This window comes from Novosphingobium sp. PhB57 (genome assembly GCF_004342985.1).
Lineage (GTDB): Bacteria > Pseudomonadota > Alphaproteobacteria > Sphingomonadales > Sphingomonadaceae > Novosphingobium.
The window spans coordinates 1-57,671 of sequence record NZ_SMBO01000013.1; the positions used below are offsets into that span (position 1 = coordinate 1).

Annotated in this window: 42 protein-coding genes and 8 pseudogenes (1 of these 50 running past the window's edge); 30 read left to right on the forward strand and 20 right to left on the reverse strand. The window is 61.9% G+C overall.

Going from position 1 to position 57,671, the window contains the following annotated elements; translation table 11 throughout:
* Positions 1–132 precede the first annotated feature (132 nt).
* A pseudogene (locus EDF58_RS22990) lies at positions 133–902 on the forward strand (IS3 family transposase); the annotation flags it as partial.
* Positions 903–1,121: 219 nt separating this feature from the next.
* On the opposite strand, the pseudogene EDF58_RS22995 reads toward EDF58_RS22990, so the two are convergent.
* Positions 1,122–1,559: pseudogene (locus tag EDF58_RS22995) on the reverse strand (transposase); the annotation flags it as partial.
* Between the two features lie 563 nt (positions 1,560–2,122).
* On the opposite strand from EDF58_RS22995, the gene EDF58_RS23005 reads away from it, so the two are divergent.
* The 5 genes from EDF58_RS23005 (at position 2,123) to EDF58_RS23025 (ending at position 7,844) form a co-directional block, all read left to right on the forward strand.
* Entirely contained in the window at positions 2,123–2,767 is a 645-nt protein-coding gene (locus tag EDF58_RS23005) for a hypothetical protein (protein WP_165921546.1), read from the forward strand.
* A gap of 155 nt (positions 2,768–2,922) precedes the next feature.
* A complete protein-coding gene (locus tag EDF58_RS23010; protein WP_132269814.1) occupies positions 2,923–3,537 on the forward strand; it encodes a hypothetical protein in 615 nt (204 codons plus the stop codon).
* Positions 3,538–3,617: 80 nt separating this feature from the next.
* Positions 3,618–4,388 (forward strand): molecular chaperone, encoded by a 771-nt coding sequence (locus tag EDF58_RS23015; protein ID WP_132269816.1) that lies wholly within the window; start codon positions 3,618–3,620, stop codon positions 4,386–4,388.
* A gap of 4 nt (positions 4,389–4,392) precedes the next feature.
* Positions 4,393–6,888, forward strand: coding sequence for a fimbria/pilus outer membrane usher protein (locus EDF58_RS23020; protein WP_132269818.1), 2,496 nt, complete (start codon positions 4,393–4,395; stop codon positions 6,886–6,888).
* Positions 6,885–7,844, forward strand: a complete 960-nt coding sequence (locus EDF58_RS23025; RefSeq protein WP_132269820.1) for a hypothetical protein — start codon at positions 6,885–6,887, stop codon at positions 7,842–7,844. The genes EDF58_RS23020 and EDF58_RS23025 overlap by 4 nt, the downstream gene beginning before the upstream one ends.
* Positions 7,845–7,857: 13 nt before the next feature.
* Here the strand turns inward: EDF58_RS23025 and EDF58_RS23030 are convergent, their stop codons facing one another.
* From EDF58_RS23030 to EDF58_RS26530, 3 genes and pseudogenes are all read right to left on the reverse strand, one after another.
* Complete coding sequence (locus EDF58_RS23030; protein WP_132269822.1) at positions 7,858–8,292, reverse strand: hypothetical protein; 435 nt, start codon at positions 8,290–8,292, stop codon at positions 7,858–7,860.
* 418 nt (positions 8,293–8,710) lie between these two features.
* Positions 8,711–9,039 (reverse strand): annotated as a pseudogene (locus EDF58_RS26525) (tyrosine-type recombinase/integrase); the annotation flags it as partial.
* A gap of 39 nt (positions 9,040–9,078) precedes the next feature.
* A pseudogene (locus EDF58_RS26530) lies at positions 9,079–9,132 on the reverse strand (hypothetical protein); the annotation flags it as partial.
* Between the two features lie 39 nt (positions 9,133–9,171).
* Between EDF58_RS26530 and EDF58_RS26535 the strand changes: the two are divergent.
* A pseudogene (locus tag EDF58_RS26535) lies at positions 9,172–9,653 on the forward strand (integrase); the annotation flags it as partial.
* 93 nt (positions 9,654–9,746) lie between these two features.
* On the opposite strand, the gene EDF58_RS23045 reads toward EDF58_RS26535, so the two are convergent.
* Both EDF58_RS23045 and EDF58_RS23050 read right to left on the reverse strand, forming a co-directional pair.
* On the reverse strand, positions 9,747–9,926 hold the full coding sequence (locus tag EDF58_RS23045; protein WP_132269823.1) for a hypothetical protein: 180 nt from the start codon (positions 9,924–9,926) through the stop codon (positions 9,747–9,749).
* Between the two features lie 3 nt (positions 9,927–9,929).
* Entirely contained in the window at positions 9,930–11,039 is a 1,110-nt protein-coding gene (locus tag EDF58_RS23050) for an ATP-binding protein (protein ID WP_132269825.1), read from the reverse strand.
* Between the two features lie 767 nt (positions 11,040–11,806).
* Between EDF58_RS23050 and EDF58_RS23055 the strand changes: the two genes are divergently transcribed.
* The 7 genes and pseudogenes from EDF58_RS23055 (at position 11,807) to EDF58_RS23085 (ending at position 20,865) form a co-directional block, all read left to right on the forward strand.
* Entirely contained in the window at positions 11,807–12,172 is a 366-nt protein-coding gene (locus EDF58_RS23055) for a metalloregulator ArsR/SmtB family transcription factor (RefSeq protein ID WP_132269827.1), read from the forward strand.
* A pseudogene (arsC, locus tag EDF58_RS23060) lies at positions 12,147–12,561 on the forward strand (arsenate reductase (glutaredoxin)). Before EDF58_RS23055 ends, arsC begins: the two are co-directional and overlap by 26 nt.
* Complete coding sequence (locus EDF58_RS23065; RefSeq protein WP_132269829.1) at positions 12,558–13,094, forward strand: GNAT family N-acetyltransferase; 537 nt, start codon at positions 12,558–12,560, stop codon at positions 13,092–13,094. Before arsC ends, EDF58_RS23065 begins: the two are co-directional and overlap by 4 nt.
* Positions 13,095–13,124: 30 nt before the next feature.
* A pseudogene (locus tag EDF58_RS26540) lies at positions 13,125–13,627 on the forward strand (NAD(P)H-dependent oxidoreductase); the annotation flags it as partial.
* A gap of 1,009 nt (positions 13,628–14,636) precedes the next feature.
* Positions 14,637–17,396, forward strand: a complete 2,760-nt coding sequence (locus tag EDF58_RS23075; protein WP_279388343.1) for a TonB-dependent receptor — start codon at positions 14,637–14,639, stop codon at positions 17,394–17,396.
* A gap of 23 nt (positions 17,397–17,419) precedes the next feature.
* Positions 17,420–18,106 (forward strand): DUF6250 domain-containing protein, encoded by a 687-nt coding sequence (locus EDF58_RS23080; RefSeq protein WP_132269832.1) that lies wholly within the window; start codon positions 17,420–17,422, stop codon positions 18,104–18,106.
* A 14-nt stretch (positions 18,107–18,120) separates the two neighbouring features.
* On the forward strand, positions 18,121–20,865 hold the full coding sequence (locus tag EDF58_RS23085) for a Tat pathway signal sequence domain protein (RefSeq protein ID WP_132269833.1): 2,745 nt from the start codon (positions 18,121–18,123) through the stop codon (positions 20,863–20,865).
* A gap of 63 nt (positions 20,866–20,928) precedes the next feature.
* Here the strand turns inward: EDF58_RS23085 and EDF58_RS23090 are convergent, their stop codons facing one another.
* Positions 20,929–21,747 carry a hypothetical protein gene (locus EDF58_RS23090; RefSeq protein WP_243654459.1) on the reverse strand — a complete coding sequence of 273 codons (819 nt, stop codon included), beginning with the start codon at positions 21,745–21,747 and terminating at the stop codon, positions 20,929–20,931.
* Positions 21,741–22,571, reverse strand: coding sequence for a hypothetical protein (locus tag EDF58_RS23095; protein WP_207913130.1), 831 nt, complete (start codon positions 22,569–22,571; stop codon positions 21,741–21,743). The genes EDF58_RS23090 and EDF58_RS23095 overlap by 7 nt, the downstream gene beginning before the upstream one ends.
* Before the next feature lie 183 nt (positions 22,572–22,754).
* Here EDF58_RS23095 and EDF58_RS23100 point away from each other — a divergent pair, with 183 nt between their 5' ends.
* The 8 genes and pseudogenes from EDF58_RS23100 to EDF58_RS23135 all read left to right on the forward strand — a co-directional run bounded on the left by EDF58_RS23100 (position 22,755) and on the right by EDF58_RS23135 (position 32,547).
* A complete protein-coding gene (locus tag EDF58_RS23100; RefSeq protein ID WP_165921548.1) occupies positions 22,755–23,735 on the forward strand; it encodes a dipeptide epimerase in 981 nt (326 codons plus the stop codon).
* 91 nt (positions 23,736–23,826) lie between these two features.
* Complete coding sequence (locus EDF58_RS23105) at positions 23,827–24,504, forward strand: helix-turn-helix domain-containing protein (RefSeq protein WP_165921549.1); 678 nt, start codon at positions 23,827–23,829, stop codon at positions 24,502–24,504.
* Positions 24,505–24,842: 338 nt separating this feature from the next.
* Positions 24,843–27,050 carry a TonB-dependent receptor gene (locus EDF58_RS23110; protein WP_132269838.1) on the forward strand — a complete coding sequence of 736 codons (2,208 nt, stop codon included), beginning with the start codon at positions 24,843–24,845 and terminating at the stop codon, positions 27,048–27,050.
* A 92-nt stretch (positions 27,051–27,142) separates the two neighbouring features.
* Positions 27,143–28,447, forward strand: coding sequence for an MFS transporter (locus tag EDF58_RS23115; protein WP_132269839.1), 1,305 nt, complete (start codon positions 27,143–27,145; stop codon positions 28,445–28,447).
* 37 nt (positions 28,448–28,484) lie between these two features.
* Positions 28,485–30,065, forward strand: a complete 1,581-nt coding sequence (locus EDF58_RS23120) for a serine hydrolase domain-containing protein (RefSeq protein ID WP_132269841.1) — start codon at positions 28,485–28,487, stop codon at positions 30,063–30,065.
* A gap of 441 nt (positions 30,066–30,506) precedes the next feature.
* Positions 30,507–30,764, forward strand: a pseudogene (locus EDF58_RS23125) (transposase); the annotation flags it as partial.
* Positions 30,765–30,913: 149 nt separating this feature from the next.
* Positions 30,914–32,146: an NAD(P)/FAD-dependent oxidoreductase gene (locus tag EDF58_RS23130; protein WP_132269843.1), complete on the forward strand. Its 1,233-nt coding sequence runs from the start codon at positions 30,914–30,916 to the stop codon at positions 32,144–32,146.
* Positions 32,143–32,547, forward strand: a complete 405-nt coding sequence (locus EDF58_RS23135; protein ID WP_132269845.1) for a thiol-disulfide oxidoreductase DCC family protein — start codon at positions 32,143–32,145, stop codon at positions 32,545–32,547. Before EDF58_RS23130 ends, EDF58_RS23135 begins: the two co-directional genes overlap by 4 nt.
* A 351-nt stretch (positions 32,548–32,898) precedes the next feature.
* Here the strand turns inward: EDF58_RS23135 and EDF58_RS23140 are convergent, their stop codons facing one another.
* Positions 32,899–33,939, reverse strand: coding sequence for a cupin domain-containing protein (locus EDF58_RS23140; RefSeq protein WP_132269846.1), 1,041 nt, complete (start codon positions 33,937–33,939; stop codon positions 32,899–32,901).
* Positions 33,940–34,110: 171 nt separating this feature from the next.
* Here EDF58_RS23140 and EDF58_RS23145 point away from each other — a divergent pair, with 171 nt between their 5' ends.
* Complete coding sequence (locus EDF58_RS23145; protein WP_132269848.1) at positions 34,111–34,638, forward strand: DNA starvation/stationary phase protection protein; 528 nt, start codon at positions 34,111–34,113, stop codon at positions 34,636–34,638.
* A 107-nt stretch (positions 34,639–34,745) separates the two neighbouring features.
* Here the strand turns inward: EDF58_RS23145 and EDF58_RS23150 are convergent, their stop codons facing one another.
* The 4 genes from EDF58_RS23150 to EDF58_RS23165 form a co-directional block, all read right to left on the reverse strand.
* Positions 34,746–35,108: a response regulator gene (locus EDF58_RS23150; protein WP_207913131.1), complete on the reverse strand. Its 363-nt coding sequence runs from the start codon at positions 35,106–35,108 to the stop codon at positions 34,746–34,748.
* 61 nt (positions 35,109–35,169) lie between these two features.
* A complete protein-coding gene (locus EDF58_RS23155; RefSeq protein ID WP_132269852.1) occupies positions 35,170–35,796 on the reverse strand; it encodes a response regulator transcription factor in 627 nt (208 codons plus the stop codon).
* Positions 35,793–37,352, reverse strand: a complete 1,560-nt coding sequence (locus EDF58_RS23160; RefSeq protein ID WP_165921550.1) for an ATP-binding protein — start codon at positions 37,350–37,352, stop codon at positions 35,793–35,795. Before EDF58_RS23160 ends, EDF58_RS23155 begins: the two co-directional genes overlap by 4 nt.
* A gap of 77 nt (positions 37,353–37,429) precedes the next feature.
* Positions 37,430–38,089: a sensor histidine kinase gene (locus EDF58_RS23165; protein ID WP_132269856.1), complete on the reverse strand. Its 660-nt coding sequence runs from the start codon at positions 38,087–38,089 to the stop codon at positions 37,430–37,432.
* A gap of 185 nt (positions 38,090–38,274) precedes the next feature.
* Here EDF58_RS23165 and EDF58_RS23170 point away from each other — a divergent pair, with 185 nt between their 5' ends.
* The 3 genes from EDF58_RS23170 to EDF58_RS26545 all read left to right on the forward strand — a co-directional run bounded on the left by EDF58_RS23170 (position 38,275) and on the right by EDF58_RS26545 (position 41,073).
* Complete coding sequence (locus EDF58_RS23170) at positions 38,275–39,111, forward strand: alpha/beta hydrolase (protein WP_132269857.1); 837 nt, start codon at positions 38,275–38,277, stop codon at positions 39,109–39,111.
* A 96-nt stretch (positions 39,112–39,207) separates the two neighbouring features.
* Positions 39,208–40,845, forward strand: a complete 1,638-nt coding sequence (locus tag EDF58_RS23175) for a cyclic nucleotide-binding domain-containing thioredoxin-disulfide reductase (RefSeq protein WP_132269859.1) — start codon at positions 39,208–39,210, stop codon at positions 40,843–40,845.
* A gap of 96 nt (positions 40,846–40,941) precedes the next feature.
* Entirely contained in the window at positions 40,942–41,073 is a 132-nt protein-coding gene (locus EDF58_RS26545; protein WP_243654463.1) for a UBP-type zinc finger domain-containing protein, read from the forward strand.
* Between the two features lie 286 nt (positions 41,074–41,359).
* Here EDF58_RS26545 and EDF58_RS23185 read toward each other — a convergent pair whose 3' ends face one another.
* On the reverse strand, positions 41,360–41,590 hold the full coding sequence (locus EDF58_RS23185) for a hypothetical protein (RefSeq protein ID WP_132269860.1): 231 nt from the start codon (positions 41,588–41,590) through the stop codon (positions 41,360–41,362).
* A 307-nt stretch (positions 41,591–41,897) separates the two neighbouring features.
* On the opposite strand from EDF58_RS23185, the gene EDF58_RS23190 reads away from it, so the two are divergent.
* Positions 41,898–42,908: a cation diffusion facilitator family transporter gene (locus EDF58_RS23190; protein ID WP_207913132.1), complete on the forward strand. Its 1,011-nt coding sequence runs from the start codon at positions 41,898–41,900 to the stop codon at positions 42,906–42,908.
* Between the two features lie 89 nt (positions 42,909–42,997).
* Positions 42,998–43,147, forward strand: coding sequence for a hypothetical protein (locus tag EDF58_RS26000; protein ID WP_165921551.1), 150 nt, complete (start codon positions 42,998–43,000; stop codon positions 43,145–43,147).
* A 530-nt stretch (positions 43,148–43,677) separates the two neighbouring features.
* Here EDF58_RS26000 and EDF58_RS23200 read toward each other — a convergent pair.
* The 3 genes from EDF58_RS23200 to EDF58_RS23210 all read right to left on the reverse strand — a co-directional run bounded on the left by EDF58_RS23200 (position 43,678) and on the right by EDF58_RS23210 (position 49,444).
* On the reverse strand, positions 43,678–47,055 hold the full coding sequence (locus tag EDF58_RS23200) for a PAS domain S-box protein (RefSeq protein ID WP_132269865.1): 3,378 nt from the start codon (positions 47,053–47,055) through the stop codon (positions 43,678–43,680).
* A 1-nt stretch (position 47,056) separates the two neighbouring features.
* Entirely contained in the window at positions 47,057–48,568 is a 1,512-nt protein-coding gene (locus EDF58_RS23205) for an ATPase domain-containing protein (protein ID WP_132269867.1), read from the reverse strand.
* Between the two features lie 300 nt (positions 48,569–48,868).
* The gene (locus EDF58_RS23210) at positions 48,869–49,444 is read right to left on the reverse strand and encodes a DedA family protein (protein WP_243654460.1); all 576 of its coding nucleotides are present in this window, start codon (positions 49,442–49,444) and stop codon (positions 48,869–48,871) included.
* A gap of 720 nt (positions 49,445–50,164) precedes the next feature.
* Between EDF58_RS23210 and EDF58_RS23215 the strand changes: the two genes are divergently transcribed.
* Both EDF58_RS23215 and EDF58_RS23225 read left to right on the forward strand, forming a co-directional pair.
* Positions 50,165–50,440: an HU family DNA-binding protein gene (locus tag EDF58_RS23215; protein WP_132269870.1), complete on the forward strand. Its 276-nt coding sequence runs from the start codon at positions 50,165–50,167 to the stop codon at positions 50,438–50,440.
* Positions 50,441–51,000: 560 nt separating this feature from the next.
* Complete coding sequence (locus EDF58_RS23225) at positions 51,001–51,984, forward strand: sensor domain-containing diguanylate cyclase (protein WP_132269872.1); 984 nt, start codon at positions 51,001–51,003, stop codon at positions 51,982–51,984.
* An 811-nt stretch (positions 51,985–52,795) separates the two neighbouring features.
* Here the strand turns inward: EDF58_RS23225 and EDF58_RS23235 are convergent.
* The 3 genes from EDF58_RS23235 to EDF58_RS23245 all read right to left on the reverse strand — a co-directional run.
* A complete protein-coding gene (locus EDF58_RS23235; RefSeq protein WP_347812908.1) occupies positions 52,796–53,287 on the reverse strand; it encodes a twin-arginine translocation pathway signal protein in 492 nt (163 codons plus the stop codon).
* Between the two features lie 1,071 nt (positions 53,288–54,358).
* On the reverse strand, positions 54,359–55,999 hold the full coding sequence (locus EDF58_RS23240) for a DUF6065 family protein (protein WP_132269876.1): 1,641 nt from the start codon (positions 55,997–55,999) through the stop codon (positions 54,359–54,361).
* A gap of 12 nt (positions 56,000–56,011) precedes the next feature.
* Positions 56,012–57,671: the 3' end of a hypothetical protein gene (locus EDF58_RS23245; RefSeq protein ID WP_132269877.1), read on the reverse strand. It continues 6,533 nt past the right edge of the window; the window shows 1,660 of its 8,193 coding nt (coding positions 6,534–8,193); its start codon lies off the right edge, out of view; the stop codon is at positions 56,012–56,014.

Sequence of the window (57,671 nt, forward strand, 5' to 3'; positions counted from 1 at the left end):
TTCGCAGCTCACGTAAGAAAACAGCCCTTCGCTCCGGTGATCGCCGCCGCGCATCTTCAATCCTTCAACCTCGGTCGAGGCGACTTGAATCACCTCAACGGCCTCAAGGGAAGTTCCTTTTTCCGCAGGCTGTTAAAGCAGGCCGGTGTCATCGCGTTATGCTGTGGAGACGAAAAGGCGCAAGAGGTAGCGGATCGTCTGGGCGTTCGCCGACCGACATTGTACAACTGGAAAAGCCAGTTACTGAGTCATGAGGCTCTGTCAGCTATGAAGCACCGCAATACCTCTCCGCCAGCGTCGGAGCGCGAGGCGCTTGAACGCCAACTCGAAGCCTTGCAACGCGATATCCATCAACTGCAACTTGAGCATGACCTCCTGAATAAGGCCAACGAACTCTTAAAAAAGGCCTGGGCGTCGATCTGCACCTCTTGGGAAATCGGGAGAAGACACAGCTGGTTGACGCCCTCAAAGATATCTATCGGCTGCCGGAGTTGCTCACCCAGATAGGTTTGGCGCGAAGCTCTTACTTCTACCATCACGCCCGGGTGAACCTCGCTGACAAGTATGATGTCATTCGGCGCCGCATTACCGCAATCTTCGAAGCCAATCACCGCTGCTACGGCTATTGCAGAGTACAGGCGTTGCTGGCCAAACAAAGCGTGACAATCTCGGAGAAGGTTGTGCAGCGGTTGATGAAGGAGGAATGCTTGGTCGTCGCCAAGCCCAAACGGCGGCGCTTTGGCTCGTACTTGGGCGAGATCAGTCCTGCGCCCGAGAACCTGATCAATCGCGATTTCCACGCGAAGCCGCCTAACGAAAAATGGCTCACCGACATTACGGAGTTCCAGATCCCGGCCGGCAAGGTATATCTCTCCCCCATCATCGATTGCTTCGATGGCATGAACGCTCATCAGCCGGGCGCAAACTTCATCCGCCTTTGCCCGGTCAGTGAGAAGGCGATTGTATGCCCGCAACTGCTCCTCGATCGTCTCCATGGACGCAATGAGCGGAGCAAACAGGGCCTTCAAATCGGGACGCTGTGCATAGAACGCCATCAGGCGTTCGGTACGCCGGCCCGGCGTTCTGGCGGTGCCCATACGCAGGCCGAACAGCTTCAGGAGGCCACGCAGCTGATTGGCCATGGATGTCCGTGCGGTGATGAGCTGGGCGCGGATACGCAGGGCCGCCCTGTCTATATGCGTGGCCGACGCTTTCATGTGGACGCGTTTGTACCAGCCCGTGCGCGCCAGCTGGGCAAGCCCTTCCGCGTCATGGACATCGCTTTTGTTCACGCGGGCAGAAAGGACGCCCTTCGCGTGCCGGGCGCAGATACATTCTATCGCGACACCACGCTCGACCAGCCCATGATACAGGAACGTCGATAACGTTCCCGTCTCCAGCACCACGCGTGTCAGATCGCTGCAATGTTTGTTAAGCCATTTGGCCAGAACATCGGGATCGCTCTCGACAACATCTCGCCGCAACACTTTCCCGTCGACGTCGACCACGCAGATATGCGTCGTCTTGTCACTCACATCCAATCCTGCGTAGATCGACATCGGTCATCCTCCAGCATTGAAGCGCCAAGGCGACTTCGTACCATGCACGAGGGTGGCTAAATCAATTACGCGGTGTCCCAACCCAAGGCGTTGCGCGTTTGTCGAAACGACTCTTTGGCGCCATTCAGACGCGAAAATCCGAAGTCAATCTGCAGACGGTCCGGTATGCGGTGCGTGTCGGCTAAAGCCAGCTCATCTTATAACCTGCAGCGAATGTTGCCGTCTGGATAGGGTAATCGATTGGGTCAGGCAAATGCACAGAGGCCTTCCGGCTTCAACTCCGGGCCCCACGAGACTGGATGGTTTGGGCCAGCGTGAAAACGCGTAACGCAGGCGTGCATTTTAGCTAACATACCGCAGGGCGGCGCGGGATTCGATCTCACCAGCGATCAGCCAAGAGTGGCGAAGCCGATGGATTTCGGCGCATATTCGCGAAACTCCCTTCATAGTCATCCTACAAACTGTCCCAAAATGAGCAAAGCTGTCGTTAACTAACATTTAGCAATTGCTTACGGTGCTTAGGCTTTCTAAGCCCCCGACGGCGCCCGGTGCGGGGCGTACTGATGTGGACGACAGGGGCTACTCATGCCGTTCACACATTAAGCGGGGGCTTGATGATGATTGACTATTCATGGCGGCTGTCGCTTGCCGCCATCAAGGCCGGCAGCTTATTGCTTGCCGCGTTGCTTGTCATCGAGCCAGCAAAGGCTGCCACGGAGTCCGTGGCGATCGATGTCGTTGCCCGCATCAAGGAACGGTGCGGCTTCGCCGCCAACGGTCCAGCCAGCATCACCGCGCCGCGCGATCTCGAAGGCGCCGCCAACTTCTCTCTGGCAGTTGGGCTCGACTGCAACACACCTTATGCCCTGGGCGTAACGTCGCAGCGCGGCGCGCTGACGAATGTCGATGCGAACGACGACGGCTCGGGCTTTTCCTTCAGCAAGCGCTACCGGGTTTCGGTCATGCTCGAAACCGACAAGGGCGCCGTTCGCAGTGCGCCCTGTGCGTCCGACGAGATGGCGGATGGCGGACGGTGCGCTTTCGCAAGCCTCGTTCCCGGACGCGGCCTCAAGTCCGGCGCCGGCATCAGTGTCGGTCGCAATGCCGTGATCTCGATCGACTGGGCGGCGCAAGCTCTGAACCAGCCCCGCCTTGCGGCGGGCCGCTACAAAGACACCCTCATTCTGGTGGTTGGGCCACGCGCATAATTGCAGTCCACCCACACGGAGGGCGGAGCGTTGGGTCGACGCACCGCTCAACCATCGGCCGCCTGTCCCGGTAGCCGGTGCAAGTCGCAAGACCCGCGAAAGCGGTCTTCAATTCTCCGACGCGTTCCTGCGTCAAAATACTCAAGGAGTTGAATATGAAGCGTTCGATCCTCGCCGCCAGCGCGGCAGCCGTTTTCGCAGTCGCCGCCGGTTCGGCTAACGCCGCCGATACGCGCATCGACATCAATGCGCAGGTCGACAGCAAGTGCGGCATCTCTTCGCAGGCTTCGTCGATCACCCTGGGCGATCTGACCGATGCCAATGCCAAGGTCCGTTCGACCGTTACCGAAGAAATCGCACAGAAGCTGACCGACGCGCGCGTCGTTGCCTTCTGCAACAACGGCGGCAGCAACGTCCGCGTTGCCCGCGCCGTGCTCGCCCTTGACGGCGCTTCCGGCACCGGCCTCGCCCAGGGCGATTTCGCCCAGTTCATCCGTTACAACCTCGACACCTCAATCAACGGCCTGGCCCTCGACTCGACCTCGACCGACGAAGGCTCGACCGTGGCGCAGCGCTTCGGCGGCCACGACAGCCTCAGCTCGGCCGCTACCCGCGTCCAGTTCGTCAAGGCTGCCAGCCAGGGCGCCGCTGTCGCCTCGTCGAACGGCTCCAGCCGCACCGCCACCAACTGGTCGTCGCTGACCGATCGTCGGCTGGCTGCCGGCAACTACTCGGGTTACGTCTCGATCGAGCTGACCCCGGCTGCCTGATGTTGCTCGGAGGCGGACGCTTGCGTCCGCCTCCAGCTTCTCCTGCCCCTGCCCTTGGCCCTGCTTCCCGAGACCCGCTCATGACCACGCCTCTTCCCCGGCGCGCATTGCGCCCGCTGCTGTCGTTCCTCGCACTGATGGCGACCACCGCCCCCAGCCTGGCTTTGAACGTGCAGCCCGTCGTGGTCGACCTCCAGACGGCAGGTCGCCGGACTTCGGCCATCGTCACGTTGCAGAACACCTTCCCCGACACCGTGCCCGTCGAAGTGACGGTCCACCCGGTCAATGTCGTGAATGGGGAACTGCGCGAAGCTGAGGACGTCGAAAGCGACGATGTCCTCGTGTTCCCCAGCCAAGCGACCCTTGGCGGCAACCAGTCCCAGGCGTTCCGCGTCCAGTGGATCGGTCAGCCACTGGAAGGCGAAAGCCGTCATTTCTATGTGACCATCGCCCAGCTTCCGGTTGCCATGCCGGAAAGCCAGAACGCGATTCAGGTCCTCCACCGCTTCAAGGTGCTCGTCAGCGTCGGGACGAACGACGAAGTGCCTTCGCTCAAGATCGTCGAAGCCAAGGTCGGCACGGATGCGGCCGGGAAACCGCAGCCGGTCATCACGATCGCCAACGATGGTGCCAATTACGGCTACGTCGCCACTAACCGCATGACCCTGATCGAGCGGCGCGGGGACGGTTCCGAGGCTTATCGCAAGACTTTCGAACCCGAAGAGATCCGCGAGAGCATGGGCCTCGGACTGGTGCCTTCTAAAGCCAGTCGAATTTTCCCCATCAACGTCGAACTCCCGGATGCCGGCGGCACCCTTTCGGTCGAACTGAATTCAGCCGGAAGCAAATGACGCCGTGGCGAACCGCCGTTCCCTCTATCTCCTAGGCCTTGCGGGCCTGGCGCCGGGATTGACGCTGTTCGGTTCACTCGCTGCCTATGCGCAGACGAATGTGCCCTCGCGGGCCGAAAAGCCGACAACGCCGGGCGAACACCCCGCCGTTTCCCCGGAGCGCCTCAACCGAACCGGGCGCGACATCCCCATGGGAGGGCCGCTGTCCGACAACGGCTTCGTCCTGGGCGAGGTGTCCTACACGCTGACCGCAGACGACCGTATATTAGTCGACACCAAGGAGCTGCTTGCCCTGCTGCGCGGCGTCCTCTCCACCGAGGCGTGGACAAGGGTTGCCGCCGGCATCGAGAGCAAGGCTGCAATCTCTACCGGCGACATGCAGGCGCTAGGCATCGGTCTCGCTTACGATCAGGCCAGCCTCGGCCTGCTGATGACGCTGGATCCCACCCTTCGCGTGCGACAATCGATCCGCGTCATGGGCTACGACCCCGTGGCAGGACCGATCCAGCCTGCTGAAGATGTTTCTGCCTATCTCACCGCCTTCGTTAACAGCGACTACGTGCACAAGGGAAGCCGGACCGGGTTCCAGACCCCGAACATCGTCTTCGACAGCGCGATACGGGTCAGCGGTTTCGTGCTCGAGAACGAAGGCAGTATCCAGGACAGCTTCCGGCGTGAAGGCACCCGTATCGTCTATGACGATGCGCGAGGCACCGCCCGATATACCGCAGGCGATCTGGAACCGGTATCGCGCGGGTTTTCCGGATCCAGCCCGATGGCTGGTCTCTCGCTTTCGCGGGTCTATGCCGACCTCGATCCGCAGCGCAACATCCAGCCGCGCGGTCAAAGGTCGTTCACCCTCACCCGTGCCTCCACGGTGGAAACGATCGTCAACGGGCAATCGGTGCAGGTGACCCGGCTCAATCCTGGCACTTACGACATCGGCGACTTTCCTTTCGCGCAAGGGTCCAACGACGTGAGGCTGATCGTCCGTGACGACAGCGGCCGCGAGAACGTGATCTCGTTTTCCATCAATTTCGATCGGACCCTGCTTGCCGCCGGCCTCAGCGAGTTCGGGCTCTATGGCGGCGTGAAAGCGCCGTTCGGTACAGGCGGCCGCCGCTACAGCGACGATCCGATCGCTTCCGGCTTCTATCGCCATGGCCTGACCGAGGAATTGACGGTCGGAGGAAACTTCCAGCTTCAGCGCCGGGGCGGCGTAGGCGGCGCCGAGGTTGTCTGGGCCTCGCCCGTCGGCACCCTGGCCCTCAACCTCGCCGGCTCGCATAACAAAGACGTCGGCAGCGGCTATGCCGTCAATGTCGGCTACGAGCTTTCGCGCGTTGGCACGGGCGGCAACGCCCGCTCGCTGACAGCTTCCATCCAGGCGACCAGCAGGAACTTCGCGCTGCCGGACAGCCTCTCCGCCAGCAACCCCTACGCTCTGGATCTGGGCGCAACGTACTCCCAATCCCTCGGCGCCGACCACTATTTCAGCCTCGACGGGTTCTATTCGGTTGCTCGCGGCGATCGGAAGGATCAGTCCACCGCCCGCGCCACGTACGGGTGGCGGCCCAACCAGCGTCTGCTGCTGACGGCGGAAGCATCCTACCAGAGCAGCGAACGAAGGTCCGGCCCGGGCGCCCGGGTTTCGCTGATCTACCGCTTCGACCGGAGCTCGAGCGTCACCGCCGATCTCGATAGCCAGCGCGAGCGTGCCCGCCTCAGTTACCAGCGCTCCAGCGGCACCGGCGTCGGATCCTACAATGCCTCGGGAAACATCGACCGGGTCGAGGATTCGGTAGGCGTCAATGCCGCTGCGAACGTGCTCCTCAACCGCGCGGAACTCGGCGCGGCCCACAACACATCGTTTTCGAACAGCGGCGCGATCATCGACCAGCGCACATCGCTGCGCACGGCCTTCTCGGTGGCCTATGCCGGCGGCAGTGTTGCCCTGTCCCGCCCGATCTACGACAGTTTCGCAATCGTGAAGCCCCATGCCTCACTGGAAGGCAAATCCGTCTACATCGATCCCCGCAAGGACGAGTACGTCGCCAGGTCGGGCACGTTCGGCGGCGCGGTCATGTCGCAGTTGACGTCTTATTCTCCCCGGCTGCTGACTTATGACGTGCCCGATGCGCCAGCCGGCTACGATATCGGATCGGGTATCGTCCAGTTCAGGCCGCCCTATCGCTCAGGCCATCTGGTAGAGATCGGGTCGGACTACTTCGTCACTTATACCGGCCAATTGCTGATGCCGAGCGGCGCGCCGCTCGAGTTGGTGGGCGGGAACGCTTTCGAACTCGCGGCGCCTGATCGCAAGCCGGTACAGATGTTCACCAACCGCAGCGGCCAATTCGCTGTGCAAGGTCTGCGTCCAGGCAAATGGCGCATCGAGATGCCCATGAACGATGGCAAGCTCGTCTACATGATCGACGTGACGACAACCGAAGCCGCATTGCAGCGCGGCGGTGCATTGAAGCCCGAGGGAACCCCATGAAGATCGCCGCCACGCTCCTGACCTGCGCCGTCCTCACCCTGGTTCTGCCTGGGGCGGCCAGGGCCAACTGCGCCGATTTCCGCGCCTCCGCGAGCGAACTCACCCTCGACTACGATCCGTTCAATCCGGCCGAAATCGAGCGGAACTTCACCATTCACGTCCGGCGCCTGGATCCGCGCGTCACAGCCGTGCGCCTCGTGCTTGCCAATCCCGGCGCGATCAATCGCGGCGCGGCGCTGGGTCGGAGGGATTCGGTACGCTACGATATCCGCTGGGTGCGCGATGCTGGCCGCATGGTCCTGATCTCCGGCGCGGAACAGCCCAACCCGACCAACGGGGCGGTTGTTCAGTTCGGTGCCGGCGCCAGCGGAGACAACGTCAACGAAAGCTTCCGCATCCAGATACCGGCCGGTCAGGGGATCGTCGCCGGAAACTACTATCAGCCGCTCGAACTGCGGTTCGTATGCCTTGCCGGCCGCGACGAACTTGACCGCGGCATGCAGCTTGGCAGCCAGGTCGCGGTAGATCTGACAGTGCCGGAACGTATCGCAACGTTCGTCGGATCGATGGGTACGCAGCGCGGACGTATTGATTTCGGAGATGTGGACGGCTCCAGCGGCAACGTCATCCGCGGTCTCACGGTGACTGCCCAGTCAACAGTGCCTTACGAAATCCAGGTGGACAAGGAGCGCGGCACCATGAAGCGCTTTGCCGGGGATGACGCCGCTCTTCCCTACGCGCTGAAGGTGTCGGGTTTCCCGGTGGCCGACCGCTCGATGATCGCTTGCAGCCAGACGCCGGCTCCGGGTGGGCGAAGCCATGGCGTGCAGGTGGAACTTGCCGGAAACGATTTGCATCGCCTGCCGGCAGGTCAGTATGCGGACGTCGTCACGCTCACGTTCTCACCCCGCCTTGGGCTTTCGGGGGGCGAGGGATGCTCGTCGGTCCGCCCCTGATAGGCCTTGCAGCTTAAAACACTGCGCCCTTGGGTTCGGCTTCGAGACTGAAGTCCATATCCACGGCCGGCGCCTGGTTCAGGACAAGCCGGAGTTGGCGCTCCCGATAGGCGGGGGTGCGATTATCGACGATTACCGTGTGCGTCTGCGTCGGTGAGAGCGGTACACGAACGCCGCCGACATCCACCCAGGCATCCACCAGTCCGGCAGGATGGTTGAGCGTGATTTTGTAGCCGGCGAGGTTGTTGCACAGTTCGCGCATCGTTCCGAGATCGTTGGCACCGGTTTGGATGGCATGCGCGGGCGGTGCGGAGATGCTGACCTGGCAGACCGTGGGTACGCGGCCGGTAACGGCAATCGAAGAGCCGTCGTAAGCGGTGGCGGAAGCTGCGGGAAAAAGCAGCAAAACTCCCACCAACGCACAACGTTTCATTCCAGACGTGAGCATATTACCCTCCTGCTGAAATCGACAATCGCGTGCCGAACTGAAATCGACGTAAAGCGGCTTAGTTAACAAGTCCTTTTGGCTATCAAGTCCGCATCAGGGGCAACCTTGGCCATTCGGGCAGCACAAAGTCCTGCCAAAGCTGCGCTCCGAGCCAGGAGCATCCTAATGCTCGTATGAACACGTTGCCACGAAAGGCGCTTCTGAAAGCTTGAGAGCGGCATCTCAGCACTTGCTTCGCCTTCTTCCTCCATCGGTCATTGCAGCGGCCAGATGAGCTTACACTCGGACCCATTTCAAGCGTCGCTGACTGTGGTCGGCAACGGAAAAACGTCCGCTGAAGGTCGTTTACTGACGCAGATGCGCCTCCACCGGGTAGGGTCTGGCTCCTCGCTGTAGCGAGGAGCCAGATAGCTTCAGTTTCAGTGCCTTCTGCGAGCGTCAAAGCATCCTCCACGTCCACGCCCCGGTATCTGACCGTGCTTTCAATCTTCATGTGGCCAAGATCTGGACCGCCCGGAGATTTCCAGTCGCCTTGTAGATGATCGATGCCTTGGTTCGGCGCAAAGAGTGCGTGCCGTAATCTTCGCCGGACAAGCCGATACCGGTAACCCATTCGTCGACAAAGGAAGCATATCGGCGGGTGCTGATGTGGGCTGCGTGATCGGTGCGGCTAGGAAATGCAAAGTCCTCCAAGGATCCACCTCGGAATTCGAGCCATTTGAGTATGGTCAAGCAGGCTTCCAGGAGATGCGTCAGCAGCCTGGGCTTCCGTGTCGTCAGACACTCGAAGATCGTGTCGGCGTGATCAAATGTCGGGCTATTTGGTAGGCCTTCCAACATTTCGACCGTTGCCCGCTCCGCGCCGGCGATCCGTAGAAAATAATCCCACGGCTCACTATCAACGAATCCCTCATCACCGCGTTCCAGGCCGCACCCTCGCCGCACACGCTCTGCGCGCTTCGGTCCGACCTCGAGGCGGTTGACCTGTCGTGCCGGCGCACCCGCCGCATAACGCAGCCCGCCACGCCCGAGGTGATTGCGGACTATCTCGATGCGCGGGCAGAGGAGGGCAGCAAGCCGGCGTCGCTCTCGCGCTACAAGGCCTCGATCGCTCGGGTGCATAAGCTGCTTGGCATCGCCGACCGGACCCGGCGGCGCTGGTCAGGCTGGGGCTCGCAGCCATCAACAAAGCAAAGGGGGGGGCGCAGACCCAGGCGCGGCCGCTGCGAGTCAAGGGGCCGTTGCGGGACATTGCGAGTGATGCGCCGCGCGGGCTCAACATTATTGCACTGCTTGACAGCTGTCCCGACGATATTCCGGGGCTGCGCGACCGCGCGCTGCTGTTGGTGGCCTACGACACCGCTAGCGTTCCTATCCGCGTCTTCACCTGGACATAGAAGCGAACGTCGGCCGTCTGCAGCTCGGCGTCCTAATCGCTTTTCGCCACGACCGCTTCACGCCGGCCTCCCCGCGCGAAGGAGGCAATTGGCGACATAAAGGTGCTGATAGAGAAAGCCGCGATGGACGGATTCGATACGATTGAGTTGCCGCGGATCGAGCACGATCGGCCTTTCGCCTTGCGAGGGTGAAGCTTGCTCCATCGCTGGCTCGTCCTGGCTTTCGAGGTCAGGCATGGATTACCCCTGGCGGCGCATGAACTCGGCGAACAGCGGGACGCTGAAATCGAGATAGCCGTGATCGGTGCTGTAGATCATGCCCTTGGAGATGATGCTCGATCTGGCCGGTCCCAGGGATTTTTGAGTGCGGTCCATGGCTTGGGCAATGTCGGCCATCGCGTAGGGGCCATCGCCGAGTTGGGCCATCGCCTTTACGAAATGGACTTCCGCCTTGGTCAGGCGATCGATCCGCACTTTGAAGAAGCCTTCGTCTAACAGCGCCAGCGTTTCGGCGTAGGAGTGGTCGACATCGGCAAGAGTTATCTCTGGCCCATCCGCGTTGTTCCACACGACCGATGCCCATTCCTGGATGAAGAATGGATAGCCCTTGGTACGTTCAACGATGGCCTGCAGCGCTTCAGGGGCGATGCTGGCCTCTTCTTCGACGATCGGCTTTTCTATCGCCTGCCCGGCTGAGGGCGGATCGAGCGGCCCCACCACAGGATATTGAAACAGCCGCTCGGCATAGGATTTTGCTTCGCCCGCCAGGCGGGCGATCTGCGGCAGGCCGGCGCCGACAAGAAGAACGGGCAAGCCTTCCTGCGACATTCGGTGCAGCGCGACGATGAGTGCCGAGAGGTCAGGTTCGGAAAGATACTGAACTTCGTCGATCAACAGGACCCAGCCACGTTCTGCAGCCTGCGCCGCTTTCCCGATCAGCGTGAAGAGATCCGGCAGGTCGTACTGAAGGTCGCCGGTATCGGCGAGACCCGGCTCAGGATCGACGCCGACTTCGACGCCTGCTATCTCGATCTTGAAGATAGAGGCAAAGTTGCGCAGACCCTTGAGGCCGCGCGTTGCAAGCTGCTTGGCCGTTTCCACCCCGGAGAGCGAGCGCATGACCTTGCGCATCTCGGGATAAAGAAGGCGGGCAAGGCTTTCGCCTTCCGGCGATTCGACCCGCGAAATCAGGAGGCCTTCGCGTTCCGCGTTTCGGCCGATTTCATTGAGCAGCACGGTCTTTCCGGTGCCCCGCAAGCCCAGCAGCATGATCGACCGGGCACTTCGTCCCTTGATCGCTCGCCCAGAGGAAATCCGCGCTGCCTCCAGGATCGCGTCTCGGCCTGCCAGCTCGGGAGGACGGCTGCCCGCGCCGGGCGCAAACGGATTACGGTAGGGATCCGTGTTGTCTTTCGTCGGCTGTCAGAAGTGTCTAGCGCTTTATAGGGCCGACTATCAAAAATTGCTAGACTTTGATAGACATCGCTAGGAGGCCCGCCGTTGTGGCTCCACTCAAATATGGGAGACGGATCGCACGGTCGGTCGGTGGCCATGCCGCCTGACCGCAAATCAGGTGCTCAGAGACGTCGCCAGGCAGGCGACGCAGCCTCCGTCGTTCCATTTGCGGCAATTGATGATGAATCGACCCCAGTGTCGCCATCGCGCTCCGTTCGTGTCATTCCCGCTGGATCGACGACAAGACGGAACTGGCGCGGCATGCCCGCAGGTGAGGTCAGCGCAAGTTGAGCATGGTCACTGCTGAGGGCGCGCGCGGACGGATACGCGCGTATCCTGCCGGGGGTGGGCGGGTGTGCTGCACTGCCACTGGATGAGGCGCAGATGGCCAGCGCACGAGAAACTTTCCGCCGAATGGCGACGATTACGGCCAAATCGGCTAAGGCGGAAGGCGCGATGCTGCTTTCCGCTGGCGAGTTATCCCGACAGCATGACGCTTGCTCGGCGGAACCACGGAGCGCCGGTTGCCTGGGATTGGCTGACACCGGAAAGGCCGCTTCAGGTCGCTGACTCGATGCAAACTGCCACCGAGGCTAGCCACAAACGCATCGGGATATCCGACCGTTATTAAAAGAGAATGTCGCATCGGATAATTCCGATGCATGACGGCAGATGATGCACTTTCGATTTTTTCCGCTCTCGGGCACCCGACGCGGCTCGATGCGTTTCAGCGGCTTATCCGACACGAACCTGATGGCCTGTCAACCGGCGAATTGGCCGAAGCATCGGGGCTGACCCAGAGCGCTTTTTCGACGCATCTCGCCGTGATGGCAAAGACCGGACTGGTACTTTCCGACAAGCGTGGCCGCCAGCAGATCCAGCGCGCCAACCTTGACGCGTTGCGCGGACTGATGGTCTATCTGGCCAAGGATTGCTGCCAGGGGCGCGCCGAACTGTGCGAGCCGCTTCTGGCCGAACTTACCTGCTGCTTAAGAGGCAACGATGACCGATGTCGTGATCTACCATAACCCCCTTTTCCGGGACCTCTCGTAATGGCTCGGCCATGATCAGGAATGTGGGCATTGCGCCTCATGTCGTCAGGTACCTGCAGACGCCGTCAAACCGTTCGCTGCTGGTGGAACTCATTGAGCGGGCCGGCATTACGCCACCCGCTTTGCTGCGCGAGACGGGTACGCCCTGTGCCGAACCCGGCCTCGGCGACGAGACTTTGACGGACGAGGCCCTGATCGACGCGATGATGAAGCATTCGATTCTCATCAATCGGCCTCTGGTGGTGTCGCCGCTGGGCGTAGAGCTTTGCCGCCCTTCCGAAGAAGTGCTGGATATCCTGCCGACCGAGCAGCGCGGCACTTTCGTCAAGGAAGACTGCGAAGTTTTGGAAGCAAGCCGGCGATGAGCATCTTGGTTCGCCGGGCAACGGTCGACGATGCGCGCGCCATTGCCGCCATCTACGCGCATCATGTTCTGCACGGCACGGCGACGTACGAAGTCTTGCCGCCGACCGAGGGCGAGACCGTTGAGAAGATCTTGACGGTGTCCGGCCGGGGCTGGCCGTTCCTTGTCGCCTGCGATGGCGGTCAGGTGGTCGGCTATGCCTACGCCACGCAGTTCCGGGATCGACCGGCCTACGCCTATGCCTGCGAGAACAGCATCTACGTGGCGCACGACCGGCGCGGTGGCGGCATCGGCAAGCGGCTGCTCGAGGCCTTGCTGGAAGCCGCTGAGGCCCACGGGTTCCGGCGGATGGTTGCGGTCATCGGCGGGGCGGAGCCTGCCTCTGTAGCCCTCCATGGTTCCTGCGGTTTTGAGCACGCTGGACGCTTGACAGGCATGGGCTGGAAGGCGGGCCGCTGGCTCGACACGGTTTACATGCAGATCGCTTTGGGCAGCGGCATCGCGACCGGGCCCGGTGCTTCCGGCACGGACTGACGGCCATGTCGTTGTTCGAGCGTTATCCTCAGCGACCTGCCGCTGCCCGATCAAGTAGCGGGAGACGATCACTCTGCTGTGCATGAATTGCGCGAGCACGCGCTCTGGTCGGAAGGCATGGTCTGGTGCAGCCCAGAGCGCCACGGCTAAATCAGCGGCATCAAGAAGACGCAGAGTGATCATATGCCGCTCCAAATGTTCTGGATGCTGGCGACGCAGGGACGCTTGTTGTCATGCAGGTGTCCGGCGGCTCGCAATCGTTCAATGCGGTCAATTCGTGGCGCCTGCTAGGTCGCTGGATGCGAAAGTTTACGCCGCAACTAGTCCTCTATTGCGATGGCCTATAGGGAATTTGACGAAGCCAGACGGATGCGAGCGTCGAGTTATTACGAGCGCTGGAGGAATTGGTGCGCTTCACGGTGTCGATGCGGCCGCACTCGGGGCATCTCCTCGACCGCTGTTCCGAACGCAAGGAGGCTGGGCTTCCGGTCGATAGTGCAGCAGATCACTCCGCAATTGCAATCGCGCCTTAATCCTGATGGCCGGCCTGTGCCATCGAATGACCGGTCTGGATCTAAGCGCAATGGGGGTGAATATCTGAGATAAGGCCCAGAGCCGCCGCCATGCTGTAATTCCGAGGTTCTTGCAACGGCAAGGACCCAGCGCAGTTTCAGATTTCAGTCCCCTCTGCGAGCGTCAACACGTCCACCCCGAGATTTCTGACCGTCGCAACGGCAGAGATGGTGCCGTTGTCGCAAGTGAAGCTGCGGTGGAGCCCGCTTATTTCGTTGCAACTGTAGGTCGGGCATGCGGACTAGCGTTGCTTCGACGTCCGCAGGATGAATTCCGACATTAGCCGCACGAGATCGTTACCGCGCTCGTTCAACATGTTGTGGCCGCAGTTCGGCAAGCCGATCAGCCACGCACCCGGTCTCGACTTGGCGATGGCGAGCGCTTTCCTACACGGCGACCCTGAGCGCTGGACGCTCGACCGGAGATCGCGGTTTTCTGCCGTCCTCGGTTTGAAAAGCTATCTCGTTTCTCTAATCGGCCGCCTCCAAGTCTGCGACCGCCAGCAACTCAGTCCTAGATCGCGTTATCTCGGATTCAGAAGGACTTATTGGGGGACCGTCGTTCGGTACGATCGTGACAATCACACGGCGGCGACGGGTCCGAGCCAGTGTTCCGTCGTCCCTCAGGCTCAGGACAAAATGTGCCTCCCAAACCTTGTCGACCTTGGGCGCAGCTATCGGCAGTTCTGTCCCTTCGGGTCGTCTTCAGACCGCCGCTGGAACGGCTAGTGGGCAAAATCATACGCTTGGTACCCGCCGGAGAAACCGGACAAACCGGAGCGACAAGTTCGACAGGCGGTCGGCCACATTGTTGGGGCTTACGGCACTGGTCGGCGCGCCGAGCTCGTAAACTTTTCAGGGAAATAGCAAAACTTTATTGTCAACTAAATTGGTGGAGATTAGCCATGCTTTCCGCAGATTAGTCCGACAAAAAGGGGTGCGTGTTTTGAAACGTCTCACCGGAGCAGTTGTGCTCCTGCTCACCAGCACGTCCGCTTTGGCGCAGGAAGCGAATGTACAGAATTCCACAGAATCCCGCGAGGAAAGTCGCGAGAGCGCGGAGATTCTGGTCACTGGTATTCGTAAGAGCCTGGCAGATTCACTGGCGGTGAAGCGCGACTCTGCCCAAGTCGTTGACGCCATCTCGGCCGAGGATGTCGGTAAATTCCCCGACAAAAACATCGGCGAAGCGCTTCAGCGCGTGACCGGTGTGCAAATCACCCGAAGCGGCGGCGAAGGTTCGGCAATCACCATTCGCGGTGCAGATCCCTCGCTCAACCGCGTGGAGATCAACGGCCAGTCGGCGCTTTCCACCTCGATTGCGGCGGCAGCGGGGAACGGCAGCAACCGCGCGGTCGATTTCCGCGATCTGCCCGCCGAATTCGTCTCACGCCTCGAAGTGCTGAAGTCCGCAACGCCGGATATGACCGAAGGCGGACTTGGCGGGACCGTGCGCATCATCACCCGCCGCCCGTTCGACAGCAAGGATGGCTACCTCGCGGGCTCCGCTCAGGGGATCTACAACGAACTGGCGGACAAGGTCGACCCCAAGTTCGCACTGATCGGTTCCAAGCTCTTCGCCCATGACACCATCGGCGTGCTGCTTTCGGGCACGTACGAGAGCCGCACTATTCGCTACGATCAGGCTCGCACCACCGGTTGGCGACAGGTCGAGACCACGCAGCCTGCGACGCCTGCCGCGCAGAACTGCCTTTCGGGTCGGAATCAGGCCCGCTGTGTCGATCTTGATGGTAGCGGTTTCGGTGATTTCTACCCCGACATCCCGCGCTACATCACCTCAACCGAACCGACCAAGCGCTATGCTCTGAACGGCATTATAGAATGGCGCCCGAGCGACGATTTTCGCGCCTACGTGGAAGGCACCTATACCCGCAGCGACACGACATCTGACGACCAATACCTGCAGCTCAGCACCACCCAGTCGGTGGCGAACGGCGGCATTGACCCCACCGGCGTCGTCATCCGCGACGAAACCGCGCAGACGGTGACCTTCGTCAACGGTTCCAACGCCGGCTCCGGCCCGAGCGTCAATTATCGCAGCGTGATCGGCAGCCTTAACCGGCGCACCTTCAACGGCATTCTTGGCGCCGAGTGGACCACCGGCAAGTTCAAGCTCTCGGCGCGCGGCACTTACGCGGCCTCGCGTGTCCTGAACGACGAGGTGGACGTCACCGCCTCGGTCTCCGGCAAGACCGCGCTGCCGTGGATCACGATCGACTACAACAACCCGCAGAACGCACCCAACATCATCCTGCCGATCGACACTACGACCACGCAGGGTATCAACAGCCTCTCGGTCGAGGCCCGCCCGCGCCTCAACAAGCAGCGCGAGACCGGCGCCAAGTTCGATGCCGAATACAAGCCCGACGAAAGCGGCGTCCTGACCTCGCTGAAGAGCGGCGTCGAGCTGAACCAGCTGGTCTCCAGCAGCCGCTTCCAGAACGCGGTCTATACGCTGAACGGCATCACCGGCCAGACCACGCTGACCCGCTCGGGCGTGACCGGCACCCAGGTCCTGGGCACGACGGCCCCGGCCGCACAGCTCACTAATATCCAGGACCTGTTGAACACCTACGGCGGCATGGGCGACGGCAGCTTCTTCAAGACCGGCGATCTCGGATTTTCCGGCATCGACCGGTGGTGGAACCTGGGCGACAATCTCGCCAAAGCCGTGGGCATTCCCGATCCCTACACCAGCATCTCGCCGCTCGACACCTACCGGGTTCGCGAGAGCACGATCGCGGGGTATTTCCAGGGTGCCTTCAAGGCCAATCTCGGCTTCGAGCTGACCGGCGTTGTCGGCGCGCGGCTCGTTCACACGCGCACCGTCTCAAGTGGTAGCCAGAGCACTGATGGCGTCATCACGCCCGCGCGGTACACCGGCGAATATACCGTATTGCTGCCCTCGCTGAACCTGCGCGCCGAAGTAATTCCCCGTAAGCTGGTGGTGCGCGCCACCGCATCTGACGTGCTGGCCCGCCCGGCACCGTCGCAGATGGCGCCCAACGTCAAGCTGGACTCGGTCGGCCTTACAGGATCACGTGGCAATCCGGCACTCAAGCCTTACCGCGCGTGGCAGTACGATCTCGGGTTTGAGTACTATATCTCGCGCACGAATTACGTGTCGATCACCGGCTTCCGCAAGGATATCAAGTCGTTCATCGACACTGCCAGCCAAGAGGAAGAGATCGACGGGCAGGTCTATACGATCAAGATGCCGATCAACGGCACCCAGCACGTCACCATCCAGGGCTTCGAGGCAGGCGCGCAGCTTGGGCTGGACTTCCTGCCGGGCCTGCTGGGCAATCTCGGTGTGACCGCGAACTACACGTTCAACACCGACAGCGGCTACGAAGGGAAGGACTACTTCACTGACGCCTCGCTGCCGTTCCCCGGTGTCTCCCGCAACAGCTACAACGCCTCGGTATTCTATGACGACGGGCACTTCGCCATTCGCGGGTCGTACAACTGGCGCAGCCGCTATCTGATCAACGCGGTCGATCGCGGCAACAACCCCTCGTTCGGCGAGGCCTTCGGTCAGTTCGACGCTTCGGCCAGCTACATCATCAACCCGAATGTCTCGGTGTTCCTGGAAGGCGTCAACCTCACCGATTCCACCCGGATCGAGAACGCCAACAGCGTCTATCGTCGCAACGTGATCGAGACCTATGGTCGCCGGATCTACTTCGGCGTGCGGGCCAAGCTGTGACGCAGCCGGGACTTTCCCGGCGCATGATGGTCGCGGGTCTGGCGGGAGCCTATCTCCTGCCGGCTCCGACTTTCGCGCGAAACAAAGGTCGCCGCCTGTTCACGGACACGTTCCGCCATGGCCTGGGTCAGTGGCGGATCGAGGCTGAGGCCCCCGCGCACGTCTCGGCGGAACGGGATGTGCTCGATATCGAGGCGCCTGCCGGGCTCACGCTCTGGTTCCTGCCGCGCCTCGAAGGCCGGATCGCCATCGAATACGAGGCGCAGGCCGTCTCGGCAGGCGGTGCGAACGACCGGGTAAGCGATCTCAACTGCTTCTGGATGGCGCAGGATCGAGCGGCTCCGGAGGGAAATGCGATCGCACGCCCGCGCTCGGGGAAGTTTGAGGACTACGACGATCTCGAAACCTACTACGTCGGCCTCGGCGGCAATGGCAATTCGACCACCCGCTTGCGCCGCTATGTCGGAAAGCCCGGCGTGCGGCCTTTGCTGCCTGAAAACGACCGGCGCGGCGCGGCGGACATGCTGGTCGCCAACCGCTGGCAGCGCATTCGCCTGATCGCTGACGGCGCCCGGATCGGCTTCTTCCGCGACGACCGGCAACTCTTCGCTTTCGAAGACCCCGCGCCGCTGACGAGCGGCCATTTCGCCCTGCGAACCACTGCCAGCCATCTGCGCCTGCGCAATTTCGCCGTCTCCCGCCTCGCTTGAACTCAGGAATTTCCATGCCTCCCCCGATGCCCTGCTCACGTCGCGCCCTCCTGCGCGCCGGTCTTCTCGGCGGTGCCGCCATCTCTCTGCCGGGCCGCGTTCTCGCCGGGTCATCTCCGGCAGCGGGCAGCGACTTGCACTGGCTCGATGGCGCCGCACCTGCCTGGGATGGCGGGCAGAGCTTCGGCATGCCCTGGCCGCGCGGCGCCGTGCGCCATGTCGACCGCCTCGCCGCACATGCCGGAAACATAGCCCTGCCGATACAGAGCTGGCCGCTCGCCTACTGGCCCGACGGTTCGGTCAAGTGGAGCGGCCATGCCCTTGCCGCCGGAAAACATGCGCCGAACCAGGTGACGATCGCTGCAGGGCAACCTGCCACCCCGGCCGCCGCCCCAGCCGACTGCGTCACCGTCGACCAGCGCGCCGAAGCCATCGAGGTGAACGTCGGCCTCACGCGCTGGCGCGTTCCCCGGCAAGGTAGCGCCGTGATTGCCTCTGCCGAACGCGGCGGCCGCGTGCTGCTGCGCGATGTCTTACTAGTCGCCCGCGCGCAGGATGCCGCTTCAGCCGAGGAAGCGGACACGCTTTCCCAGCGCCGCTTCACCAGCAGGATCGAGAGCGTCACCGTCGAGCAATCCGGCCCGGTCCGCGCGGTGCTGAAAATCGACGGCACCCACGCAGGCGCTGCGCGCTCTTGGCTGCCGTTCAGCCTGCGCCTCTACTTCACCAGCGGCAGCGACGCGGTGCGGATCGTCCATAGCTTCATCTGGGACGGCCATTCCGCCCACGATTTCCTCTCCGGTCTGGGCGTCCAGGCCACCGTACCGATGCGCGGGGATCTGCATGACCGTCACGTCCGCCTCGCGACCGAGGCCAGCTTCTTCTCCGAAGCCGTGCGTCCGCTGACCGGCCTGCGCCGCGACCCCGGCGAAGCGTTCCGGCAGGCGCAGATCGATGGCCTCGCCGTGCCCGATATGGCCAACGTGCCCGAAAAGTTCGCGCCGCTGCTGGATAGCATCCCCGCCTGGGGCGACTTCCGTCTCTTCCAAGGCACGTCGGAAGGCTTCGTGGTGACCAAGCGCACCGCGAAAGGCCGCGCTTCGATCCAGTCGATTGAGGGCCACCGCGCACGCGGACTGGGCTATGTCGGCTCCCCTCAGGGCGGCGCGGCGATCGGCATGGCGGACTTCTGGAAGCGTCATCCCGTCCAGCTCGACATTGTCGGGGCGAGCGGCGACGAGGCCCAACTCACCGCATGGCTCTGGGCGCCCGATGCCCCGGCCATGGACATGCGCTCCTACCGCGACGTTCTGGGCATGACCGACTACCCCGCGCAGAACCGGGGCCTCGACGTGACTTACGAGGACTACGAGCCGGGCTGGGATTCCGCACAGGGCATCGCACGCACTAACGAACTCTGGCTCTGGGCGCTGCCCGCGACGCCCGACGCGACCGAACTGGAAAGCTACGCCGCCCATGTCGCCCGCCCGCCACGCCTTCAGGCGAGCCCCGCGCAGATTCGCGCAGCCGGAGTGTTCGGAGACTGGGCACTGCCCATCGCCAGAGGCCCGGCGGCCGAGGCCGTGGAGCGCCAGAACGACCTCCTGCTGGGCCATTACCAGGGCGAGATCGAGCGTCGCCACTGGTACGGTTTCTGGAATCACGGCGACGTCATGCACACTTACGATGCCGACCGGCACCAATGGCGCTACGACATCGGCGGCTATGCCTGGGACAACAGCGAACTCTCGACCGACCTCTGGCTCTGGTACAGCTATTTGCGCACGGGCCGCGCCGACCTGTTCCGCATGGCCGAGGCGATGACGCGCCACACAGGTGAGGTCGACGTCTATCACGCCGGGCCATGGGCCGGGCTCGGAACCCGCCACGGCGTCCAACACTGGAGCGACAGTTCAAAACAGCCCCGCGTCTCCAACGCCGCGTATCGCCGCATCTATTACTACCTCACCGGCGACGAGCGCGTCGGCGACCTGATGCGAGCGCTTGTCCATTCCGACCGTGCGCTCCAGAAAGTCGATATCGGCCGCAAGGTGGCTGATCGCGCGCTGGAATCGCTGCCACCCGGCGGCATCGCGGCCGTCACGAAGCCGCAGGGCCTGCCCGAAGGCGTGATCCAGCTCCAGTTCGGCACCAGCTGGGGCAGCCTTGTCGCCGCGTGGTTCACCGAGTGGGAGCGTACCGGAGACGGTCGCTGGCGCGACCGCATCGTAGCAGGCATGGACAGTATAGCCAGTTTGCCGCGGCAGTGGTGGGCGGGCGGCGCGAATTTCGACCTCGCAAGCGGCCGCTTCGTGTCAGGCGGTGATCAGATCAGCGTCAGCCACCTCAATGCCGTGTTCGGCGTGGTCGAGATCATGGCCGAAGTCCTGCCGTTGATCGACGCGCCCCGCTACCGCGCAGTGTGGGTCGACTACTGCGCTTGGTACAACGCTCCCGCCGCCGATTGGCAGCGCCGCTTTGGAGAGCCTCCGCGCGGACACAACTTGCGACAGGCCCATTCGCGCCTCACCGCCTATGCCGCGCATGCGCTTGGCGATGCAGCCTTGGCGGAACGGGCGTGGCGGGAATTCCACGAAGGAGAATTTCCCGACACAGTGAGGGAACGGCGGGTCGGGGAGGGGCAAGTCGAGATAGATGGCCTTTCTACCAATAGTGCCGCACAATGGGGGTTGGCGGCTATTCAAAACCTGGCCCTTTTATCGCCGAGTGTTGTCGAGGCGATGGATCACGGCGGGTAGCGGGGCTGCTGGTTTCCTAAAGCCCCCACACCGCGGAGTGCCTCCATCATTTCTGCGAAACCGTTACCGCTGAATGGTCCCACCGGCATAGGCATATCCTGGTAATGCATCGACCGGGTAGTCACCCCTCGGGGGTCGACGGTGGTTCAGTCGATCGATCACGATGTCTTTCGTCATCGCAATACCGAACTGCTTGGGCTCGAAATCGTCCTGCGCGGCCAATCCTTCGACAAAGGCCTGCATGTCGGCCCTGATCGTATCCGGGAGATCATATCGTGCCTCCGGGCTCAGAAGCTGCAACATGCGCGCGACACCGTTGCGGTGCTTCTTCACATCACGGCTATCAACCTTTTCTCCCTCCGCCTGACGGCGGCTGAGATCGATCCAGGCGCGCGCCTTGAAGGGAATGATGCCGGCTTCGTCCAAGACCGGAATGCCGTCCAGGGGCCGGGTCATCGTCTTGAGGAAAGCATAGTAATCCTCGTCCAGCAGGATCGCGGACAGGCTGGCCGCTTCCTCGGCAATGGGGATCGGCGTCAGGTGACTGCCGGGGGCCAGGTCGAAGCCATCCGGGACATTGGAGAATAGTTCCAGCATCGCGGGATAGCCTTCGGTTGCGGGTTTGGCGAAGCGATACAATATCCGCTCCCCTTCACTGCGCTGCTGGATTTTATAGGCGCCCGCCTCTACAAAAGCCATGAAGGCCTCGGAAAACGCGGGATCGAGCGCCTCGACGATCAGCGCGATATCCAAATCCCTGGTCGCGCGAAAATCGAGGCCGGCATCGTCCATGATCAATTCGCATGCCGCGCCGCCGATCAGGACATATTGATATTCATGTTCAGCAAAATGGGCGCGGAAGCGATCGACGCCAGTTACCATTCAAAGGGCTCCAGAAGTTGCTCGGCTGCCTGCGCGATCCGCTCGTCAGGGTCATGCCTCGTGCTCAGATACAGCGAGATCCGGTCAGCTGTTCCGTCCTCGCTCAGAAGCTGCGGATCATAGGCCCAGGTCTGAACCTCCTGTCTGCGCTCGTCATGATCCCAGCTGCTCTCAAGCTCGCAATCCTTGGCGATACGCTTCCAGGCGAATGCCGGCACGGCGCGGCATATGATCTTCGGCTCTGCCAGCATGGTATAGCGCGCAAGCGCGCTCTCGCCGGCCAGGACCGTGAGATCTTCTGGCAAGTCGCCTATGACGGAGCGGGATTTGCGCACCGGGGATTGCAGCCGATCTTCGACGGCGCGCCATAGCTGCGCACCATCCATGCGCAAGCGCAGGCGGCGCTGACGACCGACATGATGCCGTTGCGCCAGTTTTAACGCTTCCAGTTCATCGACGGCACGGCTGATGCTCATGATCGCGACACGATAGCGATCGGCAAGCTGGGTCATGTTGGCGTCGTTGATCTCATGACCCAGCAACGCGGCCAGCACCAGTACCTGCGCTGTCGGCGACAATTGCTCGGAAGGCGCGGCAGGTCGGCTGGAATAGACTTCGCGCAGGTCGAGAAGCGCCTCGGGTACATAGAATTGAGTACCCGGGGAGATGAAGGCCACGCGCTTTTCAACGAGGCGGCGGCGCAGCGCTGCGGGCACGCCTTCGAGGACCAGCACCAGCAGGCTGCTGTCGAGACGTCGCCGTATCTGGTCGCGATGTTTCAGATATTCCTCTACACCGCCGATCCATGCTGGGACTGCGACCATAGCCTACTGAAAATCCTACTCTACTCCGCGACTTCGCCCACCCGACCCTCCCGCGCCAGCGGATTCGTCCTACCCGGCGCGGGCATAACGTAAGAGCGATTGGAGATTTGCAAAAACAGATTTGCTTCAAATGCAAAATATGCTTCCATATTGCGCAGGATGCAAAATATGGAGCGATGCGGCATGAAAATTTCGGCCCGAAAGAGGTTCATTGGGCTCGATCAGCCTTTCCGGGTCGCATTCGGCACGATTTCCGGGCTCGATGTGGTCGAGGTCGAAGCTTCCGACTGCGGAGTGATCGGGCGCGGAGAGTGTTGCCCGATGAGCATCTATAACCAGGATGCGGACTCGACGTTGGCCGAGATCGATGCGATTGCCCCCCTGCTGGAAAACGGAGAATTGGATCGGCTGACCCTGCAGAGCGCTATGCCGGGGCGGTCGGCACGAAACGCGCTAGATTGCGCCCTGTGGGATCTGGAGGCGAAGAGATCGGGGCGCTCGGTTTGGGAAAACGCCGGGTTGCGTGCCCCGAGCAAGATTACTTCCGATGTCACCATCGGCATCATGGCGCCCGAGGCGACCGCCAAATTCGCGGCGACGCTTCGAGGCGCGTCGATGATCAAGCTGAAACTGGGCGGCGAAGCCGATCTGGAATGCGTGGCGGCTGTCCGTTCGGTGTTGCCTGATATTCCACTGTTCGTCGACGTCAACGCCGGATGGACGCTGGAGCGGCTGAACGCAATGGCTCCCCGCCTTGCCGATGCGGGGGTGTTCATGATCGAGCAGCCGCTGCCGCCGCAGGACGATCGTCTGCTCGACGAATACAATCGTGCCGTCAGGCTTTGCGCGGACGAATCCTGTCACGATCGCACTGACCTGGACCGGCTGGTTGATCGGTACGAATACGTCAACATAAAGCTGGACAAGACCGGCGGCCTTACCGAAGGCCTGGCGTTAGCCGATGCGGCACGGGCCAGAGGATTCCGCTTGATGGTGGGATGCATGCTGGGTTCCGGGCTGGCGATGGCGCCGGCCTATGTGGTCGCATCGCTTTGCGAAGTCGTCGATCTCGACGTGCCGCTCATCGTCAAGGACCGCGCCGATGCCGGCGTGCATCACGACGGCCGGTGCCTGCATCGCTTCACCCCCGAACTGTGGGGCTGATCGCCGCTGCTCCGATCTAGCCAAGCCCCGAGGCAGGGATTAACAGGCATACATGAACATCGTCAAAGACGGGCGCAGGCAGGAGGGCGAAATGCCGGACACGATCGGCGCATTGCTGCGTACCCTTCGAAAGCGCCGGAAAATGACGCTTGAGCGTCTGTCCGAACTGACCGGCATATCGGTATCGTCCCTTTCGCGGATCGAGAATACCCAGCTGGGGTTGACGATCGAGAAGGTGGAGTTGCTTGCCAAGGCGCTTGAAATCGCGCCCGAGGATCTGGTCGCCCGCAAGGCCGCCCCGGATCGCGATGGCGTTGATGGGGGCGGTCGCAAGAGCCCGCGCAGGATCAACGATCGGCGCCTTGCCGTCGATCGCGAGCGGACGCGCGGCAGCAAGGCAAGCAGCTACCGCGAACTTAATCTCAAGCACCTCTTCGAGCCCGACAGCAGCCGTGCGCTGGATTGCATGCAGGTCGCGATAGAATCGATCAGCATCTGGGAATCCGAGTTCGTGCGCCATCCCGGCGAAAAGATCATCTACGTGCTGCGCGGCGACGTTCTGATATATTGCGAAGGGCATGCGCCGCTCGTTCTGGAAACCGGTGATGCGCTCTTTATGGATGGATCCATGTGGCACAGTACCGTCGCTGCACATGGCCCTCCGGCGGAGCTTCTGGTTACCTATTATCACGGCCCCGATGCAGACCAAGGGCTCTTCGAAACGCAGGTTTTCACGCCCGAAAGCTGGGCTGCGCTTCAAACCAACTGATCCTTTTCCGGCCACAAGGCGGAGAAATAGCGCCAAGTTCTAGCTACCATCGCGCACCTTCATAATTTGCTTGAAATGCAAGTTTGAAACATATATTGCACTTAGTGCAAAATATGTGGACAGGGCAGGCGCATTATGGCGCAATGGGGTTTCACGGTCGGTAGGGCAGAAACGCGGGGCAGCAGAACGGTCCGACCGCCCGGATCTGCCGTATCGAACTTCCCCCGACTTTACAGCGTCGCAGCCGGGGGTGACGACCGCATTCCCGAACGTTCCCGCGCCCACGCCGATCGAAATGCGGCGCAATCCGCCGTGCTTGCCAAACAAGGGGTATTCGCATGAGGACATTTCCGAGAGGCAAACTGCGACTTCTGCTCGCCGCCGGTACGGCGCTATCCTACATTCCTTCCGCATCCGCGCAGGATGCCAATTCTGGTGCATCCAACAGCGCATATCCGGGCGAGATCGTCGTTACCGCGCAAAAGCGCGCCGAACGCCTGATCGATACGCCCCAGTCGATCACTGCGCTTTCCTCGGATGACATGTCGCGGATTGCCGCGCGGCAGTTTGTCGACTTCGCCAATACGGTTCCCGGGCTTCAATATACCTCGCAGGGCGCAGGTACGTCGCAGATCAGCATGCGCGGGGTTACCAGCGGTGCGGATGTGTCATCGACGGTCGGCATCTATGTCGACGAAGTGCCCTATGGTTCAAGTTCGGCATTCGCCAACGGCCCGCGCCGTGCGCTCGATGCCGGGCTTTTCGATATCGACCGTGTCGAAGTGCTGCGCGGACCGCAGGGCACTCTTTATGGCGCCAGTTCGATGGGCGGCGTTCTCAAGTATGTGATGGCCAAGCCGTCGCTGACCGAATTCGAGGCCGAGGCGCAGGCGGGTATCTCGACGACGGCGCATGGCGCAACCAGCTACGATGCGTCGGCCGTGGTCAATGCTCCGCTCGCCGCCGATAAAGCGGCAGTACGGGCGAGCGGCTACTATTCGCGTGACGGCGGCTACTTCGACAATGCCATGACCGGCGAAAAAAATGTCGATCGCGGCAAAGTCTATGGCGGAAGGATCGATGCGCTGTTCACGCCGGTGGAGGATCTGTCGATCCGGCTCACCGGCTTTGCCCAGAATATCCGGCGCGAGGGCGGCAGCTATGCCAATATCGGGCTGGATGGCGTGCCGGTTGCCGGATATCTCGACCAGGTGCATCCGCTGGATGAGCCTTTCCGGTCGAACTTCCGCCTTGGCAGCGCAACCATCGACTACGATTTTGGCGGCGCATCGCTGACGTCGGTGACCAGTTATCAGGAGAACAAGACGTACGCGTCGACCGACGGATCGGCCGTCTATGCGCCGTATCTCCAGATACTGGCCAATATCCCCGCCGAAGCGGTGGCGATCAACGAACTGGCAAGGACCCGCAAATTGGCGCAGGAAATCCGCCTGGCTTCGCCGACGGGCCGAACTTTCGAATGGCTTATCGGCGGATTCTACACGCGCGAAAAGAGCCTCTTGCAGCAGGTTGCCGATACATACGGCGCAGGCCTTGTTCCCATGCCGGAGGTGAACGCGGTAACGGCCGAGATTGACAGCACTTACGAGGAATATGCTGCCTTTGGAAACCTCACCTGGCACCTGACCGATGCTTTCGATGTCAGCGGCGGCATCCGTTATGCGCACAACCGGCAGAAATTCACGCAGAACGCCTCGGGCATCTTCGTCGTTTCGGCGCCGGGGTCGAGTTCCAGCGAAAGCGTCTTCACCTATCTGGCCAATGCCCGCTACCGCTTCAGCCGCAACGTGACGGCCTATGCCCGTTTCGCTACGGGCTATCGACCGGGCGGCCCGAACTTCCGCGTAATAGACCCGACCACCGGGGAGCCGTCGCCCGCCACTTTCGATTCGGATTCGCTGGATAGCTACGAACTGGGCATAAAGGCGGAGACTGCCGATCACAGCTTCGGCCTGGATCTGTCAGGCTATTACATCGACTGGAAGGATATCCAGCTTCTCAGCCCCGTGGCCGGCGTTAGCAATTTCACCAACGGGCCGGGCGCGCATATCAAGGGTGCCGAACTGGCGCTGACCGCACGGCCGGGGCCGGGCTTCGTCGCGGCGGCGAATTTTGCCTACAACGACGGTTATCTGACGCAGGACGTGCCGCTGCTCGGCGCCCGCAAGGGAGAACGCTTGCCGAATACGCCGCATTTCACGGCCGCGCTTAATGCCGACTATGTCCTGCCCGACAGCGATCTCGAGCCGGGGCTGGGCGCGACGTTGCGCTTTGCTTCCGACAGCACGGCAAGCTTCGACGCCAGCCCGGCGTTGCGGCAGTACGACGTGCCCGATTACGTAACCCTCGATCTGCGCGCGAGTATGGCCTTGGGACCCGTCGATGCGCAGATATATGTCCGCAATCTGTTCGATACGCGGGGCCAACTGGCCGCGCAGACGGTCCTGTCCCAACTGGGTGGTCCCGCGCAAGTGCTGATCCTGCGGCCCCGCACGGTCGGACTGCAACTTAGCGCGCACTTCTAGGACCTACTCGCGAGACTGCCGGCGGTGGGGCGGCACCGCCGCACCTGCGGTTGATAGCCATCCTTCCCCGCGAGCCTTTCGAGGAAACGTGCATGTCTGCAGAGTTCAGCCAGACGGCCTACCCCAACCTAGCGAAGGCGCGCCGTTCGCAGGTCATTATCGTCGCCATCGCCTTCTTCACGGCTATGGACATCTACGTGATTTCGCTCCTGGTCGAACCAATCAAACATGAGCTTGGATTGACCGACATCGAGGTAGGTCTTGCCAACACCACTGTCCTCTATGGGGCCTATGCACTGTTCTGCATTCCTATGGGGCTGCTGGCGGACCGTTCGGACAGGGTGCGGATGATGGCGGCGGCGATGCTGCTATGGTGTCTTGGCCTGGTGCTCACTGCGCTTTCCAAGGGGGTATGGCTGCTGGTCGCTAGCAAGGCGGTGCTCGGGATCGCTAACGCAATCACGTTGCCCACGGCCATGTCGTTGCTTGCCGACTACTTTGCACCGGAACGACGGGCAATGGCGACGACCTCCTATGGCATCGGCCAGGGTATCGGTCAGGCCGGGGCGATCTTCGTCGGCGGTTTCGGTCTGGGCGCGCTAACCCATTTGGCTGCCAGTGGATCTCAGCTACTCTTTGGGTTTACTCCCTGGCGACTGGTGTCGCTGGGCTTCGCCGCCGCCGGGCTGTTGCTCATTCCGGCGATCCTCTCACTCCGCGAACCGGATCGCATGGAAGTTCGGCAAGAAGGTGGCGGCAGCATCCGTGAACTGTGGGCGTACCGCCGCTTTCTCGTTCCGCTGCTTGCAGGAACGACGTTCCTATCAGGGATGTCTACCGGGGTGGTAAGTTGGATGGCGCCCGCGCTCACGCGCATTTACAGTCAACAACCCGGCGATTTTGCCGGGTGGTTCGGTACGGTTTCGCTCATCTCGGTGCTGGTAGGAATGGTCGTGGGAGGCAGGTTGAGCGAATATTTTCGCCACCGCGAAGGGCAGGGCAGTGTTATGCGACCGGCAGCCTTTGCAGCAGCCGCATGTGCGCCGGGCTCTTTTGTCGCGATGATGCCGAACCTCGTCTGGTTCGCCGTGGCGGCCATCTGCTTTACCGTTGCTTTCGCTGTTGCGATCACCATTCCGATGGTCGCCATAAGCTTCACGATTCCTAATGAGTTGCGCGGCGTCGTAATGGGCTTCTATGTCGTGACGGTTTCGCTGGGCGGTGCCTTTGCGGCGCCGCTTGTCGCCATGGCCAGCGCGGCGTTCGGCGGCGATGCGATGCTGGGCCATGGCATGGCGGCGGTGGGCGCTCCCTTCGCACTGATGGCTTCGGCCTGTTTCTGGTGGGCCTCTCGCGGAAGGAAACTTTCTGCGCAGCCAGTGCCTGCCGCAGCCTAGATGCCGCATCCGCAACCTCGTATCAGGGACAGAGCATATGACCCAAGGAACCGTTGCAACGCATTTCGAGGAAGCCCAGATTGATGCGATTTTCGCATCAATCGACCAATGCAGTCAGCCCGGCGCGGCGGTCGGTATCGCGATAAACGGCGTCCCCGTCTATCGCCGTGGCTTTGGCCTTGCCCATATGGAATTGCCGGTGGTTCTGGGGCCGGCCATGCGCATGCGGATCGGATCGACGACCAAGCATTTCACGGCGCTGGCGTATCTTCTCCTGTGCGAGGAGGGGAGCGCATCGCTCGACGATCCGATCGGTAAACACGTCGATGAAATCAACGCCGCCAGCCGCCTAGTCACAATGCGCCAGTTAATGGGGCATACTTCGGGCATTCGCGATGCGATGACGGTGTCGATGCTGACCAATGGCGCGCTCACGAAAGTGACCGACGCGGATATCCTGGCCTACTACCGAACGATCGAGGACGTGGATTTCACGCCGGGGACGAGTTGGAGCTACAACAACGGCGGCTACGTCCTCCTGACCGCCGCGGTCGAGCGGATTACTGGTGAGACGCTCGATACGGTGCTGCGAAAGCGGATATTTGAACCCGTTGGAATGTACGACACGATGCTTCGACGCTGGGACGACGGTTTCGTGCCCAACAGCGCCGCGCTGCATTTCCGCGCGACGGATGGTCGCTTCACGCGTGACTACATGGGTTCTGAAGTGAGCGGTGCCGGCGGCGTGGTCTCGACGATGGACGACATGTTGCGTTGGTTGAGGCATATGGACGCACCCCGTGTGGGATCCGCTGAAAGCTGGCGGCTGCTGAAAGAGCCTCACCGTCTGGCGAACGGCACGTCCACGGGTTACGGTCTGGGGCTGGTCATCGGGAACTACCGCGGTGTCGAGACGATCTGTCACGCAGGCGGCGTGATAGCTGGTAACTCGCAGATGATCAAAGTGCCCGCCGCCGGGCTCGATATCTCGATCGCGGTGAACCGCGCCGATGTGAACGCTGCCGACCTTGCCAACAGGATTATCGACGCCTGCACCGAGGGACTGGATCCGGTGGTCGACATACCTTTCGAAAAATTGGACGGTGTCTTCGTGTCCCCCGCTGATGGACGCGTGATCGAACTGCAGTCCCTTGGGGAAATGCAGTTGATGGGGATAGATGGCGCGCCCGGTCTTCCGGTGACTGCGGATGAGGGAGGTAACCTGCGGCTTCCTGAGATCATGTCCTTCATCCGCCAGTCAGCAAGGAGTGAGGGGAGGTATCTGGTTTTTACCGATTTCGGCAATGAGGATCGGCTCGTTCCGGTTACGCCGAAACCGGATGCTCACGTCGGCGACCGGGTGGGACACTTCGCGGCGCCTTCCGCGGCGGCAACCGCAGCGATTATCGAAGAGGGCGACGTCTATCGCTTGAAAATCGAGGGGCGCCATGGACGGGCAGAATATGGCCTGTCTCCGATCACCGACACGACATGGAAGGCGGCGTCTCTGGGACCATTCGCAATGCTGGGCGGAATTTTGACTTTCGCCGACGATCGGTGCGGATTCGAGTTCGCGGCCGGGCGGATGAAAGGGATGCGCTTTACCCGCCTGCAATGAGCAGGCGGGCGGAAGGAGGAGCGCGGTGTCCCTAGTTCCTCCTTCCAGTCGCGCAGTCTGTTTTTTTACGGCGAGCCTACAACAATTCACATCGCTCATCCGCGGATACCGTAGGGTTCAACGCCGAAAGAGACGGGCTTCGCAGACCACATCGTGACCGTATATAGGTTTCCAGAGGATGTTTGGTGAAAGACTGACCGCTTTTGCGCAGGCATTCTTTGACCGGTAACGGGGGGTGTGCCAGCGGAAATTCCCGGTGGGGCAGGCGTTATTGGCAGCTCGCCGCCCCATTGTCGACATTACTTACTGCGCGCCGGGATCGTGACTTACTGCGCGCCGGGACCGTGTCCCAGGACGTGGAGTAGCTGAAGGCTGAGGTGGTCACCGTGATTTTCGGGTAGGTTTGGTTTGCGAAGCTCAGACCTGACGGAAGGAATCACGATGACCGATCCGATGATGGACTTGCGTTCGCTCGTAGAAAAGGCCCGGGATGTAGATATTCTGCGCGAGATGATCTCGTTTGCCGCCGAGCGGCTGATGGAGACGGAGGTCGGCAACCTGACCGGAGGCGGCCACGGCGAGAAATCTGCGACGAGGCTGGTCCAGCGCAACGGCTACCGTGAGCGCGACTGGCAGACGCGCGCCGGGACAGACGAACTGCGCATCCCCAGGCTCAGGCAGGAAAGCTACTTCCCGGCTTCCTCGGTGGTCCCTTTCGGAGCGCTCAAATCCTCTCGCTCGGACATTTCATGGCCCCGGCCCGCTGGGCGCCGAACATCGCCGGCTTCTACGCGGCCATTTAAGCTCGCCCTATTGGACCGATCTCCATCATGGGCTAGGCAGCAGGGATGCGGGGGCTGAACATCGCGATTGCCGGCTGTGGGCCGTGCGGGCTGGCTGCAGCGCTGCTGCTTCACGAGGCGGGGCATAATGTCACCCTGTTCGAGCGGTTCGAGAAGCCCCAGCCTATCGGTTCCGGACTGATGATCCAGCCCACGGGGATGGCGGTTCTCGCCAAGCTCGGCCTGCTGGACGCGGTCCTGGTACGCGGCGCGCGTATCGATAAGTTGTTCGGCATGGCAGGCAAGCGGGTCGTGCTCGACGTGGAATATGCCTCGCTGGGCCGTCGGGACGCTTTCGGCATAGGGATACACCGCGCCAGTTTGTTTGCGGTTCTGCACGAGGCCGTGCTGCGGTCAGGCATTCCATTGCATTGCGGGCGCACACTGGTGGGAACTACGCTGCTGGGAACGAAACGTGCGTTGCGGTTTGCCGATGGACAGAAAAACGATCGCTATGATCTCGTTGTGGACGCGCTCGGCACGCGGACACCACTCGCTCCGCCGGCGGGCCGGGAACTGGCATATGGAGCGCTATGGGCCAGCCTCGACTGGCCTGGGGGTGCCGGCTTCGATCCCCACGCCCTTGCGCAGCGTTACGACCGGGCAAGCATCATGGCCGGCGTTCTGCCCATCGGGACACCGCCCGGGGCAACCGTGCCCAAGGCAGCTTTCTTCTGGTCGCTCCGGGCGGATCGGCTGGATGACTGGCGCGAGGCCGGACTGCCCGCCTGGAAGGCGCGGGTCGCCGCACTCTGGCCTGATTGCGCGGCGCTGCTCGACCAGATCACCGATCCAAGCCAGTTGACCTTCGCGCGTTATGCGCATCGCACCCTGGCTTCGCCGGCCGAACCGGCGCTCGTCCATATCGGCGATGCGTGGCATTCCGCCAGTCCGCAGCTGGGGCAAGGCGCCAACATGGCGCTACTCGATGCCTGGGCGCTGGCCCGCGGTCTGGACCATGCGCGCAGCGTCGACGAGGGTGTTCGGCAGGGCATCCGACTACGCCGTCGCCACGTTCTCACTTATCAATGGCTCACTGCACTGTTCACCCCCGTCTATCAGTCCGACAGCCGCCTGCTGCCGCTGATCCGCGACCGGATTGTCGGCCCTCTATCCAAGCTATGGCCGGCCACCGCCATACAGGCATCGATGGTGAGCGGACTGGTCGGAAATCCGCTGCGACCGTTGGGGCTGGAGGGCGAGCGTCAGATGGCTCGACCCGGCGTGGAAGCGGCATGACCGCCGCTTCCGGACCTATCATCGTTTTCGACGCGATGTGCGTGCTCTGCTCCGCCAATGCCGCCTTCGTGCTGCGGCATGACAGGGCCGGGCGTTTCCGGCTGGCGTCGATGCAGGGTGAGGCCGGATCCGCGCTCTATCGCCGGTTCGGGATCGACCCGGCGAATCCGGAAACACTGATCGTCGTCGAGGGCGACAATCTCTTGCGGGACAGCGATGCGGTGTTGGCCATATGGGCGGGCCTCGATCGTCCTTGGAACGCCTTGGCGGCGCTGCGGATCGTACCGCGCAAGTTGCGTGATCCCACCTATCGCTGGGTGGCGCGGCATCGCTACCGCTTGTTCGGAAAGAGGTCCTCGTGCTGGATACCGACGGCCGAGCACGCGGCTCGCATTCTGTGACCTACATCCTGCTCCTTGGCGGCGATGGCGGCCTCCTTGCGGTCGGCGCCATACTGGCGAGCGGCTAAGATCGTCTCTCATCGAGCGTTCGCCAATTGACAACTGACAATGACGTTTCAGTTATGGGCAATCGGCGCATAAGTTAGTTCGAGTTTTGAGGCCTGCCGCCCGATACCTGTTTCAATGATCGGCACAAAAGCTGTCTCAGACATCTGCAGAATGCTCCGGCAAGCCGTGCCCCAAACATAAGCGGGGCAGCCTGCGGCAGCGGTGGCATCCAGATTGGAACGATCGTCCTGGGCAGGATATCGGCCGCCGTTGCATTCTCGTTCGGCGCGAAAAGGGACTTACTCACGACGGCCGATCCAGAGGATTAACGCGTTCCACGATGAGCGGATCATCAACTGTCGAAGGCAGTGTTGGAAGGGAGCCGGTTGTTACTCCGAACGTCGCGGCGAGAACTTCGCGCGAGATCGAAGACGTCGATGTGCGGTAGCCGATGTCCGCGGGCATCGGCTGGTCGAAGAAGACCAGAAAATGAATTTCCTCATCGCCAATTACCTCGATCTGATGAGGATAGGAACGTGGGATGAAATAAGCATCGCCCGCCTGCAGTTCGTAAGTGTCCACGCTGCCGTCCGGGTCCAGGATAGACATCCGCGCGCGGCCCTTGTGGACGTAGCCCATCTCCGCCGTGTTGGGGTGCCAGTGCGGCTCGCGCATGCCGTTTTCGGGGATCAGGATCGAATACATCGCCAAGTTCTTCAGAGCCGGCCAGAATTGTGAGCGCGCAGCGTGCGCTGTGCCGTAGGGATGGTCGATCGGCGGAGTCTCGCTGGCGATGCCGAACTTGTGAGGATCCGGAAACGCCGCGCTTGCGGGGACCTTGGCAGGGCCGTTCCGGTGAACCAGCAGCGCGGACGAGGTATCGCGCTTGAGCGCTGCGAAGTCGGAAGAGGGCAGGGTGAACGTGTTGCCCAGGACTGCGTCGGTCATTGCCCCGAAGGCGCCATGCAGCGAGAACTCCTCGGGTCGTTCGTGGCTGAAGACGATAATAAGTTCGGCATCGACGTCGCCGACGTTCTCGATCGTGTGGAGCGAGCCGACGGTGATGTAAAACATCTCTCCCGCAGAGATCGTGAAAGCGCCGAAAACGTCGCCGGTATCGAGCACCGAGACCAGCAGGTCGCCCGATAGGCAGCACGCCAATTCATCGGCATTGGCGTGCCAGTGCGGCTCGCGGATCGCGCCGGGCGCCAGGACCAGGCGGCGCATCGACATGCCCTTCAGGATGGGAAAATCTTCGCCGTCCGCCCCTCGTACCGATCCGAGGCTGCCTTCGTAGCTTGGCGGTGTGGTGATCAGCGAACGGACATGGCGGGATGCGGTCATGGAACGGGTCCTTTCGGAAGAAGTCGAACACGTTCAAAAGCTATGGACTGGCATGCGCCGCGCCTATCCATACCAAGATATGCAAACCTTGGTGTGGATAGGCGGCGATGACGAGACGCGTAATTCTAGGGCATCGGACGGCGCTGTGCCGCCCCGACCTGGAGAAGCACGATGACCACTGACACCACCACCGTCTCGATCGCCGACCGGTTTCTCGGCACGCCGACCGATCTTGGGACCGACGCGACGCGTGACATTTCGGCCGGGCTGGCCGGGCTGCTCGCCGACGTGTTTGCACTCTACCTCAAGACCAAGAACTTTCACTGGCACATGAGCGGCCCGAACTTTCGGGACTATCATCTGCTGCTGGACGACCAGGGCGACCAGATTTTTGCCATGACGGATCCGATGGCCGAGCGCGCCCGCAAGATTGGCGGCACCACCATCCGCTCGATATCGGACATCGCCGCTCGCCAGCGCATCCTCGACAACAATGCGGCTTATGTGGAGCCCAAGGACATGCTCGCCGAACTGCACGGCGACAACAAGCAGCTGGTGGCCGAGATGCGCCGGGTTCATGAACTGTGCGACGAGTATTCCGACGTCGCCACCGCAAGCCTGCTCGAAGTGTGGATCGACGAAACCGAACGCCGCAGCTGGTTCCTGTACGAAAGCTGCCGTGGCCACGCTATCCGCTGAGGGATCGAGCGGCGCTCCATCCCCAGGGGCGCCGCCGTGCAAAGAAGTCCGTACCGGACTACAAGACGAGAAAGGCGCTACCTCGCGGTGGCGCCTTCCTTTTTTGTTCAGCGGATTGCCGCCTCGATGGCGTCGAGCAGTGAATCCGGATCGACCGGCTTGGTCAGGAATGCCCGCGCGCCGGCGCCCATCGCCTGTTTTCTGGCGGCATCGGTGGGAAAAGCAGTCATGACGATCAGCGGCACGGCCCAGCCGCGCCGCTGCATCTCGGCCTGCAGTTCGAGACCTGTCATTTCCGGCATGTGCAGGTCGGTCACGATGCACGCCAGAGCCTCATCTCCCGCTGCCAGCAATTCGCCGGCGCTGGCGAAGCTGCACGGGGTGATGCCGGTCGATCTTACAAGGCTGTCTATACTCCCTCGAACGCCGGGGTCGTCATCCACGATGGCGATGATGGGGGAAGCGGGCACGCACATTTCTCCTGGTTCACATCCCCCAGATGGGCCTGCACCGTGTGCCGCGCCATCATACTCAGATGTTAAAGCGGTGAATCGTGTCATCGCGAATGCCCAGTGTTTCGGCCATTCTCACCAGGTCCGCCAGCGACTGCGCTTCCATCTTGCGCATGACGTTGCCGCGATGGATCTTCACCGTGATCTCCGAAAGCTCCATCCGCGCCGCGACCTGCTTGTTCATCAGACCGGTCACGACGAGACTCATGACTTCGCGCTCCCTTAGCGTGAGCCGGTCGTAGCAAAGCTGGAGTGCGTCCGACCCGGCGGCCTGCTCGCGGCGCTCTTCGTCGCGCTCAAGCGCGCTGCCGACGGCGGCAAGCATCTGTTCCTCACGGAATGGCTTGGGCAGGAAGTCCACCGCACCGGCTTTCATCGCGCGCACGGTCATGGGGATATCGCCGTGCCCGGTAATGAGAACCACCGGAAGCGTTATTCCTTCCGCGACGAGGCGCTCCTGAAAGTCCAGACCGCTCTGCCCGCGAAGCCGCACGTCCAGGACGAGGCAGGACGCAGTGGTCGGTTTTTCTGCGGCCAGAAATTCCTCGGGGTTTTGGAACAGCGCCACATCCAGCCCGGTCGAGCGGAACAGGCTGCCCAGCGATCCCAGGATTTCGGGGTCGTCATCGATCACAAAGACGGTCATGCTGCCTCCCTCCCGGCCGCAATGACCGGAAGCGTGAACCGGAAAGTGGCGCCGAGTGCCGCATTGTTCGATGCGACGAGCGTGCCCCCGTGCCGCTCGACGATCGAGCGGCAGATCGACAGGCCCATTCCCAGGCCCGTACTCTTGGTCGTGAAAAATGGCGCGAACAGGCTTTCGGGATCGGCGGAAATGCCCGTCCCGCAGTCACGCACTTCCACGTTGACGGTTGCGCCGGCATGTACCGCCTTGACGCAGAGTTGTCTTTGATCTGCCGGGGTCTCGGCCATCGCCTGCTCGGCATTGAGCATCAGGTTCATGAGCACCTGCTGGATCTGCACCCAATCGCCTCGCACCAGCGGGAGGCTATCGCCGATGTCGAGCGTAATCGCGACGTCGTTCGTCTGGAGGTCCCGGCGGAGCAGCGCGACGGTCTCTTCGATCAGGGGGCCCAAGGCCAGCACGTCCTGGCGCGGCTCGACATTGCGGGCCAGGTCGCGGGTGCGGGCGATCACGTCTGCTGCACGGGTGCCGTTCGATGCGATGTGGTCCAGACAGTCGCCAACCTCTTTCGCATCGGGAGCTTCGCGCGCCAGCCAGCGGCGACCGGATTTCGCATAAGTGATGATCGCGGAGAGCGGCTGATTGACTTCGTGGGCGATCGATGCGGCCAGTTGCCCCAGCGTCGTTACGCGCGAGACATGGGTAAGTTCGGCCTGGGACTGGGCGAGCCGCGCCTGCGTTCGGTTTCGCTCGGTAACGTCGATGGCCATGATGAGTACCCGGCTCCAGCCATCGGCGCCGGGGGGAACGGTCACGCGCAGGACCACATCGATCGTCTCCCCCGAAGCGGCGAGAAACTGGGTTTCCTCCTCGATCGCCGGATCGCCGCGCACGAGTGCAGCAAGAATGCGGCCGAGCGTGGCCTCGGCGGCGGGCGTGTGGTGGGGAATGAGCGTGCCGCCGATCAACGCGCTGGCATCGGGCAGGCCGAACAGGCGTCCCGCAGCGTCATTGGCGGCGCGGATGGTCGCGGTACGGGCGATGTGATCGATCTGCTCTGGCGTTGCGGAGCCGCCATTCGCCAGCAGCGCATGCGCCGTCGACCAGTCGCCCTCCCAGATCGGCAGACCCGCCGCATTGAAGATCGTTCGGTAACGCTCCTCCGACTTGCGCTGCTGTTCGGCTACGGCGAGGTTGCGGATGCTGAGCAGTGTGGCGATCAGGATCGCGATCAGGCTGACAGCAAGCCGCATGGCCGGCGAACCCAGCGGCTCTCCCCCATGGCTGATGAAGTAACCCGCCACTGCCATCGCGAGCACGGCCGCACAGGTCGCCAGCATCACCCGGCGGTCATGACTGCGCGAGGACATGACAATGGCAACCGTGTACAAGACGGCAACGGCACCCTGAAGAGGGCTCAGAACATCGAGGGCAAAGACGGCGAGCGCCAGCGCCAGCGCCGCCGCGCCGTGGAGTCTTCCCGTCAACCTTCTACCGCCCGCATCGTCGCGCATGATCGCCTCGCGTAGCCCCACGGCCCAGGCGACCGGGAGCATGGCCAAGCTGGACGAGAACGGCCATGATCGCAACGGGTAAGCTGGCATGCGTCGCGGGTGGCGGGCGCCCGTCCGTATCAGGCACACAACGTGAAGCGCGTGCCGGGCCGCGCATCCGACCAGCCGTACCGGGCGCCCAGACGATGCGCCATCGAGGCAATGAACTGACTGCCCAGTCCGCTTCCTTCCGGCGCCGCGCGCGCTGCGCGGCCTCGGCCCCGATCGACCACTTCCAGCACGAAGGCGCCCATCGGCCTCGCACAGAGGGAGATGTCAACCGCGCCGGGAGAGCCTAGCGGATAGGCGTACTTGCAAGCATTGCCGACCAGCTCAGAGACGATCACCCCGATCGAACTGGCCGTCTCGGCCGCGACAATCACGGGCTCCGCCGCGACGCGGATCTGGCGGCCGGCACCAGCATCGCCGCAACCCGCCTCAAGACCTGCGCCAAGCTGCTCCAGATATTCGCCCAGATCGACCTGCCCGGCCGACCGTTCCCGGCAGAGCTGACGGTGAACCCCGGCGATCGCCGCTATCCGCAGCGTCATCGCAGCCAGCACCGCAAGGGCCGCCGGGTCCGCGATCCGGCGCGCCTCAAGCGTCATCATGGCCGCCACAAGTTGCAGGCTGTTGGCTACGCGGTGATTGACCTCGTCCATCGCGCTTGGCTCGGGAACGGAGGGAAGCACGGCTACGGCTGCGGTTTCTGGGAAAGCGGCGTGATGCGCGGTGGTCATCGTCTCTTCCTCGATTGGGTGACCCGCTGATCCCCGATCGCAGTCCGCCGGGCCATCATACGCAGGTATGGGGGCGATCAGGGAGCACCCAAACCTGCGTATGATATCGGGGCATCCACGCCGCGCCGATATCGGAACGGTCGGACCGGCCCCCCGCCAGTGTCCGCCTGCCAATGGAGGACAACATGGCTACCATCACGACGAACGACGGCGTTGAAATCTTTTACAAGGACTGGGGTCCCAAGGACGCGCAGCCAATCGTGTTCCATCATGGCTGGCCGCTGAGCTCGGACGACTGGGATGCCCAGATGCTCTTCTTCCTGCAGCAGGGGTACCGCGTCGTCGCGCATGACCGCAGGGGCCATGGCCGCTCGACGCAGGTCGGCGCCGGTCACGACATGGATCACTATGCATCGGACGCTTCCGCCGTGGCCGAGCATCTCGACTTGCGCGGCGCGGTCCACATCGGACATTCGACCGGCGGCGGCGAGGTTGCGCGCTACGTCGCGCGCTTCGGCCAGCCCCAGGGCCGGGTCGCCAAGGCCGTGCTGGTCAGCGCGGTTCCGCCGCTGATGCTGAAGACCCCGGAAAATCCCGGCGGTACCGATATCGCCGTGTTTGATGGTTTCCGCAGTGCCCTCGCCGCGAACCGCGCGGACTTTTTCCTCGATGTCGCATCGGGTCCGTTCTACGGCTTCAACCGTCCCGGCGCCGAAGTTTCGGACGCGGTCATCCGCAACTGGTGGCGCCAGGGCATGAGCGGCAGCGCGCTGGCGCACTATGAGGGCATCAAGGCGTTCTCGCAGACCGATCAGACCGAAGATCTGAAGGCCATAACCGTGCCCACGCTTGTCCTCCAAGGCGATGACGATCAGGTCGTGCCCTATACGGATGCAGCCTTGCAGCAGATCAAATTGCTGCGGAACGGCACATTGAAAATCTATGCGGGCTATCCGCACGGAATGCTGACGACGCACGCCGACATGATCAATCCCGATCTGCTGGCATTCGTCCGTAGTTGATCGTCGCGCCGGCGGCGCAATACTGCGCCGCCGGTGGATGATCCTTGGATGACAAGGTGGGCGGCCGGGTTCTGGCCATTGCAAGCGAGACGCGACATGAACACGCTGGGTACCCGCGAACATCAGATGTTTCCCGTATTGGACGATGCGCAGATCGCGATTGCGCGCCGGTTTTGCAGCGGGCCGGAACGCCGCTTCGAGCCGCACGAGGAAGTCTATGCGATCGGCGCCGAGGGCGCACCGGCCTGGCTCGTGCTAGAGGGCACGATCGAGGTCGTGCGACGTGATGGTCTCAGCCACGAGGCGCCGATCACCACGCACGGTGTGGGGCAGTTCTCGGGAGAGGTGAACCAGCTTGCCGGACGGCCATCGATCGCCGCCGGATACGCAGGGCCGGACGGCTGCACGGCACTGCCGTTCGATGCCGCGCATCTCCGCGCACTCATGGTCGGCTCTGCCGATGTGGGCGAGACGGTGATGCGCGCGCTCATCCTGCGGCGGGTTGCGCTCATTGCCGAAGGGGGCGCCGGGACGATTCTGATCGGTGTGCCCGATAGCGCAGAGATCGTGCGGCTTCAGGGCTTCCTGACGCGTAGCGGCTATCCCAACCTTGTCTTGAATGCTGCATCCGATGAGGAGGGCAAGGCACTGGTGGAGCGGATCGGCGTATTGCCCGAAGAACTGCCGCTCGTCGTCTGTCCCAATGGAAACATGCTGCGCCGGCCCAGCGATGTGGAGGTTGCTGCGTGCCTGGGCATGACCCCCAATCTGGACCCTTCGACGGTCTACGATGTTGCGATTGTAGGCGCCGGCCCTGCGGGGCTTGCTGCAGCCGTCTACGCAGCCTCGGAAGGTCTGTCGACCATTGTGTTGGACGAGCGCGCGATGGGCGGGCAGGCCGGATCGTCAGCGCGGATCGAGAATTATCTTGGCTTCCCCACCGGGATTTCCGGGCAGGCGCTCGCCGGGCGTGCGTTCAACCAGGCGCTGAAATTCGGTGCAGAGATTGCCGTGCCGGTTGGCGTGCAGAAGTTGGACTGCTCTTCCGCTGTGCCGGCGCTGGAGCTTGCCGGCGATCGGCGCCTCCAGGCACGCACTGTCGTGATCGCGTCGGGCGCTCGCTACCGCCGGCCGGACATTCCCGATCTTGCCGGTTTCGAGGGGCGCGGTGTGTCGTATTGGGCATCGCCGGTCGAAGCGCGGCTCTGTGCTGGACGGGAAGTGGCGCTCGTCGGAGGCGGGAATTCGGCCGGACAGGCTATCGTCTTCCTGGCGCCGCAAGTGAAGCGGTTGCATTTGTTCGTCAGGCGGGACCTGTCGGAGACAATGTCCCGCTACTTGATCGAACGCATCGCGGCTCTGCCCAATGTCGAGATCCATGTGGGCAGCGAAGTGGTTGCGCTTTCGGGCGATGGGGAAGGGCTTGCCCCTGCGACCTTCAGGCAATTTGCGACCGGTACTCTCCACCGCCGTGACATCCGGCACCTGTTTCTGTTCATCGGCGCCGACCCGAATTCGGCATGGCTTGGCGGCTGCGTGGTGACTGATGCAAAAGGGTTTGTGGAGACCGGCAGCAGCGCCCTGCCGCTTGAAACCAGCCTTTCTGGCGTATTCGCGATTGGCGACGTTCGGAAGGGCTCGACGAAACGGGTTGCCGCGGCCGTCGGTGAAGGGGCCGCCGTCATCGCCCAGATCCACATAAAAATCGCTGAAATGAAGGGAGAGCGGCCATGACGTCGTGCAAGCAGCGAAGCGCCATATAGCGCGTCACGCCCAGCGCGCGGCTGCGAGGAGAGCCTTCCAATCGGCAGCCTATGGCTGCACCCGCGCATCTGCCTTAGCTGCGGCCCTGTCGGCAGCTGCGACCAGTCGCCGCACCGGCACGCGGCCGTCCATTTTCATACAATGGGCCACCCGAATATAGAAGGGTATGACCCGCCGGATGGGGCTGAGGCTACATAGACGACGAAATGATCGATTTGCCCGGCCGAACTCCGCAGCGCGGTTCAGTACCTCGCTATTACCAGCCCGAGCGATTTGCAGCCTCCTCCGCTCGGAGCGCAGCCGGAGCAAGGGCCGAAGGCGTCGTATTCTGGTTGAAGCGGTCGTTCACCATTTTGAATTTAGGCGCCCGGATAAGCCTACGGTAGGCCGTTCAGGCTAACGCGTTCGGTGAACGGACAGCAACTGTCACGGCACCGAAATGCGCTGTTTTACGACCGCTCTGCCAGCGATTATCGCATTGGGTTCAGCCGGCTTCCACGATCGAGTATTCAAGTCGCACGTCGTCGAGCAGTCGCTCGATCGCAGCGCGCTGCGTATCGGTCCCGCTAAGCCTGACATCCCAATTGCAATGGGGATGCGTTTTCGTGTCGCGCACGATGACCTTGCCAAGTGCCCGCCGCCATGTTTGCGAAGAGCCACCTCTTTCCCGGACAAGGCGGGCGATAAGCAGCTGTTCGAGATCGGATGCCGTCATAGCCACTGCTTAGCCTTTGTTGGCGGCCAATCAAGCTGTGCTTCTTGCGCTCGCTTGATGGATCACCGGCAGGCATCGAGATCAGCCGCGGAGCAGTATACGCCGGCTCTGACGGCGTCGCCTGAACCGAGGCAGCGCGATTGCGGCGGGCTGCCACCAAATTTGGTAGTTTTTGACGAGGTCGAAAACGGGGGCTTTTTCCAAACGCTGCCCAACGATCCCGAATTGAGGTTTTGTAGCCGATTTACAAACATCCCTGATAGGTGCTTGAAACGGGCATCAGTGGTAGTGCTGGCGAGATGGGTTCATGTGGGCCATAGCGGCGATCATGTCCGCACACGCTTCCAAACGCACCCTATATGCAGCCCTTGCAGCTAACGCCGGGATCGCAATCGCCAAGTTCTGCGGAGCCGCCTACACCGGATCATCCGCTATGGCTTCGGAGGGCATTCACAGCCTCGTCGACACGGGTAATCAGGTATTGCTGCTCTACGGCATCAAGGATGCGAGCCGCCCGGCAGATGCGTCGCACCCCTTCGGATATGGCCTGCGGCTCTATTTCTGGGGTTTTGTGGTGGCCATGGCCGTGTTTGCTCTGGGTTCAGGGGTTGCCATTTACGAGGGCGCCGAGAAGGTCGTTCATCCGACCTCGATCCAGAGCGCATGGGTCAACATCCTTATTCTGCTGGTCGCCATTGCCCTCGAAGGCTCTTCGCTTAGGGTCGCGCTTGGCGAAGTGCGGACCGACGCGAAGCGCCGCGGGCTAGGAATGTTGGAAACGATCCGGACGCACCGAGACCCCACCATCTTCGCGGTCGTCTACGAAGAGACTGCTGCCCTTGCCGGTCTTGGCGCAGCGCTTCTCGGCATCGGTTTGGCGGTTTTGCTCGACATGCCAGTTATCGACGGTTGGACGTCGATTGCAATCGGCGTGATCCTTGCGATCACGGCCTTGAGCCTGGCCCGGCGCTGCTATGTGCTGATGACCGGGCAATCGGCAGACCCGGCAATCGAAGAACGTCTTCGCGAAATCCTCGCAAGAGTGAAGCCGATTGAGCAGGTGAACGAGGTCCGCACGATGCATTTCGGGCCTTCCGAAGTCCTGGTATTGGCCTCGGCAGACTTCGTGGACGATACGCTTGCGGGCACCGTCGAGCGTATCGTTTCCGACGTGGAAGATGGCATTCGAGAGGAGTTCCCCGAAGTCCGTCGTGTCTACATCGAGGCGCAATCCACCATGCGTCACCGCGAAGCGCTGGAGGACATCGGCGAAGATGTTGACGCCCTCGAGCGGGAGGGTGATGAAGAAGAGGAATGAATTGTCGGACGCCCGGTTCAGTCACTTCATCATTCGCCGTCCATCTTCAGAGCCTTCTCGAGGATGGATTTGTCTTAGATTCGTTGGTCATGACGAACACGACGATCGTCAGCGGAGCAGCCATCGGCACCACCCATGTTCAGCAGTTGCGCAACCAAGGTAGCGGCAAGCGGGTTCCTGTGTCGCACGGCGTTGTGTTCGACAGGAACCATTTGCCGCTCTGCCCTAGCCTCATGTAAATGCGATGATTGAAAGATTTATCGCTTGTATTCCAGATGACTAGAACGCACAGTCTGGGCGCGTAAGATAGCCGCGCAATAGATCGGCTACTCTCGCAATGTCTCCTAGGTCGCCAAAAATCGCTTTTTCTTTGCAGCAGCGATGCGGTCTTACAGCTATGTCCAACGAAATTGAAAGGCGCATGGAGGTTCTCGAGCGCGCCATGATCGAGAGCGAGGGTGCGCAGTTTGCCATGCGCCACCTTCTGTCCGCACTTCTGACGAAAGTCTCCAGGCAAGAGGCGCAGCTGCGCCTAGACGAACTTGCAAAGGGAGCTCAGGTCAGAAGAGCCGAACTGGGCGATGGGCGTTTGCGCGGTTACCTGGACGAGCTTGGCGCTATGCGCGATTCAATCGATCCCTCTGTGCAGAGAGTATCAAGTCAGCATCGGGAATGGACTAGTTTTTAGAGTAAATCTGCAATGTTTTTGATTGGTGTGCCCCGCTAATGCAGAACTGAGGTCACTTAATCGCCAAGTAGGTGTCAAGTTTTACTTTACGAGGAAAGCAAGAGTTGCTGCGAGTTCATCTTTCCGGAAGGGCTTGGTTAATCGAGGCAGTTTGGCATCTATGCCCTCTAGTTCGGCATAACCAGATACGAGCAAGATGGGCAATGCCGGTCGGGTAAGTCGCAAGTGTCGCGCGAGGTCTGTCCCTGTCATACGGGGCATGAGGTGGTCGGTAACCACGATGTCAACGGGCTGGCCGCGCTCCAGCACGGCCAAAGCGTCCTCTGCCGAATTGGCTTCCACGATAACATAACCAAGGTCCGCGAGCATATCTGCCGTGCTCATGCGGACGAGCTCTTCATCATCGACCAGCAGTGCCACGCCGCGATGTTCGGCCTCGAATGCCGGACGTTGGATGTCCGACGGTTCTTTGGCAATTTTCGTGCTGATTGGAAGCCACAGCTCTATATTTGTGCCCATCCCAACCCGACTGTTGATGGCAAGGCTGCCACCGAGTTGCGAGGCAAGGCCATGCACCATGGATAGACCAAGGCCAGTCCCTCTGCCTACGCCCTTCGTCGAAAAGAATGGTTCGATTGCACGAGCGAGCGTTGCGTCATCCATTCCGATGCCCGTGTCGGCGACAGAGATGCGGATATATTCACCAGGGGGCAGCCTGGAATGATGCCTGGCACTTATGCGTTCGGATATCGCTGAGATCCGCAGCGTCCCGCCATCCGGCATTGCATCACGTGCATTCACGGACAGATTGAGCAGTGCCATCTCAAGTTGATTTGGATCGGCCTTGGCAAGTGGCAAATCCTCCGCCACTTCCACCACGACCTCGATTTGCGGCCCGGTCGTGCTGGCGACGAGATCGCCCATGCCGGCAATCAGCTCAGGGATATCGACAGGTACGGATTGGAGCGGCTGTCGCCGGGCAAACGCGAGAAGACGCTGCACCAGCGTTCGCGCGCGCTCCGCCGACTGCGCGGCGCCGGCAATCAGACGTTGCTCACGCTCGTTTCCGACGCCTCTACGCTGAAGCATATCGAGGGAGCCGACGATGGGTGTGAGCAGATTATTGAAATCGTGCGCAACGCCGCCGGTCAGTTGGCCCATTGCCTCCATCTTCTGGCTCTGCCGTAAGGCATCGTGCGCGGCTTCGCGTTCCGCAACAGCTTCCAGAACGCGGGACTCAAGCGTTGCATTCAGTTCCCGAAGTGCGTTCTCGGCCTCCTTGCGCGCCGTGATCTCGAGTGCGGTCCCGGCGACGCGCACGCATCGGCCCGAGGCATCGAACATACCTCGGCCCTTGGCAGCGACCCAGCGCACGACGCCGTCTTCTTTGCCGACAGTGCGGTAATCGACATCGTAGAGCGCACGTACCGAGGGATCGGCGGCTGCCAGATAGGCATCAATCGTGGCGGCGCGGTCATCGGGATGGAGACCGGCGTAGAAGTCTTCCATCGTGATGGGGACTTCGGTCGAGATGCCGAACATGGCCTTGGTCCGAGCGGGCCAGATGAGCCGGTCATTGACGACATCGACATCCCAGAAACCGATTTCGGCGTTTTCGACGGCCAGCCGCAGCCGCTCCTCGCTCTCTCGAAGACGCGCTTCGGCACCGACCCGCTCGACATGTGCCCAACAGCGCTCGGCAACTTCTCGGATCAACGCGATCTCGTTCGGCGCCCACTCTCGCGCCCGGTCCTGATGTACGGCCATCATCGCAGCCAGCCGGCCGTACTTGACCAGGGGACAGCAAACGATCGCCTCGATACCGATCGACTGGAACATCGCGCGACCCTGCTCGGGCTCGAGCTCATCTGCCACATTATTGATGACCAGCGTTTGCCCAAGCCGCATGTCGGCAGCGGCGCGTGGCCCGAAGAGCTCGAGGCTATAGGTCCCGACCGAACTGTCCGTGCCGGGCGCGGTATAATCGTTCCGGATCCAGAAAAGGTCATTGTCAGCATCGACGTCAGCGTAGGCGCATCGTGAGGTGTGGATCTTTTGTCCCAGCATCTCGGCCGCCGCCCGCATCGCCTCGGTCGCCGTGGCGGCGCCGAACAGCCTTTCCTCCAACGTCCCAAAAAAGCGCAGACGCGCTTCGCTTTCCCGCAGCGCTGCCTCCGCTTCATGTTCCGCCGTGCGATCGCGGAAGATTTTAACGTAACCACGGTCACGTTGGGCGAGCGGCATGGTCAGGCCCGATCCCCAGAACCATTGGCCGTTTTTGCGAACATGCCAGCGTTCGTTGACCGCCCGGCCCTGGGCAGCAGCCCTTTCCATCTCATCCGCCGGTGCATTGGCTGCTCGGTCTTCAGGGGTAAAGAACATGTCGCCGCGCCGACCAAGGGCTTCCTGCGCGGCAAAGCCAATAATCCGCGTCGCCCCACTATTCCACCCGGTAATCACCCCTTCGGGATCAAGCGTCACGATAGCGAAGTCCTCGGCGCCTTCGACAATCTGCCGGTATCTTTCCTCGCTCGCGCGAAGTTTATCTTCGGTCCGCGCCCGCGCAATGACGATGCCGGCCGTACGGACCACGAAGTCGACAATGGCAAGGTCCGCTGCGACGGGCGCGCGCGGCTCGCGGTGGTACATCGCAAACGTGCCCAGAGTTTCGCCCTCCACAGAAGCAATCGGGAGAGACCAGCAAGCCCTAAGGCCGTGGGAAAGCGCCAGATCGCGGAAGTCCGCCCAAAGCGGGTCAGATGCTATATCCGCGACGAATACAGGTTCCTTACGGTAAACTGCGGTACCGCAGGAACCGATGGCAGGTCCGATCCCGATGCCGTCGATTGCCTCGTTATACGCATCCGGCAGGCTTGGACCGGCGCCGTGGCGCAGGTGCCGGCCATCCTCATCCATCAGCAGGATCGAGGCGACGACCCCTGATGTCGACAGAGCTTCCACTTCGAGCACGATGGCATTCAGAGTGGTCCTCAGCGGCGCCGCCTCGACCGCAAGCGCGAGGACCCGATTTTGTGCCGCACTCAGCCGCGCGGCATCGCGTATTTCGAACTGCCGGGCCCTGGCTTTCAACGAGGAGCGAATGGCGCCAAGCATAGCCTCGGCGTGAAGCGGTCGCTCCAGCAGGACGACGTTGCCCAATTCGGAAAGGCGATCGGCTGCTGCCACTGTCCGGGGCGACCGCGATCCGTTGGCAAGTACCACGAAGGGAATGTCCGACCAGCTTTCCTGCCCAGCGACCCAGCGCGCGATTTCGTGAGCGTTCGGTCCTACGAGCGCTTCCTCGGTGAGTAGGACGGCGCCTGCACCATCCTCCAGCCGACAAGCAAGCTCGCCCGCATCAGCGCAGACTTGCGCCGCGATCGAATGGCGTGCGAACAGATTGGCCGCGATCGCCGCATCGCGGCCGCGCGGCGCCAGGATCAGGACGAGCTGGCTCATCCTATCCCCGCGAACTGTCCGGATCCGTCTGGCTTGCCATCAGTGTCTTTGCCTCGCCCGAGAAGGTTGGCACGCCGGTCAGCACGCCTTGGAAATGCCGGAGCGGTTCGCCAAGTTGCAACCCGCTGCTGCCTATCTGAAACTCGCGTATCGTCCGTTCGTGCCTGGCGGTCCGCGTTTTGATGACGGAAATCGCTTGGCGGACTTCCCCGTGCGCTTCGAAATAGCGTAGCTGGACGACCGTGTCCGAGAGATAACTCAGATCGACATCCGAACGGACATCACCCGTCACGCCGTGCAAGCCAAGGATAAGGAGACTCACCACGCCTTTCTGGCCGAGGTAACTCAGCATTTCATGCATCTGCAAAATGAGGAACTGTTCGTTCGGCATCGACTGGAGATAAGCGTTGAGGCTGTCGATCACGACGGCGCTGGCGCCATGCTCCTCGACCGCGGCGCGAACCGATCCGGCGAATTCGCCAGGCGACATTTCTGCCGGATCAATCGACTGCAGCAGCAACTGCCCGTTTTCGAGATAGGGCCGAATGTCCATGCCGAGTGCCGCGCTTCGCGTCATTAGCGTGGGCACACGTTCATCGAACAGGAAATAGGCGGCTTTACTTCCTCTCTCTAGCGCTGCCACCATGCATTGCACTGAGGTCGTCGTCTTGCCAACACCAGCGGGCCCCGTCAGCAAGGTGGCGGTACCGGGCACGAGCCCACCGCCGAGCAATGTGTCGAGCTCTGGCGAGCCGGTCGTCATCGTCGCCCCCCCGTCAACCGTGTCATGGTCTCCGGCGACCAGGCGGGGATAAACGCAAAGACCACCGCGCTTGATTTCGAAGTCATGGTACCCGCCACGGAACTTTACACCACGCATCTTGACGACGTTGAGCCGCCGCCGCTGTCCACCGAACCCGGCCAGCGTCTGCTCCAGCGAGATGACGCCGTGCGCAATGCTATGCAGCTGCAGATCGCTTCCGCTCGCACCGCGGTCGTCGAGCACCAGAACGGTGCACGCACGGGTCGAGAAAAAATGCTTGAGGGCCAGAATTTGACGCCGGTAGCGGATCGGACTTTGAGCAAGCAGACGCAGTTCGGATAGACTGTCCAGTACGATCCGCGCAGGACGAACCTCATCGACCTTCGCCATGATGTTGCGAACGGTCTCGCCTAGCTCGACCTCGCTAGGATGAAGCAATGTCTGCTCATGTTCCTCGGCAAACTCGTCCGCTGGAACCATTTCGAACAGGTGCAACTGGTCGAGTGACCAACCGTGCGACTTTCCAACGGCACGGAGTTCGACTTCGGTTTCGGCCAGCGTGATATAGAGGCCCAGCTCACCAACGGCGGCGCCCGAGAGCAGGAAGCCGAGGCCCAGCGTTGTCTTTCCAGTGCCGGGCGTACCTTCCACCAGGTACATGCGCTCAGGCGTTAGGCCGCCATTCAGTACAGCGTCGAGCCCGGAAATGCCTGTTGAGGCGAGAAGGGACGGCTGCTCATCTGACGACACCTAAATCTCCTTGACTGCGACGCATGCACAAGACAACCCGCCGCCGCCGCATTTGTGCCAGCCGCCCTTTGGAGCGTTTGCTTCTCGCCACGTGTTTATTCCATCCTGTGGATCTTGGAAATCAGACATTTCTACGCATAGGAATCAAAGCATCGCAGCCTTTGGAAAAGTATCTGAGCCTGGAGGCAGGGGACGGTAGAGGAGCGGCAACCACCGAGCAATGAACGGATTTTATTCGGGCGCGGCAACGGTCCGCCAGCGCGCTCGGGCTACAGGAACCACGACCTCGTTAGGTGGCTTTCAGGCCTTTCGAAACCGGATTATCCGGTAGAGGTAGGCGATGAGAATCGCGAGCATAATCGCGGTGCTCGCCGGACCCAGGTAGCGGTCGATTTCATCGAACTTTCGGCCGAGGACATATCCGGCAGTGCCCAGCGCGCTCGTCCAAACGCCGGCGCCGAGCGCAGTGAGAAACAGGAAGCGGCCGAGGCCCATCCGAAAGATCCCCGCCGGAATGGAAATCAGTGTTCGAATGCCGGGAACGAGGTGGCCAAGCGGGACCGCCCAGCGGCTGTGGTGCTCAAAGCGCTGTTCGAGCTCGTCGATCTGCTTCCGCGACAACGTGATCCAGCGCCCATGCCTGCAGGCCCAGCGTTTCAGCCTCTCGTCTCCCAAGGTGCGCGCCGCGACGTACCAGAAGCCCGCGCCGAGAAGAGTGCCAGCCGTTCCGGCAATAAGTACGCCGGGGAGGCTGAGCTTGCCCTCGCTTGCCGTAAAGCCGGCCATCGGCATGATGACCTCCGAGGGTAGCGGCGGAAACACGTTTTCCAGGAACATCAGAAGCGCGATGCCCAGATAACCCATGTCCTCGATCATTTGTGTTATCCACTCGGTCAACGATCATGCTCCACGTTATTGGCCGCTCGCTCCGGCCATGCTGCCATGAACGCCGTGATCTCACGATCGGCTCCGCAGCGCCGATCTGGGCAAATGAGAATGGACCGGCGAAGGAGGATGCGAAGCGAGGTCTGAGCTTTGCCATATCGGTTGGTTGGCGGCACCTGCGAGGTGTTGGTGGTAACATCGCGCCGCGGGGGCAAATGGGTCATGGACGAGGAAGATCGAGGCTGGAGAAACGGCTGCCGAACGTGCTGCTGCCGAGGCTTTCGAGGAAGGCGGCGTAATCGGCCATATCGCCAGGCGTCCCCTTCTTGCTCGCAGGCCTGCCGACCTCAGCCGACCCACAGTGTTTCCGCTTGAGGTTGTCGAGGAACGAGCCGCGCGGCCCGAGATGCGCGAGCGGCGGCGTGCGTGGCTGCCTGTAGCGGATGCGCGGGATCGGGTGATCGAGCGACGGCCTGCGACGGGTTCTGGACGCCCTGGTGGCCCATCTTGAGTGCGAGCGGCGGGGCTAGCGGCATTGGGCGCGCTGTATCGCCGTTCCACGACAGGCTGTGGACAACCTGCCTTGAGCAAAGGTTTGGATGAAGTGTGCGGCTTTGAACGGTGAGGGGCTTGCGCCATGTTGGAACAGCGCCGATCCGGCCTTTGAATGGGTCGGGGTGTTAGAACAGACATCAGCAGGACGAACTTTTTATGAACAACAGCGATCTCGCCGACGCCATCGCTGCCGACCACGGCATCGCCAAGACAGACGCACGCAAGATCGTCGACGCAGTATTTGCGGCGATCGGCGAGGCAGCTGCAAAGGGCGAGGAAGTGTCGCTTAACGGTTTCGGCAAGTTCAAGGTCAAGGACAGCCCGGAGCGTGAAGGCCGTAATCCAGCGACGGGTGAAGCCATGACCATCAAGGCTTCGAAGAAGCTCACCTTCACCGTCGCCAAGGCGGTCAAGGACAAGCTTAACGGGTGATGGGAAGGGCGGCATCGGTTGAGCCGATGTCGCCCGGCTTCCATTTAGCCCGCTTGCCTTGTGAGCACCAGGTGAGTGGGCACCAACCGGAGCGTGGCAGGCGGCTTCAATCGGCTTGCCAATGCCGCGATCCGTCTCCAAAGAGGCGGCGATGCTGGGCCAAGATCGCGGCACCATGAAGAGGCGGCTTCAAACCTCGCTATCGTTCTGTCCATCTTCATCTCTCCCGCCGGCACTGACAACAGCGCGTCCGGCGCTGGAGATCCTGGCCGCGAAGGTCTCTTCAGCGGGGCTGCGGAAAGGCAGGGTTTTTTGCATCCAGGTCGCGGCGCACCCATTGCGGGGCGCGCTCGACGGCATGCAGGATCGCGGCAGTCAGTGTGTCGTTCATAACGGCGGCATGGCGTCTACCCGGCAGGTCGTCCAGCCCGTGGGCGAGGTAGCGCTTTTGTTAAAGCGGCCCGCAGCGAAGCACGACACAGCCGATCCGGACTGGAACTCGGCAATTATGCCCTTAGTTTGTAAGCCAGCATAAACCTGGAGATAAAGGAGACGAGGGCATGACGGGTGTGCCGATCCTCGAGGATGAGCCTGGACGGCTTGCGGCCCTGCAGCGCCTGGAGATACTCGACACGAAAGCGGAAGAGCCGTTCGAGCACATCGTCTCCCTGGTGCGCTCTATACTCAATGTCCCCATTGCCGCCGTGTCACTCATCGATGCCGATCGCCAGTGGTTCAAGGCCAGGGCCGGCCTCGATGCCAGCGAGACGCCGCGCAGCCTCTCGTTCTGCTCTCACACGATCAAGGACACGCAGCCTTTCCTGATCGAGAACACTCTCGACGATGCGCGCTTTGCAGGCAATGCCTTGGTGACCGGGGATCCCAACATCCGCAGCTATGCCGGCATTCCGCTGACAACGCCAGAAGGCTATAACGTCGGGGCGCTATGCGCCATCGACCAGCAGCCGAGACACTTCACCGAAACCGAAGTGACGATGCTGAAGAGCCTCGCGCGGATCGTCGAAACGCAGCTGGAACTGCGCCGGATCGCTGAGCGCGATGTCTTGACCGGTGCTCTTACCAGGCGAGCTTTTGCCGAGCGCGCGCTGGTGGAGATCGACCGATTCCATCGCTTTGGCCGCCCTAGTACGCTGGTGCTGGCAGACCTCGATCACTTCAAGGCGGTAAACGACACACATGGCCACGCGGCGGGAGACTGCGTTCTGCGCGAAGTTGTCCGCCTTGTGACCGAACTGAAACGCGATGCGGATACCCTGGGACGGCTCGGCGGCGAGGAGTTTGCCGTGCTGCTGCCGGAAACGAACGTGGACGCGGCACATGTTGCAGTCGAACGGTTTCGCAAGAAGCTTGAAGATCACCCGATTTCGCTGCCGGGCGACAAGATGCTGATGGTCACCGCCAGTTTCGGGATCGCTGAGGTGGGGCCGGGCATATTGTCGGTGGAGGAGTGGCTCGCTGCCGCAGATAAGCCGCTATACGCAGCGAAACGACTAGGGCGAAATCGAAGTGAGATAGCTGGTTGAGCGTTTCCGCAGCATCCGATGCTGCCGATCAAAAAAAAGCTGGCACGAAGGCTGACTTATAGGCTTTTGGGAGAGGATGCCTGAAAGGCAAGGCCGATAAGGTAGGCCTGGTTCTCGCTCGCAAGTACAACAATCGCAACGGCGGTTTTCCAGTAGGCACGACGGTCCATTGTTTTTGGTAGGTGTACCGCCGCACGGACGCACGCTTGAGCTCAGGCCGCCTGATTTCGCATGATTTTGATCGTGAGAGCCAGCTCAGAACCGACCTAGGGTGGGACGCGGATTTCGGGTTTCAAGCGTGGTCTGAGGACTGGGGACCTTCCACCCAGTCCGCCTGGCAGAACTCCAATGCCAGCCTGTTCCGCGTCCGCGGGGACGGGCCAGTTGAAACTGTTCCTGAACGGCGTTCCCAGTCCCAACGCCCTGGTGCTCAATACAGCGGAAAAGGGCACCGTTCCTGGCAATGACCCAAGCAAACGCGCTCTTGCGCTGTCCCTTGTTGGACGATGGCGAGGTAGTGATACACGTCATCTGCGAGCGGAGCATCATCGATCATGGCGACCTCCTGCACCGCGTCGGCGAGATGTCCTTCCCGCACCGCGTCGGCCGTGGTGAAGGCGCCTTTCGCGGCGGCGACCCCGACCGGGGCGACAAGGGCTGGAGCCCGAAGCCAACAAACAGGCTCCTGGCCACATCCTGCCGATGGCCGCGACCGGGAGGAGGTTGTGCGGTTCAATTTCGCGATTTTCACTGACAGGTGGCCACGCTTCCCAATCACCAGCGCGTGATCTTTTTGCGGCAGTTCGAGTCTTCAGGGTGTCTCAGTCTTCGAGGCCGCCTTGTTCGCGGCGACCAGGGCATCCCAGGTCTCCCAATCGACGGCGCGTCCGGGATAGGCGACCGTTTTGAACGGCCAAGCCGTCTGGATCCAATCGGTCACCCATTTGTAAAGCTCCGCGTCAAAGCCTGCGTCGTAGTCGGCTTTCGTTACCCACATCCGGACAACGGCATCGTAACCGTTTACGGCGCTCGGCGCGATGTAGACACAACCGCGCTCGCGGCTGCCGTCCGGCGTAAGCACGGCGTAGGCAAACGATTGGCGGTTCTTAAATCGGGCCTCTTCGTTTTCCATGTCACGCAGGGCATCGACGCTCGAGATGCCCTTGTGAGGCCAGTTGGGACTGCGGCTGAAGGTTTTTTGCAGGTGCTCGATGGATGACATGTAGGCGTCGAAATCCATGCCCACCAAAGACGGACCGAGCGGAACGAGCTTGAAGCCCTCTGCCTCGGCCGAATGCGGCACCTTGAAATCCGCTGATACTAGGGGTGGCCTTACGTTTGGCGCCGCTCTGGCAGCCGAATCCGTTGGTGATGGGGCCGCGAGTGCCGGATATCCGGTCAGCGTCAGGGCCCAAAATGCCAGTGCCCGACCTGCGATCCCAAATCTCAATTTCTACTCCTCACTTTGTACCCTGCTCGCCGCTCGGTGGGAATGCCGGAGAAATTGCCCGTGTCGAGCCTGCATTCCAAAAGAGCGGCAGCTGGGCCAGTGGGAAAAGTCATATGCAGTACATAGATGCCGCCGATGTACTGCGCTGAGCATACCGTTCGCCGCTGCGCTGGGCACCTGACTGTCCCGCTTATGCCTTGCCTATGCCTCGCCCGGCCCCGTTGGAAGTGCGTCGTTAAGTTGATCCAGGTCCATTCCGCATGCGACGGTTCATATGCCGGCCTGGAATTGAAGTGGTCCCGGTTCACGCACCGGATGTTAAGCTAATCTGAGATGGTGGACCGTGCACATGCTACCTGGTTGGGCTAGACGACGCTGGGGTTTCGTTCGCTTGCGACTTCACCATTGAAGGCCCGGCATCACCTCACCCGGACTTTCGTAAAGCGGCGAGGGACCACACCAGTTCGATGGCGACAGGCAAATGGACGGGTGCTGACGGAGAATAAAGAATGATGCAGTTGGGCACCTACTCACCGTTCCCTCGAATTGATCCGTTCCGAAGTCGGCAGTGTCGGACGGAGCGGACGCAGACCACCTCATCTCGAAGACCTGATGGCTGCCGTCTGTTCAGCAAGTAGCCGATGAACCTGAACGACGTGACGTGGGACAGTCCGGTAAGTCTCCTTTCAGGCGCCTACGGCGGCAAGCTGCCGTTCATTCATGCGCCATCGATGGGTGCTTACATGGTGCTTCGTCGTGATGGGAATAGCCGCCAACTCAGACAGTCCGGACAGGCCAATATAAGGTTATGATCAACAGAATGGGGCGAGGTATGTCAAGCGGCGCCAGCCGCTTAAGGATCTTGAGCTCCCGTTCGGGCATTAAGCCCGGTATTTCGAGATTATAGGGCATGGCTGGCCGCCTTTAGCTCGGGTGATCCTGATAAAAGTCGTTGGGCCAGATGAAATTGGTGTGAGTGACCGAAATGCTGAAGTCGAGCGCCGTCACCTGATGCCACCAGCCGACCGGTATAAAAAACGCATCGCCGGGCTGGAGGATGACTTGATGAACGTGAACGCCGTCAAGATCCGGGAACCGGGCGATCAGGCCGGCTTCGGCAATATCGCGGACCCGGCTGTACACGTGATAGTCGTTATAAAGACGCGGCGTCTGGCCCGGAGCCACCAAAAGTAGCTGTTTACGGCCCACGAGTTGCAGGAACAGGTTGTTCGTCAGGTCATGGTGGAGCGGCGTGAAGGTGCCTGCCGGTCCAATCCACGCCATGCCATGCCTACCTTCGGCACCGGGTGAGAGGAACTGATCAAGAAAGCCAAGGTCGGGATGCAACGCAGCCATCGCCGCTTGGTTGGCGCCCGAGTTGTACGCCGTCATGTAAACGTCATTGGCCGCATCAGGCTGGCAGATCAGGTCGATGAATTCGGCGAATGGCATCGCGGTGCGGTGCCCGTCCATGTTCCTTTCGAAATCCTCATCGGCAACCCGGCCCGATTGCACCTCGACAATTTGCGGACCGATCATGTCCTTCAGGTAGTGCGGGTTCCAACGCTGGACTGCAGGCCAATCGCGCACCGCGCCTTGCAGCACCACCGGAAAATTCGCTGCGTAATGTTCAGCGAGGAATGCCTCACGACTGATCTCGGTGCGGCACGGGATGCGGCGAGGTGCCATGCTGCGCAGGCGTTCAAGCGACGATAAAATCCAGGCGCTCTTGTCCGCCGACGGGCCGTCCTTTGGCTGAGCTTCCAGCTGACGCACCGGCTGCGCAACGGGGCATGAAGGAGCGGCGGGTGTCTCGTGATGGAAGTCTTCCCCACACGCAAAGTCCTTGAGCCGCAGCTTGGATCGATGGTCTGGGGCGCCCCGGCTGCCGTCCGCGTTCAGCCCCCGATAATAGAATTTCTGCCATTTCTCGCTTGGGTTCGCTGGCCGGGTTTCGGCAACCGCCTGCTGAAATGCATCGCGCGATGCGCTCCATTCCTCGAATTGTCGCTTCAATTCCGGGTGCTCTTCGATCGGCGCGATACGGGGCTCGACGCTTTCGATCAGGCGGCGCTCAACCGGAAAGAAAAAGCAAAAGGGCTCGTTCTCCTCAAACCGGATTACGTGCCCCGGCCGGGTGAAGCGCCAGTTCATTGTGAAGCTGTATGGGGTCCAATCGGTTTCGATGATCCCGCCCAAAGGCGCAACGCCGTCCTTGGCCGCGTTGGGCGAACCGCCGACCCAGAGGTCCACCCCCTCGGCGGTCCTGAACAATCCTTCGACGTGAAAAGTAAAAGTCCCCTGTCCAAACAGCGCGACCGGGGCGACACGAGGCTCGGTTCCCGGATCAGGCCTGACAGTGACGTCCTCTACCCGTGAGCCGCCGTTCCATTCCGCTTCGAAGCCGCAGGGGCTGAGTATTTCCCAGCCGTGTGAATTGGCGATGTTGAGTGGCAGGCAGCGATAGGCGAAACGCTCTGGCGTGGCATCCATCCATTCGCGGCTGGATGAGGCCGTCCTGATGCGCGGCGCCCAGCCGGGATAGACGTAGCAATTCAGCTCCATGCAAACAGTCATTCACCAATTGATGCGCAGGCCCACCTTACCGTCGATGCCGTGGGTAGTGCCATTGAATGTTTCGTCATAATTGGCCGCGGCATAGAACGTGACCTTCGGCGTAAACCGGAAGCTGAGGCCGCCGCCGACCTGCCACCAAGTCACCGGCGGCCTGGCCTGGAATGCGACAAACCCGTCAGCTGAGGAGAACTCGGTCTTCGGCTGGCCGAGAAACTCGTGCCAGATGTTGCCGCGCAGCCAGCCTTCGTAGTCGCCGTTCTCGATCTCGTCGTCGATGTTCGAGAAGCGGAAGCCGACGCGTCCGACCAGTGAATCGAGATCGCGGAAGCGCACGGTCGCGCCCAGATCATCGAAACTCTCGACGGAGAGGGACTGGTAGACCAGCTGCGCCTGCGGTTCGAGCTGCCAGTCCTTGTCAAGCCGCAGCGGATAGCCGCCCTCGAGCGACAGCGCGAGGCCAAAGCCATCGGTCGCGATGGGCGCGAGCCTGCGGGACTCCATCTCAATGTCGTACCACGTCAGCTGCCCTACAGCGTCGAGATAGGCGCCACTAGGCTCGTAATGCGTCCAGAAGGCACCGGCCGACCAGGCGTTCATGTCAATCTTGCCGGCCTCGAACCGCTCGTCGAGAAGGTTGTGATCGAACTCGCCGTCCATCTTGCCATAGGTGCCGATAAGGCCGGCATGGTCGCGCGAACCGGTCGTCCCGTCGTCGCGCTTTTCCTCGGTGCGGTAGATGTCGATCCCGATCTGGAAGGCAACCAGGTCGGAATCATAGGACGGCCCCTGACGGCTGCGGCCATAGATGCCCAGCGGATCGCCTTGCGACTCCCCGTGGCGCAGGATTACCCGGCCCCAGACGCCGTTGAAGTGCTCTAAATCGCCGAGCGCGGGGTTGCCGCGAAGCTGCTCTTCCTCGCCCACCCGCTCGTGCAGCGTGCCCAGGATCTGGCGCCCGTAGATCCCCATCCAGGCCGGCGTCGCCGAGTAGAGCGATGTTTCCGGGCGGTAATGCGGTGTGGGGGCCGGGGTCGGCGTGGGCGTGGGCGTGGGCGTGGGCGTTGGTGTCGGCGTTGGTGTCGGGGTGGGGGTCGGCGTTGGGCAGGGTTCACCAAAAATAACACAAGGCGGCGTTGGGGTCGGCGTCGGCGTTGGGGTCGGCGTCGGCGTCGGGGTGGGCGTGGGGGTTGGTGTCGGGGTTGGTGTCGGGGTCGGCGTCGGTGTGGGTGTTGGCTCAAGCGTATTGCGCAGGAACCAGCTGTCCGGCGCGCTCGCATCCCGGCTGCCGCGCTCAAGCGTATATTCGTAGGGCCCAGCGATTACGAAGCCCGCCAGCCCAAAAGCTGCCGGCGCCGTGGTCCCGCCGTTCGCGGCATTGACTACCAATATGCCGTTACCCTGAGTGAGGGCTCCCAGCCCGTCGGTGTTGACGATCTGGAGGCTGGAGGTTCCACTGCCGGTCCCCCCGTCGATAACCAAGGTGTCGGAGGGCGCCCCATCGCCTTCGAGCAACGTGTTGAGGCTTATCAACCCGCCCTGACCGACATAGTTGATGGTCGTCAGGGTTTTATAGCTTGCCAGCAGCGTCGGATCACCGGTCGGCGCGGCGTAAAGAATGCGGCTGAGGTTGTTGGTCGTGCTCGTCACGTTCGAACTGCCG

Bases quoted from the DNA above. Each gene is read 5' to 3' on its own strand.
- EDF58_RS23015 (WP_132269816.1), top strand. From the start codon at position 3,618: ATGACCACGCCTCTTCCCCGGCGCGCATTGCGCCCGCTGCTGTCGTTC.
- EDF58_RS23200 (WP_132269865.1), bottom strand. From the start codon at position 47,055: ATGAGCCAGCTCGTCCTGATCCTGGCGCCGCGCGGCCGCGATGCGGCG.
- EDF58_RS23055 (WP_132269827.1), top strand. From the start codon at position 11,807: ATGACGGCAGATGATGCACTTTCGATTTTTTCCGCTCTCGGGCACCCG.
- EDF58_RS23110 (WP_132269838.1), top strand. From the start codon at position 24,843: ATGAGGACATTTCCGAGAGGCAAACTGCGACTTCTGCTCGCCGCCGGT.
- EDF58_RS23155 (WP_132269852.1), bottom strand. From the start codon at position 35,796: ATGACCGTCTTTGTGATCGATGACGACCCCGAAATCCTGGGATCGCTG.
- EDF58_RS23225 (WP_132269872.1), top strand. From the start codon at position 51,001: ATGACGGGTGTGCCGATCCTCGAGGATGAGCCTGGACGGCTTGCGGCC.
- EDF58_RS23085 (WP_132269833.1), top strand. From the start codon at position 18,121: ATGCCTCCCCCGATGCCCTGCTCACGTCGCGCCCTCCTGCGCGCCGGT.
- EDF58_RS23165 (WP_132269856.1), bottom strand. From the start codon at position 38,089: ATGACCACCGCGCATCACGCCGCTTTCCCAGAAACCGCAGCCGTAGCC.
- EDF58_RS23010 (WP_132269814.1), top strand. From the start codon at position 2,923: ATGAAGCGTTCGATCCTCGCCGCCAGCGCGGCAGCCGTTTTCGCAGTC.
- EDF58_RS23185 (WP_132269860.1), bottom strand. From the start codon at position 41,590: ATGACGGCATCCGATCTCGAACAGCTGCTTATCGCCCGCCTTGTCCGG.
- EDF58_RS23065 (WP_132269829.1), top strand. From the start codon at position 12,558: ATGAGCATCTTGGTTCGCCGGGCAACGGTCGACGATGCGCGCGCCATT.
- EDF58_RS23170 (WP_132269857.1), top strand. From the start codon at position 38,275: ATGGCTACCATCACGACGAACGACGGCGTTGAAATCTTTTACAAGGAC.
- EDF58_RS23095 (WP_207913130.1), bottom strand. From the start codon at position 22,571: ATGGTCGCAGTCCCAGCATGGATCGGCGGTGTAGAGGAATATCTGAAA.
- EDF58_RS23105 (WP_165921549.1), top strand. From the start codon at position 23,827: ATGCCGGACACGATCGGCGCATTGCTGCGTACCCTTCGAAAGCGCCGG.
- EDF58_RS23005 (WP_165921546.1), top strand. From the start codon at position 2,123: ATGTGGACGACAGGGGCTACTCATGCCGTTCACACATTAAGCGGGGGC.
- EDF58_RS23215 (WP_132269870.1), top strand. From the start codon at position 50,165: ATGAACAACAGCGATCTCGCCGACGCCATCGCTGCCGACCACGGCATC.
- EDF58_RS23140 (WP_132269846.1), bottom strand. From the start codon at position 33,939: ATGACCGCATCCCGCCATGTCCGTTCGCTGATCACCACACCGCCAAGC.
- EDF58_RS23210 (WP_243654460.1), bottom strand. From the start codon at position 49,444: ATGATCGAGGACATGGGTTATCTGGGCATCGCGCTTCTGATGTTCCTG.
- EDF58_RS26000 (WP_165921551.1), top strand. From the start codon at position 42,998: ATGACGAACACGACGATCGTCAGCGGAGCAGCCATCGGCACCACCCAT.
- EDF58_RS23190 (WP_207913132.1), top strand. From the start codon at position 41,898: ATGTGGGCCATAGCGGCGATCATGTCCGCACACGCTTCCAAACGCACC.
- EDF58_RS23145 (WP_132269848.1), top strand. From the start codon at position 34,111: ATGACCACTGACACCACCACCGTCTCGATCGCCGACCGGTTTCTCGGC.
- EDF58_RS23135 (WP_132269845.1), top strand. From the start codon at position 32,143: ATGACCGCCGCTTCCGGACCTATCATCGTTTTCGACGCGATGTGCGTG.
- EDF58_RS23080 (WP_132269832.1), top strand. From the start codon at position 17,420: ATGATGGTCGCGGGTCTGGCGGGAGCCTATCTCCTGCCGGCTCCGACT.
- EDF58_RS23045 (WP_132269823.1), bottom strand. From the start codon at position 9,926: ATGCCTGACCTCGAAAGCCAGGACGAGCCAGCGATGGAGCAAGCTTCA.
- EDF58_RS23240 (WP_132269876.1), bottom strand. From the start codon at position 55,999: ATGGAGCTGAATTGCTACGTCTATCCCGGCTGGGCGCCGCGCATCAGG.
- EDF58_RS23025 (WP_132269820.1), top strand. From the start codon at position 6,885: ATGAAGATCGCCGCCACGCTCCTGACCTGCGCCGTCCTCACCCTGGTT.
- EDF58_RS23175 (WP_132269859.1), top strand. From the start codon at position 39,208: ATGAACACGCTGGGTACCCGCGAACATCAGATGTTTCCCGTATTGGAC.
- EDF58_RS23120 (WP_132269841.1), top strand. From the start codon at position 28,485: ATGACCCAAGGAACCGTTGCAACGCATTTCGAGGAAGCCCAGATTGAT.
- EDF58_RS23090 (WP_243654459.1), bottom strand. From the start codon at position 21,747: ATGGTAACTGGCGTCGATCGCTTCCGCGCCCATTTTGCTGAACATGAA.
- EDF58_RS23115 (WP_132269839.1), top strand. From the start codon at position 27,143: ATGTCTGCAGAGTTCAGCCAGACGGCCTACCCCAACCTAGCGAAGGCG.
- EDF58_RS23030 (WP_132269822.1), bottom strand. From the start codon at position 8,292: ATGCTCACGTCTGGAATGAAACGTTGTGCGTTGGTGGGAGTTTTGCTG.
- EDF58_RS23130 (WP_132269843.1), top strand. From the start codon at position 30,914: ATGCGGGGGCTGAACATCGCGATTGCCGGCTGTGGGCCGTGCGGGCTG.
- EDF58_RS23100 (WP_165921548.1), top strand. From the start codon at position 22,755: ATGAAAATTTCGGCCCGAAAGAGGTTCATTGGGCTCGATCAGCCTTTC.
- EDF58_RS23160 (WP_165921550.1), bottom strand. From the start codon at position 37,352: ATGCTCCCGGTCGCCTGGGCCGTGGGGCTACGCGAGGCGATCATGCGC.